The sequence below is a fragment of the Ancylobacter sonchi genome (assembly GCF_018390695.1).
GTDB classification, from domain to species: Bacteria; Pseudomonadota; Alphaproteobacteria; order Rhizobiales; family Xanthobacteraceae; genus Ancylobacter; species Ancylobacter sonchi.
In genome coordinates, this window is sequence record NZ_JAHBGF010000020.1 from 730,918 (window position 1) to 785,242 (window position 54,325).

At 64.1% G+C, this 54,325-nt stretch carries 58 protein-coding genes and 3 pseudogenes; 19 read left to right on the plus strand and 42 right to left on the minus strand.

Going from position 1 to position 54,325, the window contains the following annotated elements; all coding sequences use genetic code 11:
- Positions 1–26: 26 nt before the first annotated feature.
- Both KHC28_RS14010 and KHC28_RS14015 read right to left on the minus strand, forming a co-directional pair.
- Positions 27–878 (minus strand): acid phosphatase, encoded by an 852-nt coding sequence (locus KHC28_RS14010; RefSeq protein ID WP_246564757.1) that lies wholly within the window; start codon positions 876–878, stop codon positions 27–29.
- Between the two features lie 23 nt (positions 879–901).
- Entirely contained in the window at positions 902–1,699 is a 798-nt protein-coding gene (locus KHC28_RS14015; RefSeq protein ID WP_214008943.1) for a hypothetical protein, read from the minus strand.
- Positions 1,700–1,940: 241 nt separating this feature from the next.
- Here KHC28_RS14015 and KHC28_RS14020 point away from each other — a divergent pair, with 241 nt between their 5' ends.
- Complete coding sequence (locus tag KHC28_RS14020; RefSeq protein ID WP_214008944.1) at positions 1,941–2,942, plus strand: helix-turn-helix transcriptional regulator; 1,002 nt, start codon at positions 1,941–1,943, stop codon at positions 2,940–2,942.
- Between the two features lie 642 nt (positions 2,943–3,584).
- Here KHC28_RS14020 and KHC28_RS14025 read toward each other — a convergent pair.
- From KHC28_RS14025 to KHC28_RS14130, 22 genes are all read right to left on the minus strand, one after another.
- Positions 3,585–3,992, minus strand: a complete 408-nt coding sequence (locus KHC28_RS14025; RefSeq protein WP_214008945.1) for a CBS domain-containing protein — start codon at positions 3,990–3,992, stop codon at positions 3,585–3,587.
- Between the two features lies 1 nt (position 3,993).
- Positions 3,994–4,605: a HupE/UreJ family protein gene (locus KHC28_RS14030; protein ID WP_214008946.1), complete on the minus strand. Its 612-nt coding sequence runs from the start codon at positions 4,603–4,605 to the stop codon at positions 3,994–3,996.
- Between the two features lie 27 nt (positions 4,606–4,632).
- A complete protein-coding gene (gene hypE / locus KHC28_RS14035) occupies positions 4,633–5,697 on the minus strand; it encodes a hydrogenase expression/formation protein HypE (RefSeq protein WP_214008947.1) in 1,065 nt (354 codons plus the stop codon).
- Entirely contained in the window at positions 5,694–6,830 is a 1,137-nt protein-coding gene (gene hypD / locus KHC28_RS14040) for a hydrogenase formation protein HypD (protein ID WP_214008948.1), read from the minus strand. Before hypD ends, hypE begins: the two co-directional genes overlap by 4 nt.
- A gap of 14 nt (positions 6,831–6,844) precedes the next feature.
- A complete protein-coding gene (locus KHC28_RS14045) occupies positions 6,845–7,159 on the minus strand; it encodes a HypC/HybG/HupF family hydrogenase formation chaperone (protein WP_214008949.1) in 315 nt (104 codons plus the stop codon).
- A gap of 12 nt (positions 7,160–7,171) precedes the next feature.
- On the minus strand, positions 7,172–8,644 hold the full coding sequence (locus tag KHC28_RS14050; protein ID WP_312893190.1) for a sigma-54-dependent transcriptional regulator: 1,473 nt from the start codon (positions 8,642–8,644) through the stop codon (positions 7,172–7,174).
- Complete coding sequence (hypB, locus tag KHC28_RS14055; protein ID WP_214008951.1) at positions 8,641–9,516, minus strand: hydrogenase nickel incorporation protein HypB; 876 nt, start codon at positions 9,514–9,516, stop codon at positions 8,641–8,643. The genes KHC28_RS14050 and hypB overlap by 4 nt, the downstream gene beginning before the upstream one ends.
- Entirely contained in the window at positions 9,516–9,857 is a 342-nt protein-coding gene (gene hypA, locus KHC28_RS14060) for a hydrogenase maturation nickel metallochaperone HypA (RefSeq protein ID WP_214008952.1), read from the minus strand. Before hypA ends, hypB begins: the two co-directional genes overlap by 1 nt.
- Positions 9,850–10,845, minus strand: a complete 996-nt coding sequence (locus KHC28_RS14065) for a hypothetical protein (RefSeq protein WP_214008953.1) — start codon at positions 10,843–10,845, stop codon at positions 9,850–9,852. The genes hypA and KHC28_RS14065 overlap by 8 nt, the downstream gene beginning before the upstream one ends.
- Positions 10,842–11,747 (minus strand): [NiFe]-hydrogenase assembly chaperone HybE, encoded by a 906-nt coding sequence (hybE, locus tag KHC28_RS14070; protein WP_214008954.1) that lies wholly within the window; start codon positions 11,745–11,747, stop codon positions 10,842–10,844. The genes KHC28_RS14065 and hybE overlap by 4 nt, the downstream gene beginning before the upstream one ends.
- Positions 11,748–11,756: 9 nt before the next feature.
- Positions 11,757–12,629 (minus strand): hydrogenase expression/formation protein, encoded by an 873-nt coding sequence (locus KHC28_RS14075; RefSeq protein WP_214008955.1) that lies wholly within the window; start codon positions 12,627–12,629, stop codon positions 11,757–11,759.
- A gap of 8 nt (positions 12,630–12,637) precedes the next feature.
- Positions 12,638–13,042 carry a thioredoxin domain-containing protein gene (locus tag KHC28_RS14080; RefSeq protein ID WP_214008956.1) on the minus strand — a complete coding sequence of 135 codons (405 nt, stop codon included), beginning with the start codon at positions 13,040–13,042 and terminating at the stop codon, positions 12,638–12,640.
- Positions 13,039–13,368, minus strand: coding sequence for a HypC/HybG/HupF family hydrogenase formation chaperone (locus KHC28_RS14085; RefSeq protein WP_214008957.1), 330 nt, complete (start codon positions 13,366–13,368; stop codon positions 13,039–13,041). The genes KHC28_RS14080 and KHC28_RS14085 overlap by 4 nt, the downstream gene beginning before the upstream one ends.
- A gap of 11 nt (positions 13,369–13,379) precedes the next feature.
- Entirely contained in the window at positions 13,380–13,991 is a 612-nt protein-coding gene (locus tag KHC28_RS14090; RefSeq protein ID WP_214008958.1) for a HyaD/HybD family hydrogenase maturation endopeptidase, read from the minus strand.
- 319 nt (positions 13,992–14,310) lie between these two features.
- Positions 14,311–15,033 (minus strand): Ni/Fe-hydrogenase, b-type cytochrome subunit, encoded by a 723-nt coding sequence (cybH, locus tag KHC28_RS14095; RefSeq protein ID WP_246564759.1) that lies wholly within the window; start codon positions 15,031–15,033, stop codon positions 14,311–14,313.
- Between the two features lie 13 nt (positions 15,034–15,046).
- Complete coding sequence (locus KHC28_RS14100) at positions 15,047–16,858, minus strand: nickel-dependent hydrogenase large subunit (RefSeq protein ID WP_214008960.1); 1,812 nt, start codon at positions 16,856–16,858, stop codon at positions 15,047–15,049.
- Entirely contained in the window at positions 16,855–17,985 is a 1,131-nt protein-coding gene (locus KHC28_RS14105) for a hydrogenase small subunit (RefSeq protein WP_214008961.1), read from the minus strand. Before KHC28_RS14105 ends, KHC28_RS14100 begins: the two co-directional genes overlap by 4 nt.
- A 207-nt stretch (positions 17,986–18,192) precedes the next feature.
- A complete protein-coding gene (gene hypF / locus KHC28_RS14110; RefSeq protein ID WP_214008962.1) occupies positions 18,193–20,463 on the minus strand; it encodes a carbamoyltransferase HypF in 2,271 nt (756 codons plus the stop codon).
- 8 nt (positions 20,464–20,471) lie between these two features.
- Positions 20,472–21,944, minus strand: coding sequence for a nickel-dependent hydrogenase large subunit (locus KHC28_RS14115; RefSeq protein WP_214008963.1), 1,473 nt, complete (start codon positions 21,942–21,944; stop codon positions 20,472–20,474).
- Positions 21,941–22,948, minus strand: a complete 1,008-nt coding sequence (locus KHC28_RS14120; protein ID WP_214008964.1) for an NADH-quinone oxidoreductase subunit B family protein — start codon at positions 22,946–22,948, stop codon at positions 21,941–21,943. The genes KHC28_RS14115 and KHC28_RS14120 overlap by 4 nt, the downstream gene beginning before the upstream one ends.
- A 5-nt stretch (positions 22,949–22,953) precedes the next feature.
- The gene (locus KHC28_RS14125; RefSeq protein WP_214008965.1) at positions 22,954–24,324 is read right to left on the minus strand and encodes a sensor histidine kinase; all 1,371 of its coding nucleotides are present in this window, start codon (positions 24,322–24,324) and stop codon (positions 22,954–22,956) included.
- Between the two features lie 318 nt (positions 24,325–24,642).
- Positions 24,643–25,887, minus strand: coding sequence for an MFS transporter (locus KHC28_RS14130; RefSeq protein ID WP_214008966.1), 1,245 nt, complete (start codon positions 25,885–25,887; stop codon positions 24,643–24,645).
- A 69-nt stretch (positions 25,888–25,956) separates the two neighbouring features.
- Here KHC28_RS14130 and KHC28_RS14135 point away from each other — a divergent pair, with 69 nt between their 5' ends.
- On the plus strand, positions 25,957–26,400 hold the full coding sequence (locus KHC28_RS14135) for a helix-turn-helix domain-containing protein (RefSeq protein WP_214008967.1): 444 nt from the start codon (positions 25,957–25,959) through the stop codon (positions 26,398–26,400).
- Positions 26,401–26,620: 220 nt separating this feature from the next.
- Here KHC28_RS14135 and KHC28_RS14140 read toward each other — a convergent pair whose 3' ends face one another.
- Positions 26,621–27,604 (minus strand): aldo/keto reductase, encoded by a 984-nt coding sequence (locus KHC28_RS14140; RefSeq protein WP_214008968.1) that lies wholly within the window; start codon positions 27,602–27,604, stop codon positions 26,621–26,623.
- A gap of 70 nt (positions 27,605–27,674) precedes the next feature.
- On the opposite strand from KHC28_RS14140, the gene KHC28_RS14145 reads away from it, so the two are divergent.
- Complete coding sequence (locus KHC28_RS14145; protein WP_214008969.1) at positions 27,675–28,070, plus strand: MerR family transcriptional regulator; 396 nt, start codon at positions 27,675–27,677, stop codon at positions 28,068–28,070.
- Here the strand turns inward: KHC28_RS14145 and KHC28_RS14150 are convergent.
- The gene (locus KHC28_RS14150; protein WP_214009060.1) at positions 28,058–29,092 is read right to left on the minus strand and encodes an NAD-dependent epimerase/dehydratase family protein; all 1,035 of its coding nucleotides are present in this window, start codon (positions 29,090–29,092) and stop codon (positions 28,058–28,060) included. The two genes, KHC28_RS14145 and KHC28_RS14150, sit on opposite strands and share 13 nt — an antisense overlap.
- 78 nt (positions 29,093–29,170) lie before the next feature.
- Complete coding sequence (locus KHC28_RS14155; RefSeq protein WP_214008970.1) at positions 29,171–29,875, minus strand: SDR family oxidoreductase; 705 nt, start codon at positions 29,873–29,875, stop codon at positions 29,171–29,173.
- A 120-nt stretch (positions 29,876–29,995) separates the two neighbouring features.
- Here KHC28_RS14155 and KHC28_RS14160 point away from each other — a divergent pair, with 120 nt between their 5' ends.
- The 5 genes and pseudogenes from KHC28_RS14160 to KHC28_RS28005 all read left to right on the plus strand — a co-directional run bounded on the left by KHC28_RS14160 (position 29,996) and on the right by KHC28_RS28005 (position 34,313).
- Positions 29,996–30,940: a LysR substrate-binding domain-containing protein gene (locus KHC28_RS14160; RefSeq protein ID WP_214008971.1), complete on the plus strand. Its 945-nt coding sequence runs from the start codon at positions 29,996–29,998 to the stop codon at positions 30,938–30,940.
- 711 nt (positions 30,941–31,651) lie between these two features.
- Positions 31,652–31,789 (plus strand): annotated as a pseudogene (locus tag KHC28_RS14165) (HNH endonuclease); the annotation flags it as partial.
- 13 nt (positions 31,790–31,802) lie between these two features.
- Positions 31,803–32,312: a tyrosine-type recombinase/integrase gene (locus KHC28_RS28105; protein WP_376772691.1), complete on the plus strand. Its 510-nt coding sequence runs from the start codon at positions 31,803–31,805 to the stop codon at positions 32,310–32,312.
- Positions 32,313–32,904: 592 nt separating this feature from the next.
- Entirely contained in the window at positions 32,905–33,528 is a 624-nt protein-coding gene (locus KHC28_RS14175; protein WP_214008972.1) for a hypothetical protein, read from the plus strand.
- A gap of 347 nt (positions 33,529–33,875) precedes the next feature.
- A complete protein-coding gene (locus KHC28_RS28005) occupies positions 33,876–34,313 on the plus strand; it encodes an SH3 domain-containing protein (protein WP_376772692.1) in 438 nt (145 codons plus the stop codon).
- 145 nt (positions 34,314–34,458) lie between these two features.
- Here the strand turns inward: KHC28_RS28005 and KHC28_RS14185 are convergent, their stop codons facing one another.
- Positions 34,459–34,611, minus strand: a complete 153-nt coding sequence (locus KHC28_RS14185; protein ID WP_214008974.1) for a hypothetical protein — start codon at positions 34,609–34,611, stop codon at positions 34,459–34,461.
- Positions 34,612–34,895: 284 nt separating this feature from the next.
- Between KHC28_RS14185 and KHC28_RS14190 the strand changes: the two genes are divergently transcribed.
- Positions 34,896–35,357 carry a hypothetical protein gene (locus tag KHC28_RS14190; RefSeq protein WP_214008975.1) on the plus strand — a complete coding sequence of 154 codons (462 nt, stop codon included), beginning with the start codon at positions 34,896–34,898 and terminating at the stop codon, positions 35,355–35,357.
- An 846-nt stretch (positions 35,358–36,203) separates the two neighbouring features.
- Here the strand turns inward: KHC28_RS14190 and KHC28_RS14195 are convergent.
- From KHC28_RS14195 to KHC28_RS14245, 11 genes are all read right to left on the minus strand, one after another.
- Positions 36,204–37,574 (minus strand): DUF927 domain-containing protein, encoded by a 1,371-nt coding sequence (locus KHC28_RS14195; protein ID WP_246564760.1) that lies wholly within the window; start codon positions 37,572–37,574, stop codon positions 36,204–36,206.
- Positions 37,567–38,835, minus strand: coding sequence for a DUF927 domain-containing protein (locus KHC28_RS14200; RefSeq protein ID WP_214008977.1), 1,269 nt, complete (start codon positions 38,833–38,835; stop codon positions 37,567–37,569). The genes KHC28_RS14195 and KHC28_RS14200 overlap by 8 nt, the downstream gene beginning before the upstream one ends.
- Positions 38,835–39,164: a hypothetical protein gene (locus KHC28_RS14205; RefSeq protein ID WP_214008978.1), complete on the minus strand. Its 330-nt coding sequence runs from the start codon at positions 39,162–39,164 to the stop codon at positions 38,835–38,837. Before KHC28_RS14205 ends, KHC28_RS14200 begins: the two co-directional genes overlap by 1 nt.
- Positions 39,161–39,403 (minus strand): hypothetical protein, encoded by a 243-nt coding sequence (locus KHC28_RS14210; RefSeq protein WP_214008979.1) that lies wholly within the window; start codon positions 39,401–39,403, stop codon positions 39,161–39,163. Before KHC28_RS14210 ends, KHC28_RS14205 begins: the two co-directional genes overlap by 4 nt.
- Positions 39,400–39,999, minus strand: coding sequence for a hypothetical protein (locus KHC28_RS14215; RefSeq protein ID WP_214008980.1), 600 nt, complete (start codon positions 39,997–39,999; stop codon positions 39,400–39,402). The genes KHC28_RS14210 and KHC28_RS14215 overlap by 4 nt, the downstream gene beginning before the upstream one ends.
- Positions 39,999–40,205: a hypothetical protein gene (locus KHC28_RS14220; RefSeq protein WP_214008981.1), complete on the minus strand. Its 207-nt coding sequence runs from the start codon at positions 40,203–40,205 to the stop codon at positions 39,999–40,001. The genes KHC28_RS14215 and KHC28_RS14220 overlap by 1 nt, the downstream gene beginning before the upstream one ends.
- Before the next feature lie 82 nt (positions 40,206–40,287).
- On the minus strand, positions 40,288–40,500 hold the full coding sequence (locus KHC28_RS14225; protein ID WP_213351986.1) for a helix-turn-helix domain-containing protein: 213 nt from the start codon (positions 40,498–40,500) through the stop codon (positions 40,288–40,290).
- Between the two features lie 106 nt (positions 40,501–40,606).
- Complete coding sequence (locus KHC28_RS14230; protein ID WP_214008982.1) at positions 40,607–41,134, minus strand: hypothetical protein; 528 nt, start codon at positions 41,132–41,134, stop codon at positions 40,607–40,609.
- Positions 41,135–41,475: 341 nt separating this feature from the next.
- On the minus strand, positions 41,476–41,898 hold the full coding sequence (locus KHC28_RS14235; protein ID WP_214008983.1) for a hypothetical protein: 423 nt from the start codon (positions 41,896–41,898) through the stop codon (positions 41,476–41,478).
- Positions 41,895–42,323 carry a hypothetical protein gene (locus KHC28_RS14240; RefSeq protein ID WP_214008984.1) on the minus strand — a complete coding sequence of 143 codons (429 nt, stop codon included), beginning with the start codon at positions 42,321–42,323 and terminating at the stop codon, positions 41,895–41,897. Before KHC28_RS14240 ends, KHC28_RS14235 begins: the two co-directional genes overlap by 4 nt.
- Positions 42,323–42,628, minus strand: coding sequence for a hypothetical protein (locus KHC28_RS14245; RefSeq protein WP_214008985.1), 306 nt, complete (start codon positions 42,626–42,628; stop codon positions 42,323–42,325). The genes KHC28_RS14240 and KHC28_RS14245 overlap by 1 nt, the downstream gene beginning before the upstream one ends.
- A gap of 86 nt (positions 42,629–42,714) precedes the next feature.
- Between KHC28_RS14245 and KHC28_RS14250 the strand changes: the two are divergent.
- The 4 genes and pseudogenes from KHC28_RS14250 to KHC28_RS14265 all read left to right on the plus strand — a co-directional run.
- Positions 42,715–42,951 (plus strand): annotated as a pseudogene (locus KHC28_RS14250) (helix-turn-helix domain-containing protein); the annotation flags it as partial.
- A 21-nt stretch (positions 42,952–42,972) separates the two neighbouring features.
- Positions 42,973–43,413 carry a hypothetical protein gene (locus tag KHC28_RS14255; protein WP_214008987.1) on the plus strand — a complete coding sequence of 147 codons (441 nt, stop codon included), beginning with the start codon at positions 42,973–42,975 and terminating at the stop codon, positions 43,411–43,413.
- A gap of 136 nt (positions 43,414–43,549) precedes the next feature.
- Entirely contained in the window at positions 43,550–44,257 is a 708-nt protein-coding gene (locus tag KHC28_RS14260; protein WP_214008988.1) for a hypothetical protein, read from the plus strand.
- A gap of 10 nt (positions 44,258–44,267) precedes the next feature.
- Positions 44,268–44,732: a hypothetical protein gene (locus tag KHC28_RS14265; protein WP_214008989.1), complete on the plus strand. Its 465-nt coding sequence runs from the start codon at positions 44,268–44,270 to the stop codon at positions 44,730–44,732.
- A gap of 130 nt (positions 44,733–44,862) precedes the next feature.
- Here KHC28_RS14265 and KHC28_RS14270 read toward each other — a convergent pair.
- Positions 44,863–45,411 (minus strand): annotated as a pseudogene (locus tag KHC28_RS14270) (oxidoreductase dimerization domain-containing protein); the annotation flags it as partial.
- Positions 45,412–45,743: 332 nt separating this feature from the next.
- Here KHC28_RS14270 and KHC28_RS14275 point away from each other — a divergent pair.
- The 5 genes from KHC28_RS14275 (at position 45,744) to KHC28_RS14295 (ending at position 52,809) form a co-directional block, all read left to right on the plus strand.
- Positions 45,744–45,923 carry a hypothetical protein gene (locus tag KHC28_RS14275; RefSeq protein ID WP_214008990.1) on the plus strand — a complete coding sequence of 60 codons (180 nt, stop codon included), beginning with the start codon at positions 45,744–45,746 and terminating at the stop codon, positions 45,921–45,923.
- 136 nt (positions 45,924–46,059) lie between these two features.
- On the plus strand, positions 46,060–47,148 hold the full coding sequence (locus KHC28_RS14280; protein WP_214008991.1) for a tail fiber domain-containing protein: 1,089 nt from the start codon (positions 46,060–46,062) through the stop codon (positions 47,146–47,148).
- Complete coding sequence (locus KHC28_RS14285) at positions 47,148–49,370, plus strand: phage tail tip lysozyme (protein ID WP_214008992.1); 2,223 nt, start codon at positions 47,148–47,150, stop codon at positions 49,368–49,370. Before KHC28_RS14280 ends, KHC28_RS14285 begins: the two co-directional genes overlap by 1 nt.
- Positions 49,370–52,492: a hypothetical protein gene (locus KHC28_RS14290; protein WP_214008993.1), complete on the plus strand. Its 3,123-nt coding sequence runs from the start codon at positions 49,370–49,372 to the stop codon at positions 52,490–52,492. The genes KHC28_RS14285 and KHC28_RS14290 overlap by 1 nt, the downstream gene beginning before the upstream one ends.
- Positions 52,489–52,809, plus strand: a complete 321-nt coding sequence (locus tag KHC28_RS14295; RefSeq protein WP_214008994.1) for a hypothetical protein — start codon at positions 52,489–52,491, stop codon at positions 52,807–52,809. The genes KHC28_RS14290 and KHC28_RS14295 overlap by 4 nt, the downstream gene beginning before the upstream one ends.
- 275 nt (positions 52,810–53,084) lie before the next feature.
- On the opposite strand, the gene KHC28_RS14300 is transcribed toward KHC28_RS14295, so the two are convergent.
- On the minus strand, positions 53,085–53,306 hold the full coding sequence (locus KHC28_RS14300; RefSeq protein ID WP_214008995.1) for a hypothetical protein: 222 nt from the start codon (positions 53,304–53,306) through the stop codon (positions 53,085–53,087).
- Positions 53,307–53,571: 265 nt separating this feature from the next.
- On the opposite strand from KHC28_RS14300, the gene KHC28_RS14305 reads away from it, so the two are divergent.
- Positions 53,572–53,841 carry a DUF982 domain-containing protein gene (locus KHC28_RS14305; protein WP_214008996.1) on the plus strand — a complete coding sequence of 90 codons (270 nt, stop codon included), beginning with the start codon at positions 53,572–53,574 and terminating at the stop codon, positions 53,839–53,841.
- 27 nt (positions 53,842–53,868) lie between these two features.
- On the opposite strand, the gene KHC28_RS14310 is transcribed toward KHC28_RS14305, so the two are convergent.
- Positions 53,869–54,144 (minus strand): hypothetical protein, encoded by a 276-nt coding sequence (locus KHC28_RS14310; RefSeq protein WP_214008997.1) that lies wholly within the window; start codon positions 54,142–54,144, stop codon positions 53,869–53,871.
- Positions 54,145–54,325 lie beyond the last annotated feature (181 nt).

Here is a 54,325-nt window from a genome sequence, read left to right on the forward strand (position 1 = left end):
TCCGGAACAGCAGCGCCTCGGCTCCTTCAGTGCGCGGACAGTGCGGCAGCCTCCGCGGCGCATTCGGAGGACGAGGGCACCGATTTCGCCTTCGCGGCCTTCACTTCCGCTTTGGCGGCTTCGAGGTCGGCGAGGAAAGCCGGGTCGGTTTGCAGCCGCGCGACCGTCGCCGCGCCCATGATCCTCCCAGCATCGACATCGCTCTGCCAATGGGCGTTGCAGATCACGCGGCTCTGACCGAATTCGAGGCCCCGCTTCAGCAGCGCATCCGCGCGCTCGGGATTGATCTGCGCGAAGACGAGGGCCCAGCCCCAGCCGGCCGCCGTGTGCCCGGACGGGTAGGAGCCGTCCTCACGCAGGATCGCCTCCTGATCCGCCCGGCAGGTCGCTTCGTTGTGAACCACGAAGGGGCGCGTCCGGTTGTACTTGTTCTTCACGCCATAGGTGGAAAGGCCGAAATCCGACAGCATCTTCTGCATCATCGCGTAGAGGCGCGGGGTCTGCTCGCTGTCGATGCGAACCCCCATCGCGCAGGAGAAATTGTCGGCCGCCTGTGGAAAGGCGAGATCCGCGTCGGTATGGGCGAGCTTCCAGCGCTCGGTGTCACGCAGGGGGATGGTCGCCTTGCGGGCTTCCTCGTCCCGGGCCAGCGCCGCAGAATCCGCCTCCGGCGGCGGGCCGAGCAGGACGAGGCTGTTCGGCAGGTCGGACCGATTGAGATAGCCCGGCGCGATCTTGAAATGCGGGTCGGTGACCGCGGGCTGCGCTTCATCCGCCTGCGCCGGGACCTGCCCGAAGAGCGCGAACAGCGCAATCAGCGATACATATGCGGCCCGCACGACCGCCCGGATTATCGGCATTCCCATTCCTCTCGGCATGTTTGAACTCATATGGGCCCCGGTCAGAACCGGTATGTCGCCGCGATGGCGGGCCCGTGCTGTGTCACGTCGTACATGAAGCCATCGTCTCGATAGTCGACATGGAGCGCCCGGTAGCCGGCTTTCAGCGTCAGGTTTTCGTTCCAGGCGTAGTTGACGCTGCCCAGCCCCTGCCAGGTCAGGCGCGAGCCGGCGCCGAAACCGCCAATATCGCCCGCCACCGTCAAGCTCCACGGACCGCCGAGCTCCACGCCGAGCCGCGCGCCGACGATCGGGTCGACCCACATCTGCGATTCACCATGATCGATGCGGAGATTGGCGAGCCCGGGCATGATTTCCAGCTTGTTGTTCAGGTTCCACAACCGGACGCCGGCGCCCACATCGAGCGCAAGGACGGCGTCCTCATGGACGCGGTAGAGGACGGAGCCTTGCAGGGTCGTGCTCTGCGAGCGCAGCTTCAGCGCGGAAAAGAACGGACCGGGCAAGGTGGAGCCGCTTGTCACCTGCGAGAACTGCCCGTCGACCAGGAAGCTCCAGCGATCGATGCGCATTTCGGCAGACGCCATGAACGCGCCGTTCAACTCCTTGAGCACGTCGCGGAAGTGCAGGCTGATATCCGCCGCCGGCAGCGGCGGCAGCGTCGCGCTCCGGCCGTCGATCGCCGTCGCCCAGATATAGGTGGTGACGGAAAAGCTCGGAGTGGAGGTGAAGACGGGAGCTGGAGGTTTGGCAGGCACCGGCAGATCGGACGCCCAGGCCGACCCGCAAAGGAAGCTCGCCATCAAACCAATGGCAAGATCGCGCGCCGTTGCGGCTGACATGGCTGTCTGTTCCCTGTCCTGCCCGCCGTACCAGCACCTGCGCGAGCGCTCCGGCTCGCCGCAGCACGCGATCACAGCCCGATCGGCCGGCGAATGTCGTTGTGAGCATTTCGTCCAAGGCTAGGCGGCTGGTCTTGCCATTTCGCGCCAATCACGACGGGCTATTCTCCCCCACCGGCCTCGAACTCCCAGGGATTCGGCCTTATGAAAAGCGTCCACGCGGTGATCGCGACGAGGTCCGATGGCTGATATCCCTTTGACGCGCGGCCAGTTCCTTCTGCCCTTCGTCAGCATCCTCGACGATATCGGCGCCCCGACGGAGACGCTGCTGGAGCGGTCCCGGCTGCCATCGTCTCTGGTTGAGAAGAGCGACCTCTATCTGCCGCTCCTGCCGGCGTTGCGCTTCGTCGAGACGGCCCAGAGAACGCAAGGCATCGCGGATTTCGGTTTTCTCGCCGCGCAGCGCCTGCATTTCTCTCACATGCGGGAGAAGACACGGGCCCTGATCGCGCATTCCCCGACGCTGCTCGTCGCGCTCCGGCATGCCTGCTATTGGGCATCGCGGGAAGACACCATCCTCAGCATGTGGATCGAGCATGACGCCGATCATGTGCGGGTCTGCAGCCGGCTCGCCCGCACCAGCGGACTGCTGCATCTGAAATACGCGCAATGGATCCAGAACATTTTCCCGATCCACATCGTCCGGCAATTCGCGGGGCCCGACTGGATGCCGACCGCGATCGCGTTTGAATCATCTTATGCGCCGAGCCCTGCGACGCGAGCCTGCTGGCCGAATGTGCGGTTTCTGTCGGGCCAGCGTGCCGCCTGGATTAGCCTGCCGATCACGCTGCTCGGCCTCCCCAATCGTTCGACCTCGTCATTCGCGCCGCATCACGATGATGAGGACACTCCTTCCGCCTATGACATCGTCGATCTGCTCAAGCTGATGCTGCCGGCCTATCTCGAAGAGGGAACCACCGCCCTTGCCGATATCTCCGAGATCGCGGGCGTCAGCACGCGGACGCTTCAGCGCAAGCTCGCCCATGTCGGGCTGTCTTATTCGGAGATACTCGACACGGTCAGGTACGAGAATGCGAGCCGGCTGCTTCGCGACACCGATTGCAGGATCATCGACGTTGCCTTTTCCTCCGGCTACGCGGACCCCGCGCACTTCAGCCGCGCTTTCCGTCGCATGACGGGCATGACGCCGCGTCAGTTTCGTGATGAGTCGCGCCTTGGCTAGGCGCAGTGTCCCGTGTCACCACTCGCCCTCCGTTGCCTGTAGGTCGTTCTGGGCTGGCGAAGATTGGGGGAGACCACCCGGTCTATTTCGCCGGATAATGCCGTAAGCTGTTGCTCCAGGCCCGGAAGACGTCGCTCGAAACTCACGGCTTCCCTCCGCAGCGTGGCGATCGTCTGCGTCAGTTCGCTTCGGCGCTCTTCAATCTTGCGAATGTCGGACTGGGCGGCGGCGACAGTTTTGTCGGCATCGAAATCGCATTCTGCCTTGTGACGGTGCTCGGACGCCGAGCCACAGAACGGGCATACGACGGCGCCGCTGCTTCAGCAAAATCCGGGATCGCACCATCCGTCGATGGTGCGGCAGCGTCGCCATTAGCTAGCGCGGCGTCTGAAGTGCCGGGCATGGTATTTGTAAGGATCTGCCGGAGAAATTACTGTCAACGGCTGGTTCAATCTTCCCTATTTTGATGAACAGCGACCGATCGGGCATTAAGGTGAACGTCTGCTACCCCGCGGCGAGGCGATTTCTGCTCTTGGCGCTTGTGTTGCTTGGTCGATAAGAATTTTTCCGGCACTTATAAGTGGAGATATTCTGTCATCGCGAAATGAATTCGTGATTCACAAAATAACATGTCTCGTATGCTTATTCTTGGTCCGACGCGCTGGCTACGATCATGAGATATCTCGCCAGATTGTCGACTGTGATGATCGCGAGATTTCTTCCATTTTCCTCGACCAGCATCGCCGCGTGATCGCAGTGAAACATCGATCTGGCGACGCAGAAGATGGAATCGTCGGGACCGCATCGCAGGAGCTCGGGCGCCATCGCATCTGACCTCCCATGCCCCGAAAACGAGCCGATCAGGTCTCGTATCGATACGATCCGCTCGGCCTTGCCACATGGCCGCACCAGCAGCACGGCATCGAGGCCGGAAAATGCAAGCAAGCGTGCGATCGATTCAACGGGCTCGTCGGCTGCCATCTCGACGAGAGGGCAGCCGATCCTGTCCAGGATGTCGCCGACGGTCGGCGGTGTCGATGGAGCCGGCAAATCAAAAGATCCCGGATACGAGACCCACGCCGATCACACAAACCAAGGCTCCGACCGCGCGCGTCCAGTCGCGACCATGGGCGTCTGCCAAGCGGCCGATCGTCATGCCGATCCCAAGGCCCGCGAGATGCAGCAGCGCAGTGCCGGCCATGAACCCAGCGCCATAGGAGAGGCCCCCGGCATTCTCCGGCATTTCCACCCCATGGGCATAACCGTGGAACATCGCGAAGAAGCCGACGAGCCCCATGGCAAGGGCGAGCGGCGCCTCGAGGCGGAGCGCGACCACAGCGCCCAGCACGACTACGGAGAGCGCGATGCCCAGTTCGACGAAGGGAACGTCGAGTCCCGCCATGCCCAGCCCGCCGCCAATGGCCATGACGGCGACAAAGGCGGAGGGAACGGCCCATATCGCCCGCCCGCCGAGCTGCCAGGCGAAGAGACCGACCGTCACCATGGCCAGGACGTGATCGAGCCCGGTGACGGGATGCATGAAACCGTGAGCGAAGCCATGCGTCGCTCCGACGCCCGTATGGGCGAAGGCGAGCGATGGGCTCAGAGCGAGGACGGAGAGCGCCGCGGTGAAAGCCGAGGCGCGGCTGGAACGAAGGCCCATAGGAATCTCCTGGGAGCGGGTGTCGAGTTAGCAGATACGGGGAAGCTGATCGCCGACCAGCATGTCGACGATGCGGTCGCCGCCGAGGCGTGTCTCCATGACCACCCTGCCGGGACGCGTATCGGTGACGCGGCCGATCGCCGCCGCCCCACGTCCAAGCGGATGGTCGCGCAAGGCCTGCAAGGCGGCCGCGGCCTGATCAGGCGGCACCACGGCGACGATCTTGCCTTCATTGGCGAGGTAGAGCGGGTCAAGGCCGAGAATCTCGCAGAAGCCCAGAACGTCGCTGCGGATTGGCGTATCCAGCTCGCGGATGCGCACGCCGACGCCGCTCGCCGCGGCCAACTCGTTCAGCACCGCCGCCACACCACCGCGTGTCGCGTCGCGCATCGTCCGCACGCCCGGCGCCGCCGCGACGAGGGCGTCGATCAAGCCATGCAGAGCTGCGCAGTCGCTTTCGATGGCGGTTTCCAGGGCGAGGTCGCCACGTGCGTTCAGGATCGCCGCACCATGGTCGCCGAGCTGGCCATTCACCAGAATGACGTCGCCGGGCCGCGCCCGCCCGATGCCGACCTCGATGCCGGTGCGCACCACGCCGATGCCGGTGGTGGTGATGAACAGCTTGTCGCAGGCTCCCCGCGCAACGACCTTGGTGTCGCCGGTGACGATCGGTACACCGGCGGCATGGGCGGTTTCGGCCATGGAGCGTGCCACGCTTCGCAGGGTGGCGAGCGGCAGGCCCTCCTCGATGATCACGGCGCAGGACAGTGCCACCGGCCGGGCCGCTCCGACGGCGAGATCGTTGATCGTGCCGCAGACCGCGAGCTTGCCGATGTCGCCGCCGGGAAAGAACAGCGGGTCGACGACGAAGCCGTCGGTGGTGAAGGCGAGGCGATCGCCCTGCGCCATCAACGCGGCGAGATCGAAGCGGGCCTGATCTTCGGGAGCGCCCGTGGTGCTCTTGAAGGTGTCGATGAACACCTCGTCGATCAGGTCACGCATGGCGCTGCCGCCGCCGCCATGGGCCAGCGTGACCGACTTCGGCAAGGCGCGACGCGGCGCGCGAACGGGTATCGGGAAGGCGTTGTTCATGCCGCACCCTCCAGATGAGGCTGGCGCATGCCGCCATATTGGTAATAGGCCGCGCAGGAGCCCTCGGAGGACACCATGAGCGCGCCGAGCGGCGTTTCCGGCGTGCAGGAAGTGCCGAACATCGGGCACGCCCACGGCTTCAATTGGCCGGTCAGTACCTCGCCGCAGCGACAGGCGGCAGGGTCGGCCACCTGCACTTCCGGCGTCGAGAAACGCCGCTCGGCATCGAAGCGCGCATAGGCGTCGCGCAGCCGGACCCCGGAATGCTCGATGGAGCCGAGGCCGCGCCATTCGAAGGTCGGCCGCAGCTCATAGACTTGCTCGACGGCCCCCATCGCACGCGGATTGCCGGCATCCGGCACCACTCGCGCATACTGGTTCTCGATGGCGGCACGCCCCTCGTCCAGCTGCCGCAGCACCATGAGCAGCGACTGCAAAAGGTCGATCGGCTCGAAGCCGGCGACCACCATCGGCTTGCCGAATTCCTCGGCGATGAAACGATAGGGCTCGGTGCCGATGACCATGGAGACATGGCCCGGCCCGATAAAGCCGTCGATGCCGAGATCGGGCATCTCCAGCAGCGCCCGAAGCGTCGGGATGATGGTGATGTGGTTGCAGAAGATCGAGAAATTCTCGATACTCTCGCGCGCCGCACGCAGCACGGTTAGCGCGGTGGAGGGCATGGTCGTCTCGAAGCCGAGCCCGAAGAACACCACCTCCCGCTCGGGATTGCGGCGGGCCAGCGCCAGCGCGTCGAGCGGCGAATAGACCATGCGTATGTCGGCCCCCTCCGCCTTGGCGGTGAGCAGGCTCTTGCGCGAGCCGGGCACCCGCATGGCGTCGCCGAAGGTGGCGAAGATCACCTCGGGCTGCTCAGCGATGGCGACGCAGTCATCGACGCGCCCCATCGGCAATACGCAGACCGGACAGCCCGGCCCATGCACGAATTCGATGATGTCGGGCAGCAGGCCCTCCAGCCCGTAGCGGAAGATGGCATGGGTATGGCCGCCGCAAACCTCCATGATCGAGAACGGCCGGTCGCGGCCGCGCTCCATACGCGCGGAAAGGGTTTCGATCTCGCGGATCAGGCCGCGTGCCAGGATCGGATCGCGGAATTCATCGACATAGCGCATGATGGAACTCCCGCTCACTGCGCGCGCGGCGCGGTGGATGGATGGAAGGGTTCGACGCTGCCGGTGCGCATCGCTTCGATCTCGCCTTCGGCCTCGCCGATCTCGGTGAGCACCTTCAGCGTGGCGGCGGCCTCCTCCTCGTCGATGACGCTCATGGCGAAGCCGACATGCACGAGTACCCACGCGCCGATCAGTTCGCCGAGGTCGCGGCCGGGTTCGGCGACGCAGACGATGTCGACGGTGCGGCGGACGCCCGAGACATCGACGCTCGCAAGCATGGCGTCCTCATCGACGATCGCGACGATGCGACCGGGAATGCCGAGACACATGGCGGTTTCTCCTCAATGGCTACGCCCGAAAGTGCCGTCGCGGGCGATGCCGTAACGGTCGAGCTTGGCGCGGAGCCCGACGCGGGAAAGGCCCAGTTCTTCCGCCGCGCGGCTCTTGTTCCAGCGGCAGCGCAGCAGCGTTTCCATCAGGATCAACGCTTCCATGCGCTCGATGCGATCCTTCAGCGGCCCGCTCTCCTGCACGGCGAGATCGGCAGGCGCCGCCCTGGCGCTGGAGGCCGCGGCACCGCGCAGCACATGGGGCGACAAGAGGTCGGCGCCCAGAGGCTCGCCGCCCGCCAGCACCAGCATGCGGGTGAGCTCATTCTGCAATTCGCGCACATTGCCCGGCCAGTCATAGGCCTCGATGCAGGCCAGCGCCTCCTCGGTGAAGCCTTTGGTGCGCTTGCCATGCGTACCGGACAGGCTGTCGAGGATACGCAGCGCGAGCACCCGCAAATCGCCCTTCCGCTCGCGCAGCGGCGGCAGCGTCAGCACCATCGCGGCAAGCCGATAATACAGGTCCTCGCGGAAGCGCCCGGCCTTCACCTCGCCAGCGAGATCGCGATGGGTGGCGGCGACGATGCGCACATCGACACGCTTGGTCTCGTTCGAGCCGACCGGGCGGATTTCACCCTCCTGAAGGAACCTCAGCAGCTTCACCTGGAAGGCCGGAGATACATCGCCGATCTCGTCGAGCAGGATGGTGCCGCCGTCCGCTTGGTCGAGAAGGCCGATACGTGTGCTGTGCGCGCCGGTGAACGACCCCTTCTTGTGGCCGAACAGTTCGGATTCCAGCAATTCGTCGGGGATTGCCCCGCAGTTCACCGCGAAGAACGGGCGCTCCGAACGCAGGCTCGAATAGTGGATGGCGCGCGCCAGCAGCTCCTTGCCGGTGCCGGTTTCTCCCAGCACCAGCACCGGGATGTCGAAGGCTGCGACCTGCGCGGCGCGGCGGCAGACCTCGTTCAGCGGGCTGCCGGGCGTGCGCACCAGCGCGTCGAAATGAAAGTTGCGCAGCACGCGCTCATGTTGCTCGGCGACGCGAACCTCGGCGGCGGGCGCGGCGAGCTTGAGCTCCAGCGAGAGCCGGTCGTACTCGCGCTGCAGATGATAGAGCCGGGTTGCCCCTTGTGCGGCCAGCAGTAACTGGTCGGGATGCCAGGGTTTGGTGATGAACTGATGGATGCCGGCTTCATTGATGGCGCCGATCATGTCCTGCGGATCGGTGTAGCCGGTGACGATGATGCGCACCACATCCGGCCAGCGCCGGCGAACCTCGGTGAGAAAGTCCACGCCCGAGCGCTCGGGCATGCGCTGGTCGCAGAAGACGACCTGGATCCACTCATTCTCCAGCACCTGCAACGCACTGGCGGCTTCCAGCGCGGTATGGACATCGAAATCCTCGCCGAGCACGCGTGCGATCACCTCGACCGAACGCGGCTCGTCGTCGACGACCAGGATGCCGGGGCGGGTCTGGCTCACGGCAGCGCCTCCGCCGCGGCGCGCAGGGCCTGCGCCCTGCTTTCGGAATCCGCCGCGAGCCGATCGAGGCGTCGCCGCCGGACCTCGCCGAGCCAGTCCAGCCATCCGGCGAGACCATTGGGTCCCTTGGCGCAGACATGGAGGATGGACGCGACCGGGTTGATCCGCGCGATGTTGCGCTCGATAGCATCGACGTCGACGTCGAGATAGGGCAGCAGATCGGTCTTGGTGAGCAGGACCAGATCGGCCGTTTCGAAGATATCCGGGTATTTCAGAGGCTTGTCTTCGCCTTCGGTGACTGAGAGCAAGGTGACGCGCATATCCTCGCCCAGATCGAAGGCGGCCGGGCAGACGAGGTTGCCGACATTCTCGATGAACAGGACGCCGCCCGGCGGCAGCGGCAGCTCGTCCAGCGCATGACCGACCAAGTGCGCGTCGAGATGGCAGCCCTTGCCGGTGTTGATCTGCACGGCGGGTGTTCCGGTGGCCCGGATGCGCTCCGCGTCGTTCGCCGTCTGCTGGTCGCCTTCGATCACCGCCGCCGGCACGCGCCCACCGAGTGCCCGCAACGTCTCGACGAGAAGCGTGGTCTTGCCGGCGCCGGGACCAGCCAGAAGATTGAGCGAGACGATGCCGCCGGCATTCAGGCGTGTGCGGTTCCGCGCGGCATAGGCGTCGTTCTTGGCGAGGATGCCGCGTTCGATCTCCACCATCCGGGCCTCTGCCGGCGTGCCGTGGTGATGGTCGTGCCCGTGCCCGTGATCGTTGGGGTGGTCATGAGGGTGATCATGATCGTGCGCAGGATGGCGATGTTCGCTATGGGCACCCGAGATGACGACCTGGTCCGGTCCGCAGCCGCATGAGACACACATCACATCACCTCCAGATCCTTGATACGCATATCCGTGCCGCCATTGGGCCGCAGCCTTTCCCCACCGCAGGCGGGGCAGGGGGAAAGCCGGTCGGGCAGGCCCACGGTCTCGTTGCAGTCGAAGCACCAGGCGGTGCCAGGCTCGTCGAGAATTTCGAGCCGTGCATCCTCGGCCAGCGATCCCCGCATCACCACGTCGAAGCCGAAGCGCAGCGCCTCGACCTCGACGCCGGCGAACGGGCCGACGACCAGCCGGACCTTCGTCACCTTGGCGAAGCCGTGTGCGCGAGCCGCATCGCGCAGCGAGTCCAGCAGGCTCTCGCATAGCGCCATCTCATGCATGATGAACGCCCTCCATCGCGCCGAGCCTTAGCGTCACCGGCACGCACGGATTGACGCAGGAGACGACGAGACGCGCCAGCATCGGCGTCCGCGTGCCCATCGGCAAGGCGGCGAGCATGCTCTGGAGGAGCCCGCCGGCAGCGAGGTTCCACGCGCTCGGCGACAGCACGCGATAGTCGGCGACGATGCCGTCGGCGAGGCGGGCGCGATGCGCCAGCAAGCCGCGCGCCGCGCGGGCGATGCCGATCCCGCCACCGGGCGAAGATACCGGGTCCGCACGAAGGCGCCCGGCTCCGAGGCAGCTGAGCAGGTCGAGCAGCCGGGCGAGCATGCGCACGAACAGGCTCGCCCCCTCGCGCGCGTGAAATTCGCGCAGCACCGGCGCTGCACGCCAATAATCCGCGACGGTGGTCTCTCGCGGTTCGGTGGGGAAGCCGGCCTCGAGCGCGGCAGCGATGTCCGCCGGTTGCGGCGCGGCGAGCTCAGCGCGGCCCCAGGCCGGATCGACGGTGGCACGGACATGCGCCAACAGGCGAGCCGTGGGGCTGGCCTGCGCGACCAGCCACCGATCGACCTCACCTGTAGTGGCGTTCGCGAGATCGATCTCGCCACCGAGCAGATGCCGGCGCAGGGCCTGCATGGCCTGATCCGAGCCGCCCGCGAGGCCCTTGAGCGCCGTGCGATCCGGCTGGCTGCCGAGGATGGAAGGCCAGTCGCACAGAATAGAGACGGCATGGTCGCGCCGCCGCTCCTGCCGGGCAAGCAACCCGTCCGGCGCGGCGGTGCCTGACGATAGGCCGAGCGCACCTCTCGCGGCTTCGGCGTGAGCGGCCGAACACAGATTGAAGACACGTGGAATCAGCCGAATGGCCTCCTCCGCGCGCCTGCCGACGACCCAAGCGGCGTTGCCCGGCCCCCCGGTGGTCGTCAGGCGCCAATGTGCGCCGGCTGCGCTGGTATCCAGCGCTATGTCGAGCGCGCCGATCATGAGGCCACCGGCTCCCGCGATGCGGTGTCGCCGGAGGCGAGGCCGGAGCCGAAAATAAGCGCGCGACGCGTGGGGACAGCCGGGGGCCCGTTATCTGCGTCGGGGCGCGAACCTGCATCGCCGTCGGGGCTCACCGGCTCGCCCTCCGCCTGCACCGCCTCTTCCCGTGCCCGGCGGATCTCGCCTGAGCGGTCGCCTTCCTCGCGGATGGCGGGGTCGAACAGCGCGGCGAGCGCGGCGCGCGCCGTCTCGGTAGCCTGCAGCATCGAGGTGAAGTCGAACATTGGCGAGAACAGCGAGCACGCCTTGTAGGGGCCGGTTTCCGGGCGGTTGGCGCCGACGAACTCGTATTGGCCCGACGGAAAACCGATGAGCTCCTTGGCGCCCGGAACCAGCGCCGACCAGTCGTCCCCCGGGCCCGGCACGAGAACAATGTTCATGAACCACGGCGTGATGAGCATGCCAAGCACGCGCGCCTCATGCGGACGGAAGCCGATGGCCTTCACCTCCAGCGTCTCGTTGAGCAGCGGCACGCCGCGCATCTGCCCGACATGGATCTCCTTGAACGCCGCCTCGAAGCGCCCCGGCATGTCGGCCGCCAGCGCCTGGAGCCGCGCCTCCCCACCGCTCTGCGTGGTCGCGGCGGGAGGCGGGGGTGGCGACGCAGGAGACGTTTCGCCGCCGGCATCGATCACCATGAACTGGTCGCGCGCGCCGTCGCATTTCGGGCAACGCCAATCCTCGGGCAGATCCGCGAAGGGCGTATCGGCAGGCACCTGCCAATAGTCGCACCCCTCCGCCGGATCGTAGACATGCCAGCAGATCTTGCATTCGAGCACGGCGTCCGGCGCGAGGCGGGCGGCGTCGCCGAGGAAGGAGCCTTCGAAACGCTTGGTCAGCATGATCCGCTCCTAGCGTAGCGCGGCGAGGATGTCGGCGAGGCGTTCGGCGGAATCGGCGATGTCCTCCGGCGCGGCGCAGGCGACGTCGGGAACCTCGGTCACCTCGATGGTGTCGAGGATCAACGTGTCGGCCGAATTGTAGTAGCGCACCCGCCAGACGCCGGTGGTGGCGGTGGCGTCGATGCGGCAATTGCCGTAGCCGCGCGACAGGATGGTGATGCCGCCGCGCCCGAGCCCGGCCTCGATCAGCGCGAGGTCTTCCGGCGTGTGCGGCAACAGGCTGAGATTGACCACATGCGGGAGCCCGCCGGGGCGGCGCTCGCGGCTCTTGTGAACGATCTCGGTGAGGATGGCGGGCGCATTGACCACACCCGGCCGTGCCTTGACCGCCTCGTCGAGGTCGATCGGCCATTCGCGGGGAAAGGCCCGCACCAGCGCGCCGCGCGGAAAGGCAGCAACATCGATGCGCTCGCGCGTGACGGGCGCTTTGCCCGCCGCCGTCGAGGTTCCGCGCACGCGCCAGACGCCGGCGCAGGTCGCCTCCTGTATCTCGATGCGCTCGCCGGGAGTTTCGACCACGATGGCGACTTCGCCTTCGCCCAGCGTTTCGTCGATCAGCGCCCGGTTCTCGGCGTCGAGCTGGCCGAGCGCGACCGTGGTCGAGCCGTTCGGCGTCCACTGCGCCAGCGCGGCGCGGATCGCCTCCAGCGTCGCGAAGGCGGGCTCGAAGCGCGCGGGGTCGTCGACCTCCGGCAGGTGCGGTTCATAGATGCGCATGCCCGAGGGCATGGCGAGATAGGCGAGGCCGTCAGCGTCTTCGTCCGGCTGGCTGCCGGGGCCGTAGCCGATCGGGGGAACCGTCGCAAAGGGGATGGACGACATGGCGAGCCTCAATGGCTGGTGGCGGCGAGGGGACGCGCGATGACGGTGGACAGGCGTTCGAGGAATTCGTCCCAGTCGCGCATGCGCGACAGCGAGCCGAGCGGACGGCCGCCACGCATCACCACGATGGCAGGCAGGGCGATGCCCCCGAGCTGCTCGCGCAGCTGCCTCTCATAGGCCGGCCCCGCAACGGCGCCGCCCATGGTGGATGCGGCGCCGAGCGCTCCGACCAGCTCGGGGAGCACAACGGCGATGTCCGGCGTTTCCATATGCGCCTTGCCATGGGCGGGAAGGAACAGGAGGCTGTCGCCCGGCGGCAGTGCCGCGACCGCGTCCTCCTCGCTGTCGAGATAGGGATAGCCATGCGTGCTGGTCAGCCGGGCCACCAGCGGGTGGAGCGTTTCCTGTGTCATGTATTCGGCTCCGAGCGGGACGGGACAAGCGGGGCGAGGTGGGCCGGCAGTGTCGGCTCACGTCCGATCAGGTCGGCAAAGGCATGTTCGATATCGGCAGCCTGTCCGTTCATTGCCGCCGCGACGGCTTGGAGCGCCTGTGCGATCAGATGTGCCTCGTGAGCATCGAGCAGGCGGCGGCCGACACCGAGAAAGGTCAGCACATGGTCGCCGGGTTGCGCCTCCGGAAGCAGCGACAGATCGACGAGGTGGATCTCGCCACCTGTCCGGCACCGTGCCGCGAGGCCTTCCATGCTGACGATCTCCATCGGGATGCCGAGGCACATGGCAGGAGCTCCTAACGCCAGCCGGCGAGTACGCGGGCATCGCCGATGCGGCAGGCGTCCTCGGCAGCCGGCCGGCCGGCCTCATAGGCCTCGCGACTGACGGCGGGCGGGGTGAACCCTTCGGACGAGCGGCGCGGCGACACCGTTATGCCGAACTCGTCGACGAGCAGGCCGACCACCAATGCGAGAGCGGGCTCCACCTGCGCGGCGATGGCGGGAGTGAGCCCTCCGCCATAGTCGTCGAGCCGTTCGGGCTGCACGCCGACCAGCCGCAGCCGCTCCGGCGCGCAACCGCGAAACTGCAACAGCGCCAGCACTTCCTGGAAACCGGTCTGATGCAGGCTCACCTTGCGCGTGCCGAGCACCGCCGGCACCTCGTCGTCGCGCAGCTGCTTCAGCGTGGCGGGCGGCAGGCCATAGTCGATGGCATCGACGATGATGACGGTATCGGCATCTTCGAGATAGGGCAGCAGGTAGAGGCCCTGCGTGCCGCCATCGAGCGCGGTGACGTGCTCGGGCAGATCGTAGCGCGCGTGCAGTTCCTCGACGACGCGGACGCCGAAGCCTTCGTCGGCCCACAATATGTTGCCGATGCCGAGCACGAGAATGCGTTCGTCGCCCATGCGACGTCCTCCTGGCGCTTTATCCCTAGGCGTCTGTTGACCGAGCGGTCTGTTGCCGCTCTGTTTCGAACATTTCTTAAATCAAGTCTCGTGCCAGATGGCATGAAATTCGTATCTGTTTGAATTTAATGGAGAAAAATATCGGGGCGCCGATAGGTGCAAATACGGACTGAAAACTATCCTTTCGGTATTTTGGAAATATGGAAGGTAGCATTCCATCGCACGAAAAAAGGGCGCGACCGAAGTCGCGCCCCAAAAACGGCTATGCCCCCGCATAGCCGGCCTCCGGTCGAAAAACCGGGACCTCGTCGCCCGGCCGCTAGTCCGGGTCGTCATCCTTGAAGGTGCGCACCCCGGAAATCATGGTCGAGACCATGGATTGGCGGGACATGATGTCCTCGCGGATGGCCGCATAGACGTGGACGATCACGAACAGCAGGATCGCCCACATGCCGAGATGATGCCACGTGTGGACGTTCAGGCTGCCGCCCATCAGCGGGATCACCCAGCCGAACAGATGGTCCTGCCAGCTGCCCGGCCCGGCGCCCTCCGAATAGAGCGCAAAGCCCGTGACGATCATGAACACCGAGCCGATGCCGATGGCAAAGAACATGGCGAACTGCGCCAGCGGATTGTGGCCGATATATTTCTTCGGCCGGCTCTTCAGGAACAGGTACCACTTCGCCTCGTCGATCAATCCGATCCAAAAGGAACGGCGCCAGAACGGCAGCACGAAGAGCTGCCGTGCATGGTGGTTGCCGACGAACGCCCAGTAAACGCGGAACACGAAGCCGACGGCGAAGATGTAGCCGGCGGCGAAATGCAGGAAGCGGACCGTGCCCATCACGTAATGCGCGCTCGCCTCCCCCGACATGGTCGGCAGGGGCGAGCCGATCAGATAGCCGGTGACGGCGAGCACGGTGATGGAGACTGCGTTGATCCAGTGCCAGAGGCGGACTGGAGCTTCATAGACATAGACGGCCGTCACGCGGGTCGGCCGCTCGGTGGGTAGTTCCACAGTCGCGGGGTCGAGGCTTGCCATGTCGCATCTCCCCTCAGCGCACGGTGACGCGGGCCATCTCCTCGCCGTCCGGCGCAATGACATGCGTCGAGCAGGCGAGGCAGGGATCGAAAGAATGCAGCGTCCGCAGGATTTCGACCGGCTCCTCCGGTCGCTCCATCGGCGTGTTCATCAGCGAGGCTTCGAAGGCCCCGATATTGCCCTGCGGGTCACGCGGGCCGCCATTCCAGGTGGTCGGCACCACGCACTGGTAGTTCTCGATGCGCCCGTCCTTGATCTTGATCCAGTGGGCATTGCCGCCGCGCGGGGCCGCCACCGTGCCCACGCCCTTGGCTTCCTTCGGCCAGGTGGCGGGATCCCATTTCTCGACATTCGCGGTCGAGCTGTCGCCGGCCTTGATGTTGCCGATCAGCCGCTCGAAATCCTCAAGCATCATCTTGGCGCAGTAATGCGCCTCCAGCGCGCGGGCCAGCGTGCGGCCGATCGTGGAGGGCAGCGCCTGCTTCGGCGTGAGGCTGGTACCGGCCAGTGAATTGAACCGGCCCACCGCATCGGTGATCTGGTCCTTCACATAGGTGACGTTGTGACCCCAGGCGAGGATGTAGCGCGACAGCGGCCCCACCTCGACCGCATGGCCGCGCCAGCGCGGTGCCTTGATCCAGGAATATTTCGCGCTTTCATCGAGCTCGCGAATGTCTGTCTTGGTGCCCTTGGCGTTCGGGCCGAGCTGGAACTTCGGCTCGGTCACGCCGTCCCAGGGGTGCAGCCCCTTGGTTTCGTCGCCATAGCTGTACCAGCTATGCGCCACGAACTCCTGCACCTGCTCGGGATCGCGCGGGTCGATGGGGTGGACCTCGTCCCAGTTGCCATTGAGGATCACGCCGCCCGGAAGCTGGTCGGTCTTCTTGTCGCCCGGCACCAGTTCGTAGTCGCCATAGTCCATGACGTTGGTGGCCGAGAGCCCGCCGCCATAGAGCCAGTCCTTGTAGAAGGAGGCGATGGCGATGACGTCCGGGATGTAGACGTTCTTCGAGAACTCGAAGGCGTCGGTCAGCCGCTGGTGGACAAAGTTCAGCCGCTCCATGTTGAGGGGCGCGCCGGCCGACATGTTGCCTTCCATGTTGATGGCGCAGGGCACCCCGCCCACCATGTAGTTCGGGTGCGGGTTCTTGCCGCCGAATACGGTGTGGACCTTGACGATCTCCTTCTGGAAATCCAGCGCCTCCAGATAATGCGCCACCGCCATCAGATCGGCCTCGGGCGGCAGCTTGTAGGCCGGGTTGTCCCAGTAGCCGTTCTTGAACAGGCCGAGCTGGCCGCTCTCGACGAACTTCTTCAGCCGATTCTGGATGTCTCGGAAATAGCCGGGGCTGGACATCGGATGATCCGGCCCGACCATCTGCTGGAGCTGCGAGGTCGCCTTGGGATCAGCCTTGAGCGCGTTGACCGGGTTCACCCAGTCGAGCGCGTGCAGGTGGTAGAAGTGCACGACATGATCGTGCCACTGCAGCACCTTGGCCATGATCTCGCGGATCAGATGCGCGTTGTAGGGAATCTTGATGTCGAGTGCGTCCTCCACCGCGCGCACCGAGGCGAGCGCGTGGCAGCCGGTGCACACGCCGCAGATTCGCTCCACGAAGGCCCACGCGTCGCGGGGATCGCGGCCCTTCAAGATCACCTCCAGCCCGCGCCACATGGTGCCGGTTGAGACGGCGTTGCGGATGACGTTGTTGGAATCGACGTTCACCTCGCAGCGCATGTGGCCTTCGATACGAGTGACCGGATCGACCACGATGCGCTTGCCGGAATTGTCGAGACTGAAGCCATTCGGCGTCTGGATGGTCATGCCGCGTCTCCCGTGTGGCTGGAGCCGTTGGCGTTGGAGGTGTTCCTGCCGGTGTCTCCCTTGTGCTGGGCGCGCTTGAGCGCGCTCACCGCGGCATGGACCGCGACCGCGCCGCCGACGACCCCGGCCGCGGCGAGGCCAACGCGATCAGCGTTGGATTCGATGCCGAAGCCGACGCCGTGCAGATCGGACAGCCGGGCGTACCAGGAGCCCTTGTCCCAGAAGCCGTCTTCCGAGCAGCCGATGCAGCCGTGCCCGGCCTGGATCGGGAAGGACGTGCCCTCGTTCCAGCGCACGGTGGAGCAGGCATTGTAGGTGGTCGGCCCCTTGCAGCCGACCTTGTAGAGGCAATAGCCCTTGCGCGCGCCCTCGTCGTCGAAGGCCTCGACGAACTGGCCGGCGTCGAAATGCGGCCGGCGGTAGCATTTGTCGTGGATGCGCTGGGAATAGAACATCTTCGGCCGGCCCTGCCGGTCGAGCTCGGGAATGCGGTCGAAGGTCAGCATGTAGGTGATGACGCCGGTCATCACCTCGGCGATGGGCGGGCAGCCCGGCACCTTGATGATCGGCTTGTCGGTGATGACCTCGTGCACCGGGGTGGCGCGGGTCGGGTTCGGCCGGGCGGCCTGCACGCAGCCATGCGAGGCGCAGGAGCCCCAGGAGATCACCGCCTTGGCGTCCTTGGCCACCATGCGCAGCTGATCGAGGAAGGGCTTGCCGCCGACGATGCAGAACATGCCGTCTTCGTTCAGCGGCGGATTGCCCTCCACCGCGAGGATGTAGTTGCCTTTGTACTTCTCCATCACCTCGTGAAGGATGGCCTCGGCCTGATGCCCGGCGGAGGCCATCAGCGTGTCGTCATAGTCGAGCGATATCATCGACAGTACGACATCCTTGGCGAGCGGATGCGCCGAGCGGATGAAACTCTCGGAGCAGCAAGTGCATTCCAGACCGTGCAGCCACAGCACCGGGGTGCGCGGCTTGGTTTCCATGGCATGGGCGATCTGCGGGACGAATTCCGGCCCCAGACCGAGCGCGGCGGCGGTGAGCGAGCAGTATTTGAGGAACGAGCGGCGGGTGATGCCCTGCCGCCGCATCACCTCATAGAATGTTTCGAGCCCTTGCATGCGACCTCCCTCCATTGTCGAAGGCCGGACACGTCGAGGCGTCCGGCTGGATCAAGTGTTGAGCAACGCCCGTGCCACCGCGTAACTTTCAACGATATCAATATCTTGAGTGCAGACCGGGTCGATTTCGCCGGAAGCTGGTCATGCGCTTTCCAACACAAGCGGAAAGCTGCTTATCGGTCGGGACTGGCGGTCACTCGCTAGCGATCAGTCATCCGTCAGCCGCGCCGCCGCGACGGCCGCCTGCCCGAAGGCCAGCCCGCCATCATTGGTCGGCACCTGTTCCGGGATGAGGATGTCGAGGCCGCTGCCGGCGAGGCGCCGTAGGAATATCTCCAACAGCAGCGCGTTCTGGAAAACGCCGCCGGAGAGCGCGATCGCCTTCGCCCCATGCCGCGCGGCGAGAGAGAGGGCGAGGCCGGCGAAGACATCCGCTACGCCAGTGTGAAACCGCCGGGCCATGACCGTTGCGGCAAGACCCGCCGCGCGATCGGCCAGCGCCGCGCGCCACATCGGCGCCGGATCAATGACGATGAGATCGCTCTCGCTCTCCACGGCGAACGGATAGGGTGGCTGGTCGCCCGGCGCGGCTTCCGCGGCTACCTGCAATGCCATGGCGGCCTCGCCCTCGAAACGGATCCGGGGCGGCGCGAGCCGGAGCAGCGCGGCCATGGCGTCGAACAGCCGTCCCGCCGAACTCGCGGGCGGCGCATTGATGCCCCGCGCGACCATCGCGCGCAGCGTGGCGATGGGCAGCTCGTCGAAGAGATCGGAAGGCACCGCCTCGGGTCCCAACGCGACATCGAGATGGGCCAGCAGCACCCGCCACGGCTCGCGATTGGCCATATCCCCGCCCGCCAGCGGGATCGGCTTCAGATGGGCGAGGCGACGGCTCGCGCGATAATCGCAGAGCAGGACCTCCGCTCCCCATATCGTGCTGTCCTCCCCAAGCCCCAACCCGTCGAGCGCGATGCCGACGACCTTGCCGCCGTCGAGTGGCCAGCCCCGCTCGGCCATGACCGCAGCGATATGCGCGTGATGGTGCTGGACGGCGATCAGCGGCAGGTCGCGCTCGGCCGCCAGAGCAGCGCCGAAGCGGCTCGGCTGATAATCGGGGTGGAGATCCACCGCGATGGCGGCGGCGCGATGGGCAAACAGGGCGGTGTAGTCGGCGATGGTGCGCTCGAACTCGTCCTGCGTCGATGGCTCCTCAAGATCGCCGAGGTGATGCGACAGCAGTGCCTTGCCGCCGACGGTCAGGCAGATCGCGCTCTTCAGCTCACCGCCGAGCGCGAGCACGGGCGGCGCCTGGGAGAAACCGGCCGGCAGATCGCGCGGCACCGGAGCGAGCCCGCGGCCGCGCCGCATGACCTGCACATGGCCGGCGGCGACCTGCACGACGCTGTCGTCCAGCCGCCGCGCGATCGGGCGATCATGAGCGAGGAAGGCGTCGACGATGCCGTCCAGCCCGGCATACGCCTCAGCGTCTCGGAAGATCTGCGGTTCGCTGGAACGGTTGCCGCTGGTCATGACGAGGGGGCGACCGACCGCTTCCATGAGCAGATGATGCAGCGGCGCATAGGGCAGCATCGCGCCGAGGCGGTTCTGGCCGGGCGCCACGGAAGGGGCGAGCGCCGCATCCGCGTGCATCCGCAGCAGCACGATGGGGGCGGAGGGATGTGCGAGCGCCGCATGTTCCGCTTCGCCCGCCTCGCACAGCGCGTCCAGCATGGCGCGATCGCGCACCATCACCGCGAGCGGCTTGGTCGGGCGATGCTTGCGGGCACGCAGCTCCGCAACCGCGACTTCATTCGTGGCGTCGCAGGCGATGTGAAAGCCGCCAATGCCCTTGATGGCCAGGATCGCGCCCTCGCGCAGTCGCATGGCGGCGACTTCTACCGGATCGCCGTCGACCTCCGGCAGGAGGCGAGGTCCGCAGGCCGGGCAGGCGATGGGCTGGGCATGAAAGCGCCGGTCGGCGGGATTCTCGTATTCCGCCCGGCAGGCCGGGCACATCGGGAAGCCGCGCATGGTGGTGGTGGCGCGGTCATAGGGCAGGCCCTCGACGATGGAAAAGCGCGGGCCGCAATCGGTACAGTTGGTGAAGGCATAGCGATGGCGACGGGCGGTGGCATCGCGCATCTCGGCATGGCAGGCGGGACAGGTCGCGATATCCGCCACCACGCCCACCGACACGGTGCCGGGCGTGCTGGCGGCAATGGTGAAGCCCCGGCCCGCAAAGGGCGGGGCCGCCTTGCGCTCGATGCCATCGACGCGAGCGAGCGGCGGCGCTTCCGCCGTCAAGGCCACCGCCAGTGCATCAAGGGCGGCCTGTCCGCCCGAGGCCGTGATGACGACCGCATCGCCACGATTGCCGACCTCGCCCTCGATCCCCAGCCGCATCGCCAGCCGCCACACGAAGGGGCGGAAACCCACGCCCTGCACGATGCCTCGGACGATCATCTCCTCGGTGGACATATCGTCCCTCAATGCACCGTGCAGACCATGCAGGGATCGAAGGAGCGCACGATATGCTGGACGGCCACAGGTGTCGTCTCGCCCTGCCGGATCGGCGCGCCGACCAGCGCGGCCTCCAGTGGCCCTGGCACTCCGGCCGCGTCGCGCGGCGAAAAATTCCAGGTGGTGGGGGCGATGATCTGGTAGCCGGCTATGCGCCCGTTCTCCACCCGCAGCCAATGCCCCAGTGCGCCGCGCGCCGCCTCGGTGAGCCCCGCCGCTCTGCCATATTCCGGCATGGCTCCCTGCGCGCACCACGGCTCGCCGGGTTGCAGGGCACGCACCCAGCCTTCCATGGCGATCACCGTGCGTGCGGTCTCCACCAGCCGCGCCACCACGCGCGCCAGCACACTGCCGCCGCCCCGCCGCACGATGTCGTGGACGAGCGGCTGGCCGTCGACGATCTGCCGCGCCACGGCACCGGTCTCGAACGGCAAGCCACCGAGCCGTGGCGCCTTGCACCAGCTGTAGCCGGTTTCGTCCTCGGCATCGGGCCGGGTCGACCCGTCGAATGGGTGATGCGGTCGGTTGCGCCCTTCCATCCGGGCATTGGTGTGATCTTCCGCGATAGCGGTGACGTCGACGCTCCCCAGGCCCTCGCCGGTGAAGATGCCGCGCGCATACAACGGCGCGTCGAGGCCGGGATAGGCTCCATAGCTGAGATAGCGGTCATAAGCGCGGCCAAGCCGGTCCAGTTCGAGATCGGCGGCGATTTCGAGAAACAGGCGGAAATCGCCGTCCGGCCCGTTGGCGCGCCAGGCGTCGAGCTCATCGCGGGAGGCGAGTTCCGCGATGCGCTCCAGCTTCGTCCCGAAGAGATCATCCTCCAGCGCCCGCCGCACTGCGCCGAGCGTCGCCTGCAGCCGCATCTTGTCGCGCGCATCCGCACCGCGCGTAACGCCGCCGGGCTGGATCGCCAGTGTATGCGGCCAACGGCCGGCGAGCAGGCCGAGAACATGCAGCAGCGTCGCACGCGTCTCGAGCGCCTTGCGCACCGCCCGACCCTGTGCCGCCTTGAAACGGTCCTCGGCGCGCGCGAACCACGGCCGGTCGGCATAGAAGGCGCGCGCGAAGTCCGGCATGAAGAAGACGTGGAAATGCGTGAGATGATCGGCGACGTTCTCGGTCGCGACGATCAGGTTGGTCGCCACCCGACCATTGTCGGTCGGCACCAGCCCCTGCACCCCGGCCAGCGCCAGCGCCGCCGCATGTGACTGCGACACCGAGCAAATGCCGCAGATGCGTGGGGCGATCACCAGCGCGTCGCGCGGATCGCGACCTTCCAGGATGCGCTCGAAACCGCGGAACAGCGGCGAGGAGACGAAGGCGGCCTCGACGCGCCCCTGTGCCGCCTCCAGCCGCACTTCCAGGTCGCCCTCGACGCGGTTGAACGGGCCGACGACGAGGCGCGTGGTGCCTTCGGGCGAGACGTTTTCGCTCATCGGCGCTTGATGTCGCGCACGGCCGGCGGCACGACGAGATGATCGCTGGTCGCGTTCAGCCGCAGCCGCTCCGGCGTCGCCGCCTTGGCGAGCGAGGACAGCGCCACGAACCAGGCCTTCGGCATGTCGGTCGGCAGGCCGACCGGGATGCCGGCGATCTTCGGTGTCTCGACGAAGGCGTGGCCCGGCTCCTCGAATTCCGGCGCGGTGCAGTTGATGCAGGCATAGCCGCCCCGCGTGCACGATCCCTCGCCGTTCCACAGCCGCGTGTTGCAGTCGGCATGCGCCTGCGTGCCGAGGCAGCCGAGATGCTCCATCATGCAGCCAAGATCGGACATCTTCTCCGCGCTTGCCTTGTACTCGTAATACTCGTTGCGCGGGCAGCCATGGTGCACGAGGTGGTCGGCGTAGAAGCGCGGGCGGCGATAGACGTCGAGATCGTCCGCCTCCATGAGCCCCGCCGCCAGCAGCATCAGCGTTTCCGTCACCCAGTTTGGATGCGTCGGGCAACCGGCGACATTGATGACGGGCATGCCCGAGCGCGAACGATAGGCGGCGCCCAGAGCCCCGCCTTCGCGGCGCCCGTCATATTGCAGGCCGCAGGCATCGGTCGGGTTGGCGCCGGCGGCGGTGACGCCGCCATAGGCCGCGCAGGTGCCGACGGCCACCACGTTCTCGGCAACGGCCGCCAGCCGGCGCACCCATTCGATGGTCGGCACACCGGTACCGGCCAGAATGTGAAAGCGCCCGGTATTGTTGGGGCCGCGCAGCATGGCGCCTTCCACGCACAGCGCGTCGAGCCGGATCTCCCCGGCGAGCACCTGCGCGAACAGGGCGAGGGCCTCCGCCCCCGTCTCCTCCGAGAGGGTCGGATGCCACAGCAGGCGGATACTGGCGCTCTCCAGCGTGGTGGAGAGGTCCGGCGCCTCGGCGCACAGCATCGACATGGTGCAGCCGCCGCAGCCGCCGGACTGGATCCACAGCACGTTGAAGGGGGCGGGCATGGCGTTCAGTCCCTTTGCGCAGCGGGCAGGGTCAGCGTCATCACTGCTCCGCCGTCAGGATGATTGGTGGCGTCCAGCTTGCCGCCGTGCTCCTGCACGATGCGGTAGCTGATGGAGAGCCCGAGCCCGGTGCCCTTGCCGACCGGCTTGGTGGTGAAGAACGGGTCGAAGATGCGCGAGGCGATATCCGGTGCGATGCCCGGCCCGGTGTCGCGAATGGCGAGGGTGACAGTCTCTCCTTCTCCACTCCGGCCGGTGATTTCCAGCCGCCGGACGGGCCGGCCTTCCATAGCGTCGAGCGCATTTTGCACCAGGTTCATCAGCACCTGGTGGATATGTCCGGAATTCCCGACGACGGTGAGGTTCTCGGCAATGTCGAAGCGCGTCTCGATGGCCGGCATCTGCCCCCTGGCGACCCACTCCAGCGCCGAGCGGACCAGTGGCGCCAGTTCGAAGGCTTCCCGCGCCTCGCGACGGTCGGATGAGAAGCGGCGCAGGTCCGCCACGATGTCGCGCACGCGCTCCGCGCCTTCCAGCATGCCGTCGAGCGTGCCCTCCATATTGGCGAGGGTGGTGTCGATCTTCAGTTCGGTCTGCAGCTTGGCGAGCGCCGGCCCGCTCACCCCGCCATGGACGGCATCGAGATAGGAGGTGAGGCGCCCGCTGTAGCGCTTCAGCGTGTGGGCATTGCCGTAGACGAAGGAGATCGGATTGTTCAATTCATGCGCGACGCCGGCGACGAGGCGGCCGAGCGAGGCCATCTTTTCCGCATGGACGAGCTGCTGCTGCGTCTGCTTCAGCCGCTCGTGGGCGGCCGCCAGATCGCTGTAGGCCTTGCGCAGTTCGCCGATTGGCCGGCCGACCAACACGATGCCGACCGCTCGTCCGCGGGAATCGAAGCGCACGGCGCCGTTCACCGAGACTGGCAGCTGATCGATCAGGGTGGAGAAGATGAATTCGCGGTCGCTGATGCGCTCGCGCCGCTCGATCGTCGCGCGGATATCCTCGAACGAGGTCGGCGACTCAGCGGCGAGCAGGTCCCGCAGGTGCAGCCGCACGAGATCGCTCAGGGGACGCTGGAAGGCGCGCTCGGCCGCAAGATTCACCTGCTCGATCCGGCCGGACAGATCGCAGGCGATCAGCACGTCGGTCATCGACGACATCAGGCCGGCGATGAAGGTCTGCGCTTCCTCCAGCTCGGCATTCTTCTGTTCCAGCTCGACCTGCTGGGTGACGAGCTCGGCATAGGTCTCGTCCATCTTCTTGATGACGGCGATCCAGGCTTCGTCCGTTTGGCCAGCGAACGGCAGCAGCAATTCCCCCTCTGGGAGAGCTGTCTCCAGATCGCTTCGCGCACTGTTCGACTGCTTGGACATTCCACACTCGACCATCGAGACCGGTTCGACTCTAAAGCGAGCATGCCAAGTCGGCAACGCGGCCGATATCGTGTCGGCGGCACACCCGCGGCAACGAGCGAACCGCGAAGGCGGATTCGCACGCCATGAAGCCGTGAATATGCGCGAGTGTCCGTCGAAATTGTCGAAGAACTTCGGGGCTCCCACAGCCGAACGTCCGGTTGCGGCTGACGTCAAATCTCCGCACCCGGCGCTGTCGAAATCGCCTTGAAGGTTACGATCGGGCGCTGATACGCATCTTCCAAGCAACCATGGACGCCGCCTCGGAAGATCGCCTTCCTACATGCCGTTTTGTCGGTCCCTCGCCGCGTACTCCACGGACATCACGCCCATTGCGGCAAGCATGAGCCCGCAGGCTATGGTGAGCGTCAATTGCATCCCAGATGCGATCGCACCCGACCCGGCATGGGCATACTCTTCCGTACCCACGCCAAACGCGAAGATGGCCGCCATGATATAGGCGCCGGCGATCAATCCGATGTTCCGGGACAGGCCGAGCAACCCGGACACCGCGCCGCGCAGATCGGCAGCGGTATCGGCGAGCGCTCTTGTGTTGTTCGCCGCCTGGAACAGCTGGTATCCCGGCGTGAGGATAGCGATCGCGAGGATGTACCCACTAACCCCGATCGCCTCGGGCAGGAGGGCCAGAAGCAAGGTCCCCGCCGTCAGCATGGCAAGTCCGAGCCAGACTACCCGTCGCGCGCCGATGGCGTCGACCAGGCGCCCGGAGGGAATGCCGCAGAGGATCGAGATCAGCGGACCGACGGACATGACGAGGCCGACCTGCAGATCGATCAGGCCCAGGCCGGGCCCGAGATAGAAGGGGCCAACGACCAGCGTCGCCATCATCACCGCCGCCACCATGAGATTGGCCGAGAGACATGGCGCGAGGCGTCCCATCAGTACGGGGGGCAACTCACGCGAGGAGCGGCCGGCTCCGGGCACATTGGCGGGCAGTACCACCAGACAGAGGATCAGGGCGAAGGCGGCCACCGGCACCTGGATCAGGAAGATGCCGCGCCACCCGGTCGCCGCAATCAGGATGCCACCGAGCGAAGGGCCGAGAGCCGTGCCGAGTGCCGAAACCGTACCAAGCAAGCCCATCGCCCGGCCTATGCCCGCATCGCCGGCATTGTCACGCATGAGCGCCATGGAAAGCGTCATCAGGAAGGCCGCCCCTACGCCCTGGAACGCACGCGCGGCGATCAGAAACCACAGGCTCGACGCGAATCCGCAGGCCAGCGACGCCACCGAGAACAGGGCAAGGCCGACGATATGGATGTGTTTGGGCCCATACCGGTCTCCCAAATGGCCCGCGATGAGGGTCGAAGCCGTCAGGCCCCCAAGATAGGCGACGACGACCCACCGACTCTCGGCGAGCGATGCTGAAAACGCTTGCGACAGCGCGGGCAAGGCAATGTTCGCGATGCTTGTTCCAAGCGACGCCAGCAGCATCGTCAGTGCCAGCGCCGTCGTGATCCCCCGTCTCGTCGTGTCCGAGGCCATCGGCTCAGTATGTTTCATCGCTCTGCCCTCTTGCCCGAACTTCGGTTCGAAAGCAGGCTACGAATTCAAGCCGACTTGAGGTCAAGCATGAAGTTTCTGGACATCGGCGAGGTATGCGCGGCGACCGGAATCAAGCCTTCCGCGCTGCGCTACTACGAGGAGATCGGGCTGGTCGCGTCGATCTCGCGGCATGGCTTGCGCCGGCAGTTTGAGCCCGATGTACTGCTGCAGCTCAAACTGATCGCGATGGGGAGGATCGCGGGCTTCTCGCTCGCCGAGATCGGCGGGATGTTCGGTCGGGACCAAACCCCGGCACTGTCCCGCCCGGCGATCCTCCAAAAGGCCGCCGACATCGACAGGCAGATCCGCGAACTGACGGCATTGCGTGACACGTTGCGGCATGTCGCGGCGTGTCCGGCGCCGTCACATCTGGAATGCCCGACCTTCAGGCGTCTGCTCGATGTCGTTGCGAAGCAGGGCCGGAGCAGAGCCAGGAAACCGCGGCGGCCTGCAAAAGCTGCGCTTCCATGAGGTTCGGCCTGAGCAAAATGATCGGTAGCGAAATGTCGGCCAGGACGAGGGACCCGCCCCGTCGGAACGGTCAGGCCGAGCTTGGTGGTGAGTAGCACCTATTCGCAAGACAAGACGATCGGCAGCTCGCAGTTGATAGCTCAACTCTCTTGGAGCGTTTGCTTTTCGATCATCGCCCAAGGTCGGATTCTGGCCCAATACCGAAGAAATTTGAAGCGGTTCAGACTGCCGTTCCCTGCACCGAAGCAGCGAGTGGCTCCAGGGCATCGACTTCCTGAGACGTGAACTCAATGGAGATCGCCGCAACGTTCTCTTCGAGCCGGTTGCGCTTGCGTGTGCCAGGGATCGGCACCGTTTTCACGCTCAGCCGTTGCGATTGAGCATGGAGCCACGCGAGTGCAATCTGGGCAGGAGAAGCTCCCTTCTTAGCTGCGATCTCCTCCAGCTTGGCAACAAGGCGGTTATTGGCTTCGCGGTTCTGGGATGAAAAGCGAGGAAAGTTCCGGCGCGCATCGTCACCAGTCAGTGCGTTCGCGAAGGCCTGTCCGGTCAGCAAGCCCCTGCCGAGGGGCGAATAGGGGACCAGTGTCACGCCCAGCTCCGTGGCTGCGGGAACGACTTCTTTCTCGATATCGCGCGTGAAGACCGACCATTCTGACTGCAGCGCGGCGATGGGATGGATGGCGTGGGCGGCGCGCAGTTCCGCTGCGGTGACGGCGGAGAGGCCGAGCCATTTAACTTTGCCCAACGTCACCAGCTCGGCCATGGCTCCGATGGAGTCCTCCAGCGGCACCGTATCCGTCCTTCTGTGCATGTAATAGAGGTCAATGACTTCGACGCCGAGCCGCTTCAGGGAGCGATCGACAGCGGCCCGGATAAACTCGGGGCGGTTATCGATGCTCCAGTCGTCGGGGTTTTCCAGGGTGCGCGTGTAGCCGAACTTGGTGGCGATGACGATCCGGTCCCGGTGGTTCTTCACGAATGGAGCCAGAAACTCCTCATTCGTGCCGACGCCATACATGTCGGCCGTGTCGAACATCGTCACGCCAAGGGTGACGGCTCGCTCGAGAGTGGCGCGAGCCTCGGCCTCGTCCGTCGCGCCGTAGAACTCGCTCATGCCCATGCAGCCCAGCCCTTGCGAGCCGATCATGGGGCCATTCTGTCCAAGCTGGATCTGAGGCAGGGCGCTGGTTTCGCTTGTCATATCGGAACTCCAATTTTCGACAAGCACCCCGTATAAGTATGGAGCATGATCCATAGTCAAGAGTTCTAGGATGCTGATCTCTGAGTTTGCGAAAGCCACCGGACTGCCAATCGATACGATCCGCTTTTACATCTCCAAGGGGCTCCTTACGCCCGAGCGCAGCCTCAAAGGCGGGTCGAGGCCCTACCAGACATTCAAGCAGGAGGACGTGACCGCCGCCCGGATGATCCGCCTCCAGCAGACGCTGGGTTACTCGCTCGGCGAGATCCTTACGCTTAACCAGCAATATCGTGCGGGAGAGACGTCGCCCGAGCTTACGATTGAGGTTCTGCAGATGCAGATCGACAGGCTTGAGGAACGAAAGGCCGCACTGAATGCCGCGCTCTCATTCCTCCGCGGCAAGGTGGACTGGATCCGGGCGGGCAAGCCCGACGATGCGCCACGGCTGGAAGACTACCAGTGTTGATCGGACCGGAGTTCTGCTAGGCCCCCTTCCCGTGAAAGCACGGGGACGTAGCCCAGTTCGCGCCGCGCTTTGCCGATATCCAGGGAGATCTCCACGGCAGATACGGCGTAGGACTGCAGCGTCAGGGGTGGAACAATCTTCCCGCGGGAGATCCATGCGACGAGATCGCCAATCGCCGCGATGACCCTGACGACGGCCCGTGGAACGGATTTGTCGGGCACCGCCAATCCCTGTGTCGCGAGCAAACACGATACGAAGGCCTTGAACTCGACCGGCTCGTCATCCGAAACGAAATACACCTCACCGCCGCGTCCCTTGACGAGAGCGAGTTCGACCGCGTGGCAGAGATTGGCAATATGGGTGGTCGACGTGCGGTACGTGCCGCCGCCTATCCAGGCAAGCCTGTCGGACCGCGCCGCCTTGAGCAGGTTGGGAAGCGCGGTCGTGTCGTCACGGCCCCAGACAAAACGTGGCCGCAAGACAACAACTTCAAAACCGGCCGCATTGCCGGCGAGCGCCGCGCGTTCGGCCGCCGCCTTGCTGCTGCGCGAATAGCCACCTGCGGGCCGGCGCGGCAAAGGCATCAACTCGTCGACATTGACCAGCGGCTTGCCGGTCGCGAGTACGGCCTCCGTGCTGAGGTGGATCGCCTTTCGGATGCCGGCCGCGCGTGCCACCGCCAATACGGCCCGCGTGCCGTCCTCATTGACACGCTGTTGAAGCTTGGTCGCCGGTCCGTGACCCGTATCGGCTGCCGCGTGAATGAGAGCCTCGCAACCCGACATTCTGGCGACGAGGTCCGGATCGAAAATATCCGCGCGGCAGGCAACCGCACCGAGCGCCTCGACGCGATCCGCTGACGTGTCGCTGCGCACGAGAGCGATGACTTCAATGCCTCGGGCGACGAAATGACGGATCAGGTTGCGCCCGACATAGCCGCTTCCGCCGGTCAGAAAGAGGCGTTTAAACGGGAAGTACTCATCGGGCGCCGTTCCCGATGGGAGAGATCGATTGTCAGTCATATTCAACGCGTGTCTGCTCGCCGGCGCCCTGCGGGGGGCGCCGGCTGGAAGGGTAGAATACGGTTCGGTTGCCGAAACTCAGACCGATCGGGTCAGACCACCATCGACCTTCAGGTTCTGGCCCGTGATATAGCCGGCCCCGTCCGACGCCAGAAAAGCGATCGTCGCTGCAATCTCGGCGCTGGTACCGTAGCGCTTCATCGGCACCATCTCGCGGCGCTCGTCGGTGGCCGGCAGGCTGTCGATCCAACCTGGCAGAACATTGTTCATGCGGATGTTGTCGCCAGCGTAAGTATCCGCGTAAATCTTGGTATAGGCGGCCAGGCCGGCGCGGAACACGGCAGAGGTCGGGAACATGGCCGCCGGCTCGAATGCCCAGGCGGTCGAGATGTTGACGATAGCCCCGGATTTCTGGGCCTGCATGATAGGCGTGACCAGTCGCACCGGACGGATGACGTTCATCAGATAGACATCGAGCCCCGCATGCCACTGGTCGTCGGTGATCTCGGTGATCGGCGCACGGGGGCCATGTCCCGCGCTGTTGACCAGCACGTCGATGCGTTTCCATTTCGCCATCGTGGCGTCGACCAAATGTTGAAGGTCGTCATTCGACTGGTTGGAGCCGGTCACACCGATGCCCCCGAGTTCGGCCGCCAGAGCTTCGCCCTTGCCGGACGATGACAGGATGGCGACCTTGAACCCGTCCTGTGCCAGCCGCCGGGCGGCCTCGGCTCCCATGCCGCTGCCGCCAGCGGTGATGATGGCTACTTTTTCTGCCGACACCGGTTTATCCTCCCAACGTGATGACCGCTCGTGGTGGCCTCGCTGGATCTAACATTATCAGTACATAGGTTTCTTCTTCGAGACAGTTTGTGTGTCATATGGCAGTAGAAAATCTATCGAATGAGCGATAGGCGTGGAAAGCTCCCCTCCCTCAACGGCCTCAAGGCATTTGAAGCCGCAGCGCGCCATCTGAATTTCAGACTGGCTGCGGAGGAGCTCGGCGTCACGCAGGGAGCCGTGGCGCAACAGGTGCGCGGGTTGGAAGCCGATCTCGGCGTGCGGTTGTTCGAGCGACTTCCCCGAACACTGGCACTGACCGGTGAAGGGCGCGGCTACACGGCCGATGTCAGGCGTGCATTCGACATCATCGCGCGTGCGACGGCGGATCTGCTGCCTCAGCCGATCACGTTGACGATCAGCACGACGCCGACCTTCGCATCCAAATGGCTCATCCCGCGCTTGCCTGACTTGACGAGCCAGCACCCGGAACTGGACATTCACATCCTCGCCACGGATCGTGTTTCCAGCTTTCAAAGGGATGGCGTCGATCTTGCCGTCCGCTACGGCCATCCGCCTTTCGCATCCGGTCTGGCATCGCAACTTCTGTTCCGGCAGGAAATCATCGCCGTTTGCAGCCCGATGCTTCTGGGTGCTCGGTTGCCACCGCGGACCGTGACCGAGCTATTGAGCTACCCGCTTCTGCATGACGCCCATAATTTCTGGCCGGAATTCATCGAGCGGCATTTCGGTGCCGAACCGCTTCCAAGGGACGCGTTAGCGGCCAAACGCATCAGCTTCAATCAGTCATCCCATGCCATAGATGCGGCCCTTGCGGGACAGGGCATCGCGCTTGCCACCCGCAGCTTCGTCGCCAGAGATGTCGCCGAGGAGCGACTCAAACAGATTGGTACAGTCGCGCTCTACGGGCTTTCCGACTTCTATCTGCTTTGGCCTCGGCATCGAAAATCCGCCGCTTTGCAAGCCGTCGTAAGCTGGATGCTTGGCTCGGCAGCGAACCCACTTGAACAACATTTAGTCGAAGCGGTTTCACTTGGTGCGCGATGAATGGCCGATTGTGGGAGCCGGACCGATGTCTGCAAATGGCGCTGGCGTCGCGCTCGGATCGAGGTGCGTTTCGCCTTCAGGCCCTCAGGGATCCGCCAGATGAGGCCGTCATGCCAGCACGCCAATATGCCCTGCTAGCTGAGTGATGCAAAAAACGTGGGGTAAAATGGCGCTGTAATTTGGTGATGAACCAAAAACTGGCAGCGTATTCAAGTCGTTAATAAATTAACTGGCGGCCCGCGAGCGACCAAGAAGAGAACTATGTGTTCGCTATAGCCCTATGACGCATGCTGACCCAAGCTTGCCCCTCGCCGCGTTTCAGCGACGTCCGCTTTGCGCCCCATTTCAGCCAGTGACCGGGTGACGGCCTTGGCTCGAAAGCGGACATTCACGGGGTGGAACAGGTCGGGCCCTTTGCGAGAACTGCAGACATTGGAGTCTTGCCAGTAAGCGGACATCACGGGCACCAGGCTAAAGGAGCCACTTCGACCCGTGGCGGACACAAGGCGGTCTGATCGGACATCGGGGGCGAGCGTCGTGGACTTCATACAAATCGCGATCTCAGCGCGCTTGGCCCACGCCGACCTGGTCGCGGGGGGACCGCGATCTTGAGGCGGGCCCGAGCGACCCGCGGCCCGCCTCATCCTCATCAAGCAGCTGCTGGTGAACTGCGCCAATGTCAGCGACCTGGAGAGGATCAGCCGGGCCCTCTCCCGGGACGCCAGCGATCCCGATGGCGTGCGCGCCTTCATCAATCGGAGCGGACGCGCCATCGCCCCGCAACGGGCGTTCGAGCGTCCGCATCCGCACTTTCTGCGTTGGCATCGGGAGCACTGCTTCAAGCAGTGAGGCCAACTGCATCGTGACGCTGCGACTCCATCAAGCGCACAACATCCCTGCGAATGCGCCGCAGCTCTGGCCAGGGAAAGTGTCGCCCTTCGGCACCGTCTGCCCCAACGGCGATCAGTGCGTCGATCTTCGCGGAGAGGCCGCGCAGAGACGTCGCGTCTGCTGCGAAGAGCATCGCAATCAGTCGCTCTTCATCGGCGGATGCCGCCGCCTCTTCCTGCCGGGTGAAGGTGTATCCAATATGGCCATGGCCATGCTGCTGCAAAAGCGGATGAAGCTGGAAGAGACAACGGTTCACGGCTTCCGGTCATCCTTCAGAGACTGGGCGGGAGAAAGCACGGGCTTCCCTCGGGAGCTTGCTGAAGCAGCGCTTGCACATATCGTCGGGAATGAGGTGGAGCGGGCATATCGCCGGGGCGATGCACTCGAAAAGCGCCGGGAACTGATGGACGCCTGGGAGAGGTTCGTCACGTCGACGCAGACCGCCAACGTGCTGCCTATGGTGCGGCCGGTGGCGACTTGAAAAGAAATCAAAATTAATCAAAGCCCACGCGCACTCACTCCGAAAAAGCGTTGCAAGTATTGGGTTTGTGAGGCTGACTGGGCCGGAAATCGGCGTGTGGCTTCACGCCCATCTGGATACCGCAACAGTTCGGCGCCCATATGTCGGCTTACTGGCTTTCGGTTCTCGCCGCCTTGCTCGCATGTGCCGGCGCAGCGCTTGCCTTGCGCCTCTGGATTACTCGGCGAGTGCTCAGCGACGATGGTGAGGCGCATTCTCCCCCGCTTGCGCCCTCCATGCCTATGGAGGGAGAAACGGACCTTGCCCGATACCTCGCCGAGCCCGAGACGCCAGAGCCTCCTCCGCCACGTACCTATCGCTATGCCGCCGGTAAGACGTTGCATGGCCCTGCTCAACCATCCACTGACCGACGTCCACCCCGCGTGCCTCGCAGGTGGCGATAAGGCGTTTGTGGCGGCTACGGCCATCTGGAAGCCCTGCCGCTGGAGCGCTAGGAGGATCCGTACGCTCATCGCCGGGAAGTGATAGGCGTGCACGCGATAATCGGCGTTTGATGCAAGCTCCTCACCGTCCCTTCCATAGAGGTCGGCTCATGTTCCCGTTTCCTAAGCGTGCGACTTTCATTGTGGCCGTAGCAGCGATTGCCTTCATTGCCGGCAATGCCATGGCACAGGGCGCGCCGCCTTCCGCCCGGCTGACGGCGACCGTCGTGAAGGCGGACGGCGACCGGCTGGATGTCACTGATGCGAACGGCCAATCGGTGAGCTTGAAGCTGACCGGCGACGTACGGATCATGTCGGTGGCGACAGCCGAGCCGGAGGAAATCAAACCCGGCAGCTTCGTCGGCAGCGCGGCGCGGCCTGGACCCGATGGCATGCTGACTGCGATGGAGGTCCATGTATTCCCACCGAGCATGCGTGGTGCTGGAGAGGGCCACCGTCCCTTGGGTTCGGATCCCAGCGCTTCAATGACCAACGGCACCGTGGGTGACCTCGTAGTGTCCAACGGCCGCACCATGACCTTGAAGTATGGTGAGAACGGCACGCAGACCATCGTGGTGCCGCCGGACGTGCCGATTGTCACCATGGACAGAGGTGACCTCACGCTTCTGGTGCCCGGCGTACACATCGTGGCTTTCTACACGCGCGGCGCCGACGGCACGATGACCGCGAGCCGTCTGACCGTGGGCAAGAACGGCACCGTACCGCCGATGTGATACCGGGCCGTAGGGAAGTATCGGCACCTTCTGCCCCGCATTTCCTCTATCTGGACCGTCGCCAACAAATCTGCTCGGATGCATCCGGGGGTTGAGGAATGGCACGGCGGAAATCATCACAGCCTAAGGGGAGAAAGCTGCCTCCAGGCCTTTTCCTCCTGTTGCTGCTTGCGCTGCCGCTTGCCTGGTGCAGCGGCGGCAAGGATGAGCCGGATCATCGGGTTGCCACATCGGCGCCAGCGCCCGTTGTGAGCCCGGCGGCTGCGCCGCCCCCATCCAGCCCTCCGCTTCGCTCGCATGTCGCGGCATCTTCCCCACCACAGGATATCGAGCCCGCGCCTGCGGCAATGGCGGGGACGGCCGAATTGGCAGAGCCGATCCGGGAAGCGCTCTACGTGACCGCGAAGGTGAACGTTCGTGGGGCTCCCAACACCTCAGGGCGGGTGATCGGCAGCCTTTCCGCTGGCACAACCGTCGATGCGGGAGAAAGCCGAGGCAATTGGCGTCGGGTATGGTTCGATGGACAAGAAGGTTGGATTTCGTCCCGCTACCTGTCCGCTCGCCCTCCGTCCGTCACCGCTCCCATGCGGGAGCCCAGTCGGACGGTGGCACGGCTTGCCGCAGAGCCGGATGCAGACGACGATAGCGGCGGTGTCACTCCGATCCGCGAACCCTATGTCGGCACCTGCGACTGCCCATACGACGTGATGCGCAACGGCCGAAGCTGCGGTGGGCGGAGCGCCTATAGCCGCCCGGGCGGCAGGAAGCCGAAGTGCTATCGCTAACGGGCGCTCCCGGGTCTGTCACCGACATCACCAAGCCGACGAAATGGGGCCGACGATGACGCCTATACGCGTAACCGGCAGCTGTTGTTGCAGACATAAAAGGCCCGGCACTATGGCCGGGCCCCATACTCGCTAGCCGAGCTAGTCAGCTATCGTTGTCGTTGTCAGCGACCGGAATACGGAACGCCCGCTTCCCATACTTCTTAGCCCAGATCTTGGTCCCGTCAGGCAGCGTGATCCAAGGGCGATAGATGTACTTAGGCTCGGCCGCTGAAGCGGCCTTTTCGGGGAGCGCCATTAGGTATCTCCTATCATGGCGGGTTGACCCGAGGCGCCGGAAGGCTTATTTGCACAACTGTCAGATTGAGCTTCGGCCTTCCAGACGCCTCGGTATCCACTCGACGAGCCGACGGTCCGCCGATGGAACTTATTGCAAGACCCCGCCCCTCCAAGGCGGGGTTTTTGCGTTGTCACGATATATAGCGTTTGAATCCTCGAATGACAACTCAATGAGGACTCCGTTAACCATTTTCTGGATTTACCCCCCATTCTGATGCATAGTGGCTTAAATAGGAGGCCACCATGAATGCTCATACGAGTGGGATTTATGAAATGGCTGATCTCGAAGAGGCCGGCTACCAAGGACTTATCCAACAGCGCGAACGGCTGGAGAGGGATCTTCGGACCGTCAATGAGGCGATCTCTAAGTACGAGCACATCGCTGCGCTGAAGAAAGAGCTAGCGTCGCTCGTCACGCTGGAAACTGCGCCCGTAGTCCCGAAGCGCCGGAGGAATGCACTTCCGCCAGCGCGCATCGCCAAAACTGCGAGGGAAATAATTCTGAAAGCCGGTCGACCTCTGACGCGTTACGAGATCGCCAAGGCGCTGGAGCATCAGGGCGTTGCTCTTGTCGGGAGCGACCCGATCAAGAATGTTGGAACGATCCTGTGGCGCCACCGGGATGAGTTCGAGAACATTCCTGACCGTGGGTACTGGCCAAAGGATGTGCCGCTCGAAGGCGCACACGAGCTCGACAAAAATTGAGAGTGCACTTAATTGCAAAGCCCGGCCAAGCGCCGGGCTTTTTCATTTTTGGCGGGGAACCCAAACACGGACGTCGCGTTTCCCGAACGCCTGACTGATCCCCCTCGTCAGGCTCGATTGTCAGAACTGGCCCGGCTTCGGCCGGGCCTTTGTTCAAGCGCCTTCCAGAATCCTTTCGGGCACCTCGCCGAACGAGGCTATCCAGGATGGGTTGGTCCGCGTCGTCGCTTTCAGGGTCAACGTCGCGAGAGAAGGCGACCGCGCAGGGCTCCACCGCCACCTCACCACGGTGCATCCTCTCTCGGATCAGGCAACCCGGCTCTGACCATCGCTGCGTCCACCTTCTCGGCGAGCCCCCTCCGATAGCCTGTGTGACACTCACCAGCATGCAGCCAGATATGCTTGCCAGGCTCCGGAGACATAACCGCCAGCAGATGAGAGGTGGAGCTATCGGCATATCCGCACATAGCGCAGCAACCGAGAGCATGACCGGGAAGCATCATGCGCGGGCTATTCAACAGCCGCGCCCGAACCTGCGGGAGCGCCCTTTTGACGGCTGATGCTCGATCAGCACCACGATCCATTTCCCGCTGAACGACCCGGCTCCAGAGCTTCGCAATATCAGCCGAGAGCTCGTCCGATCGGCCATTTTCGTTTCCGGCTACATCGTTTTCGGGGGGAACGTGGGGAACAAGGGGAACAGGCTCGACAAATCCTTCCGTAGCAACGGTTTGCGGCGTTCCCCACCCTGTTCCCCAACTCGACTGGGCTTGGGGAACAAGGGGAACAATTTCGGTGCGATGCCGGGAAAAGGCAGCAAAACGGGCTGTCATGACCCTTCCTCCCCTAGAACTGGGCTTGCTGGGGGGCTCGGGCCTCTCCCTCATCCTCCTCATCGCCGAGGATGCGCGGGGTGATCACGTAGCAGCGGGGAGGGGAGGTGAAGCCGGGCAAGCGCGTCTTGACCTGCGGCTTTCCATCCCCGCCGGCGGCCAGATAGCCACGACGGATCAGCGCCTTTGCGACGGAGGCAGCGTCGAGGCCGGCGCATACCTCGGTACGCCATACCTCGGGCAGCATCAGATACTCGGTACCACCTCCGTCAACTCGGCGCCGGAATCCGGCCCGGTTCGGAATCCGCTGCTCAATGGGGGCGCCCTGGCTATCGGTAGGGACGAGCTCACCCATAGCCTCGAAGCGCGAGGCGCCATGGAGCTCGATGAACCGCCGCACCGCCGATATAGCCTCGACGTCCTCAGCCGGCTCGATCCCGCCGCGCTGAGTGAGCCAGTCGGTGAGGCACCGTGCCGCCGCCTGTGTCGCCTCTCCCTCCGGCCATGGCAGGATACCGGCCGCAGTTGCCATCTCGCCAGCGGCGGCCACGAGCCCGAAGCGCGCGGCAACACGACTGATCTGTCCATCCGCCCCAGCCGGCGCATTGTCGCGAAGGAACTCGTCGACATGGTCTTTCACGGCGGGAGCGATAGCGTCGAACTCATCCACCAGCACCCCCAGGAAGGAACGGGTCGGGTGACCATAGTGCTCGCTGGCTGCCACCTTGAGATGCCGGGCGAACGCATCGGCATTGGCGAAGCCGTGCAGGTTTTCGAACATGCCCATGCCGGCGCCTGCGTCGGCCGGAATATCGACAATGCGGACCTGTTGCCCTGCCGCGGCCCGTCGGCCCCTGCCATCCTCGGCGATCTTGTCGGCAAGGGAGAGCTCACCGCTCGAGAGGAACAGCAGCCGCCACTCTGCCGCCGGGCGAGCCTCTCCGGATCGCGACGCCCTCGACTTCCCGACACCATTTGCGAGCATATAGGCGATCTGCCCTGCCTCGCGCCCATCCACTTGTCCCATCTCATCAAGGCAGAGCAGACAGTCGCAATGCATGCCGGCGACACCCTCCAGCCCATTGGATGTGGCGCGCCATGTGCGGACATAGCCGCGAATGCCGCCGCCACCCCAGGCGGACCCAGCCACGACGAGTGCGGTGCTCTTGCCGGTTGACGATGCGCCTCTGAAATGAAAGCCGCCGCTTTCGGATCCGGTCGGATAGAGCAGCGGCGCGGCAAAGGCCGTCGAGAGCGCCAGTGCCAGCCTTGAATTGCCCACGGCATAGCGTGCGATATCTCGCTGCCAGCCCTCCAGCGTCCCGGCCTCACGCAAGGCGTGATCGACGCTGCCGCTGGTCTGCAGAATGATCCGTTCACCCATGGTTGGGATCCACCGTCTGGTTGCTGAGAATGAACGACTTGCCGTGCCAGCCGACGCGGCCGACACAGCGGGCTTTCTCATCCGGCCGGGCGGTGGAGATGTATTCATGCAGGGCATCGCGAGCGAACTTGCCCGGTGCCATGATCAGGCCCAGGGACAAGAGGCGTTCGCGATAGGCGGTGCCGTCGCCGGCCAGCATCGCCATGGGCATGGCCCACTGCTTCCGGCGCCCGTCGCGATCCGTCACCGTCAGGAGGCGGCCCCATTCCTCACCGTCAGAGCTGCGGGTCTCGGCCGCAATATCGAGTAGCGAGCAAAACCACTTCCACTCGGTAGTGATAGTGCCGGTTTCCTTGTCCCTGTGGTCGACGCGCTTTTCGACGCCATGCGGCCATGACCGGAACATGCCAAGTGTCGGATCATCGTCTTCGTCGGCGGTGTCACCGCGCTCGGCGGCATCGAGATAGGGCGACAGGAACGCCGGATCCTTTCGCATCTCGGCAAGGGCTCCTGCCGTCCAGCCCTCATCAGCAGCGTCGGCTAGATCCCAACCGTCCTTCATCGGCTCGCCGCGCGTCACCTTCACGCCGTCGCGCCAGAGCCAGGCGCCGAGACGTTCGGGCACGAGATGCAGGACGCGAGCCGCACCAGCAGCACGGGCGAACTCGCACACCTTGTCGCCGAAGTCCTGGCCGGGATGATGGGGCTTGCCCTTGTCGGTCGTCCGCCCTGGCTCGTCATAGTCGGTAGCAATCACCACCGTGCGGCCGGCGAGCGGGCTGAAGTCCGTAAGGTGCGGGCTCTTGGCCCCGTGGGCCGGTGTGGTCGCGACCATATCGGGGAACAGGTCGCGCGCCGAGTCGCGGGACTTCTCGCCCTCTGTGACCAGCACCAACGCGGCAGGATCGGCAAGGATCGCCGGCAAGGCATAGAGAGGGCGAGGCGCAGGAATGCCCTTCGACCGCCAGCCGCGCTTGCCGTCGTCGAGCTCGCAATAGGTAACGGGCAGGATTTCCTTGCCCGGCTCGCCATCGGCCCCGGTGAAGTCCCAGCGACAGACATAGCCAACGAGCTCACCGGTCGCGTTGCAGTAGGGCCAGGAGCGCGACGGCGCGCCGAGCTTCGGGTGCTTGAAGGCCATGGGCGGCGCATCCGTCGGCACCGGAATAATCGGCGTCTTCGTGCTGCCCTTCGGCGTGGACTGCTGCGCTGCCGCCACCTCATCAGCGGAGAGCGGCGCGAACATGAGACCCGCATCCATCAGCGCACCTCCAGCATGTCGGCAAGGTGGCGGGCGGCCTCCAGCTGACTGGTGCCGGAGAGGTACGCCGCAAGGCTAACGGGATCGCCGCCGGCGTCGCCGGTCGCGAAGTCGGACCATTTGCCGGATGTCATGTTGATGCGGAAGCTGCCGGTAGAGCGGTCGGAGCGGCGCGGGTTAAGTGCCACCCACTCCCGGCCCTCACGATGCCCGCCGGGGAGCCAGCGAGACAGCAGGGCGGGCAATGCCGCCAGGGCGGCGGCATTCACCTTGTCGAAGTCGAGAGACGGGCGGCGATCCGTCGAGAAGCCGAAGGGATGATCCGTCAAAGGCGATCCTCCCTGTTGACGAGGCGCACCTCGGCATTCCAGCGGATCGCGGCCTCCATCGCCGCAGTGAGCGCGACGGTCTTGGTGGCATCCTCGGCGAGGAACATTCCGCCGTTCTCGTCCGCCAGGAAGCAGACCCACGCCCCCGAACGCGGATAGACCAATGCGCAGGAGGGGCGTCCGACGAAGTGCGCATCGCTCGGCAGGTAGGGCTCCGTAATCGGAGCGAACGACCTCATGCCCTACCTCCTTCATCGCTCGCCCAGGCGTCTCGGAGGCGGCAAAATTCCTGAATGAGGATGTTGATGGCTTCAGTGGTCCAGTAGTCGACCATGGCTTCTTCGGCCGGTCGTCTCGGGTTGACCGCAGCGGCGACGAATGTGGCCATATGAGCCCAGACAGCACTCAGCCGGTCCAGTCTCTCCGCATCCGAGGCGTCGGTCGGTAGAGCGCAATTGGAATCGAACGCGAGGCGCGCCGCTCGGATAGCTTCAGCAGTCAGCCTTTGCTTCAGCGCCTTATCGTCATCGCTCCATTGCGGCTCGTAGCTGGCTGGAATGCCCTCCAGCTCCCTCATGCGCGTGGAGAAGGCCTGCGCGGCCTCGATCCAGATTGCGTGGATCTCGTTCGATCCGGTGACGCCCTGCTCGAATGCGACCAGCCTCACCGGCTCCACGGTCGACATCAGATGGCGGTTGATGGTCGCGAGACGCACGTCTCGCCGGAAATTGTCGGGGTCTGCGGATCCGTAGGCCCACAGCCAGTCGAACGCCTGCTGGGCGGCCTCATGCGCGATATCGGTTACGAGGGATTTCAGGTTGGCGTCGTCCACCATCACCGAACCTCCCTGCCGAGGCCGGCCAGTTCGATATGCGCGAGCACGACGGCGAACGGCACGCCGCAACTCGCCGAGATGCGGCGCGCCCTGATGTGCAGAGGATTGACGCTCGAGGGATTGGGCGGGCGCCAGTCGAACAGCGGAAGGCCGGCTCCCGGCTGAATTTCCTTGCCCGGATTCCGGGCGTGGGCTAAAAAAGACATCGAAATCGGTCCTTGGCGGGATTGGGTTTCAGACGCGAATTCTCAGCACCCGGTGCTGTGCCGGCACCGGGTGTTCGCGTTCTCAGGCAGCGCTGGTCGTGAAGCGCGGCAACTTGCCGAACCACACCTCGATGGCGGCACGGGTAATCACCGTGCGGCGCCCCAATTTGTGAGCCTCCAGGCGGCCGGCCTGGATCTCGTCGTAGATTTTGTTTCGGCCTACCCCCATGACGCGAGCCGCGCCGCTGACGTCATAGGCGAGTGGTTCAGTTTCGGGTTTCGGTCGAAAGCTCATTCTCAGTCCTCAGCATGACCGTTGCGTCAGAGTGTGTCCCGACGTGTTCCGGCGGTTGCTGAGGAAGGTGGCAGGTGGATTTGGCGCTGTAACTGACCGGAAATCGCTATTTAGGTTTACTGGAATTCTGGCGCTGCCAATCCGCCTCCATTGCCTCAAAAACCGGCTTGCACTTACTCCAGCACCGGTAAGCGTAATCTCGCGAGATGTTGAATTTGGACATTGTCTTATCGATTGCGGCTTCAACATTGGAGCCGTTGTAAATTTCAACGCGAACAGCGTCAGCGATAGCGCTTACCGCCATTGCGTCTTGGGGCGCTCCCCTACGCCTGTGCTTGAATTCCAGCTTTCTGTCATTTGCACGCTGGTCGTCGTTAGGTACGAGCAGCTCGATCAATGCTCCACTAATGTCTCGGTGGAGGTTACCCCGCTCCAGCAGTTCAACCAGAGCGCGTCGACCCAGCACCTCAGCGTCAGAGCCACTGGAGGCATAGTGTCGGCGATACAGTCCTTTTGCGTCGGGTTTGATGTAGCCGTTCAAGAATACTCGGGCATACCTCCGACGCTCCGCGTCCGTTTCAAACTGATATGTTTGCGCGTCAAATTGCGTATTTAATCCAGGGGACTTCGCCATAGCCCAGGTTGTCCTTTCTTGGCGGCTTCCTCTACCAGATCAAAAGCGCGCTCAGCACCGAGGGAGCGCGGGGAAACCGAGCGGTGCAACTCGGCTTGTCGGCTGGCCGACCTATCCCCGCGCAAGATCATGGCGCCCTTGACGATTCGGAACAAGACGCGAACACGGAACGGTGCTAGGTTCCCCAGCCGGCCAAGCTACTAGGCGCAGTGGGTCGCTCTCGCGACGCCGAGGCCCATGGAGGTCTCGGACTGTCGCGCCTACCCCCTTGGCCTCGGGGGAATTGGGATGTTCGGTGATGAGGCGCCGGAGCATGTCCAGCGCCGGCAATCTCGATTGGCTCAGCGGGTGCCAAGCAGGACAAAACTGCGGTTAAGGTCCCGCTGGTCTCCTTCGCGGCTAAAGATATTCGCCACAACGGCCGGCGTATATGAACGGTCGTCCGGCATTACCGCCGATATCGTGACGTCCCACCCAAGATACCCCGTCGCCAACATGTTCATCGCTTGGACGAGATGGCGGCAGGACATTTGCCCTAGCGCCACGGCGCGAGGGTCCGCACCTTTAAGATGTCGGTCGCCGGCGCGCATCAAGGGGCCTACACTGTTGATATCGCCGGGAGGTGGCAGTGTTCGGGCGAACGCCATCTCCGAAATGTCCGGCAGCGTGCCATCACCGCTAAAGGTGCAGAGCGACGTGGCGAGAGCGGGCTTTACTGCCAGCAAGGCCGGCGCTGCGCCAAGGAAGAACGAACGCCGGTTCATGATGCGCCTCCCGCGGGCAAGAGCCGAGCCGCCGCACGCCCCAACGCCTCCATGTAGAGGCCTTCCATGCTGCGTTCGTCGGACATCGGCAGCCAGTCTACTAAGCCGCCTCCACAGAGCTCGGTATTTGCGGCGACGAGTTCGGCGCCCATCTCGCACAGCAGCCGGAAGCCCGGCAGCGTTGTCGGCACGGTCGTGATCACCTTTTGGACGGCCAGAGTTTGCGCCGCCCCCAGAGCGTCCATCTCATCGTCAGGGATATCGGAAACAGACATCCATGCCTGCCAGCGATATCGCCATTCGGCGACGGCAGCGAAAATGGGGTCCGGCGCCAGAGGCAGCTGATTGGCCACGAGAACCGTAGTGGCACCGCCGGTCGCGAGAAGCGCGGCTCCGCTACCGGCGATAAGGGTACGACGGTCCATCACGCAGCTCTCCGCTTACCGCCGTCCCTGGCCTTGCTCGTGGGCGGCACCCCGCAAATGAACTCATCAAGGCATTGGGCTGCGAGTTCGAGAACGCGATGCGCTTGCGCGGGATTATCCGGCAGCATCGACACTATCCGCGCCGCCACTTGACGGTAGATCCGCTCGGAATCGAGCGGGACGCCGATGGCTTCTTTCATTTCGGGAGTGATCGAAGACCTGCGTGACATGAGGTAGCCCTCCTGTGTGGCTTGGTGGAAGACAGGCAAAGGGGTGGCATTGGCCGAGACATGCGTGTCCGGCATTGGATTGATCCGTTGCAGCGATGTTGCTCTTTTGATATAAGGTTATATCAACGCGAATGCAACATTAAAAGTGTAAGGTTATATCAATGCCGGTTTTTGCGGCGTCTCAGTGTCGGGCAGCGAGGGCGCTTCTCGCTTGGTCTCAGGATCAGCTCGCCGAGGCTTCCGGAGTGGCAAAGGCGACGATTGCGAATTTTGAGCTGGGGAAGCGAACTCCCTACGACCGAACCCTCACTGATCTGCGCACCGCACTCGAAGCGGCCGGCATAGAGTTCATTCCCGAGAACGGCGGTGGGGTGGGCGTGAGGCTGGCGAAGCGGGCTTGATCGACAAAGCCAGGCCGCATGCCGCTGAGCAAGCTTGAGAGAGACGAGCAGGTTGCTCGGTGGATCGAGTTGATCGAGTTGAAGAGGGTTTCTCGTCAAGTTGACGAGAAAAGGGAGGTGGGCCGGCCCGAAAGTGGGGTCTCCGCAGCGTCACGAGAGCTGGGTATTTCGGAGCCCGATGCTCGTCGAGCCGTCAACGTTGCGGCCCTGTCTCCTGAAGCCAAGGAGGCGGCGCGAGAGGCTGGTCTCGATGACAATCGCTCCGCCCTTCTAGATGCCGCTGCAAAGCCGACCGTGGCCGAACAAGTCGCTGCAATCCATGCCCGCGCCACGCGCGAGGTAAGGCTCGCCGATGAGCCTCTGAACGATTTCGAGAGCAAGGAAAAGCAGGCCTCTGCACTGATGGCGGCTCGGAACAAGGAGGCGCGGAAGCTTGGCGGGATCTTCTGTCCCAGATAGATCGCCCGTCGATGCGCCGCTGGCACAGCACATTAAAATCACTCTGAACTTGCAGCTTATCGCATGTTCAGCCGAATCTATTTCGAATATCAGAATGATCGTTGACTCATAAAAGAATGCCTATCACACTCTATCTATGAGAAAACATCTTATATGTGCTGTTTTCGTTTTCCCGCTGGCTGTTCAGCCGGCGAATGCTGATTTTTTTGGCGATGTTTGGGGTGTCGTTACCGATCCATTCAAAATTGGAAGGGCATCGGAAAATATAGTGCATGCCGTTGAGCGAGCGGCAATACATATTAGTCGAATCCAAAAAGATATAGATTCGAGTGCCGAAGCTAGAATTAACCAAATCCAAGGCGTGCTTCGAGATACGAAATTAAATCTTGATGACAGCATCGATAAGGCTCTGACTCGCATATCGTCTATAAGCGATAAGCTATTCTTGGATACATCAAACCTCGTTAGATGCTCCACGGAAGAGGCCGCGAGATCGATACAAGACCATTTGTCTCAATCGCTTAACGATCTTGGACGGCGCAAGCCACGGATCGCCGTTTTCGGATGGACAATCCTCACGGCCGAAATTGACTCGCAAGATATTACGTCCCCTATTGCCTCATTTCGGGAAGTGAAGGCAATTTATGATCAAAAAATAAGTGCAATATCTCCGAGTGACCATCCTTCAAAGTTGACAGATTACTACGCTGAAATTGCGAGATTGGCAAGATTGACGGCCTGTCATTATCACAATGACTCTAATACATGGCTTGATTTATACGACGACTACCAGCTGGAATATATAAGGCAACAAAAATATTGGACGAATATTAAACCTATATGAGAGGTTGATCGTGAAATATATCGTCGCTTCGCTTTGTCTCATGTCTTTAAGTAGCGCAGCTATAGCACAAGAGCAGTGTTCGACAGTTGCTCAATGCGCCCAATTGGCTATGGAGGCGGCCTACCAAGCCAAATTGGCGCTGCAAATTGCGACCCCCAAGGGAGCTGTTTTAGCGTTCGATTCAGATAAGTGCCCCGAAGGCTGGACCGATTTCGGTCAAGCAAGCGGTAGAACTATAGTTGGCGCAGATCCTTCAAACCCCATGTTTAATTTAGGAAAGATTGGTGGGCGGGTCGATATTCCTATGGATGGACAGCACAACCATGCTGTTCAAGGTCGACGCAACGAACTCAATGGTCGTTTTGGCAACGACAATGGTGATGATGATTGGTCGACCGTTGCAAATGGCGCTCACAATCACGGTGGAGATAATATGCCGCCGTACATTGCCTTGAAATTGTGTAAAAGGCAGTAATTTATCGAAATATTATATGATGTAATGCAGGCAATGTGAACTGCGGTGACCGAAAATGGCTGAGATTTTCCTAAGGTAATGGGAATTTCTTCGCCGAGCATGTGTTACGCCACGCTATTCTAACCTCCTATCACGTTGCCGGCTTCATCTCCGCCAGCAGCGTAGGGATCAACTCCGACACCGTCGGATGGATAGGCGCTGCGCGCTGGAAGACCGTGCAGGGGACGTTCGCATCCATGATGTCGAGCAGTCCGTGAATGGCCTCGTCACCGCCGGTACAGAGTATCGTTGCCCCGAGGATGCGCTGCGTTTGGGCATCCACCGCCACCTTCATGAAGCCCAGTGTTTCGGCCTTCTCTACCGCGCGGCCGACCTTGCTCATTGGCCACTTGCCGATGAGCAGGGGTCGACGACTTGCGCGGGCTTGCGCTTCCGTCATACCGACCCGTCCCAACGGCGGATCGGTGTAGAGTGCATAGCCGGGAAGCCGCTCGCTCACCTTCCAGTCCTGGCCGTCCAGCAGGTTGGCCGCGACAATCTCGAAGTCGTTATAGGCCGTGTGGGTGAAGGCCCCTCGTCCGTTGCAGTCGCCAAGCCCGTAGACGCCAGGCACGCTCGTCTCGAGAAAATCGTCGACCGTGATATAGCCGCGCGCATCGGCCCTGATGCCAGCGGCTTCCCGCTTGAGGGCGTACGCCCCCCGATGAACCAATTGCCACGTGGGGTGCCGCACGGTTCCGAGTGGCCCTGTTGTGCTCCGCTTCTTCTATCAAGCGACGACGTAGCAATTCTGACAAGTGCCGGACCTGCGCTCTGCCAACGAACCACGGGATCTGGCGAAGAGGCCCAAAAAATTTTCGCCGAACGAGTTCTCCCCAATCCGCCGATCACATCAGAGTTCATCAGGAAGTACCAGTAAACATCAGCGACTATCAGAGATGACGTGCACGATAATTTTGCATAAATCGGCATTTATGCTACACAAATCTATACGAGCATGGAGCATTTATCATGAGCCAAGCCCTAACCGAGCAGATGAATATTCGCCTCTCGCCGGAAGTGGCATCGTCTATCGACGCAGCCGCGGCGCGCGAATGCCTGACACCGAGTGCCTTCGTCCGGCAGATCGTCATGCGAGAGCTCCGCATGAGCATGAGGCCGCGCAGGCCGGAAACCCAGAACGCGGCTTGACCCGAAAGGGCTCGGAGAGCCCCAGCCATAGGAGGCTCCCATCGTTTCGACCCCTTCATATCCGGATACGAAAGAGACGGCTGCGACGCAGTCGGGGCTGAATCGTGAGACCGCGATCACGCAGCAGCAGCTGAACATGGTCAACCAGCAGACCCCTTATGGGTCGTTGACCTTCGATCAAACCGGCCAGTCTTTCACCCCCTCTGAGACGGGCGGCCAGCAGTACTACTACAACGCCAGCACGGGCGAATATTCGACCGCGCCGCACTACACCAGCCAGTCAACCACGACCGAGGTCCCGCGCGCGACCATCGGAGGCGGATCGCGCCTTGGCCAGAGCCCGCTTACCCGGACGCAGACCTCTCAGGTGCTTGATCCGGCATGGCAGGACGTCGGCAAGGGCTTCATGACGCCGCAGTACACGGCGACGACGACGCTTTCCCCGGAACAGCAGGCCATCCTTGACCAGACGCAGGCCGCGAACCTCAATCTTGGCACACTGGCCAACGAGCGATCCGCCTTCCTGAAGGACTACCTTTCCCAGAATGTCGACCTCTCGACGGCGGGCCTGAAGAACTACATCGACCAGAACTGGGCGACTGACTTCAACACCGAGCAGGATCGCCAACAGGGGACGGTCCGTAGCCAGTTGATCAATGCCGGCATCCGCCCTGGCACGCCCGCTTACGATCAGGCCATGAGCGAGTTCGCCAAGAACCGTTCGTCCGGCTACGACCGGCTGCTGTCGGACACGTATGGGCAGGCCGCCAATTTCCTGATGACGGAGCGCAACCAGCCTCTGAACGAGATCAGCGCGCTACTTGGCGGCTCTCAGATTCAGAACCCGAATTTCGTCTCGACGCCGCAGACACAAGTGGGCGGCGTCGACTACGCGGGACTGGTCGCGGATCAATACGCTGCCGAACAGCAGGCATCCAGTTCTGCCATGGGCGGCATTTTCGGGCTGCTTTCGGCACCCTTCAAGCTCGGCAGCGGCGCCGGCCTACTCACATCAGATCGTCGTTTGAAGCGCGACATTGAGCGCATCGGGGCTGTAGGTCGGTTGCCATGGTACCGATTCAATTATGTCTGGGATCTACCCTGTGTAGCGCCGCGTGAAGGCTTCATGTCCGATGATGTTCGCCAGATCGCTCCGCATGCCGTCGTTGCAGATGCCGATGGCTTCGATGCGGTTGACTACGCTATCGCGATGGAGGCTGCCTGATGGCCGCTAATCCTTCGCAAGCATTTGTCTGGGGGCCGGGCGGACAAGCCCTGACCTATGAAGAGCTTCAGCGCCTGCGTGCGATGGAGGCACAGCAGGAAGGCGGCATTGATACGTCCCCCGTTGGGCATTGGACGCAGGGCGCGGCGCGCGTAGTGGATGCGCTGGCCGGGGCGATGCGGCGCGGGCAGATCGGCGATGCCATGGCTCAGAACCGGGCTTGGGAAAGCAACTTCATCGCCGATGCGCTCTCTGGCTCCTCTGCCCCGGCTGCATCGGGCCTCACGGGCATGGCTGGTGGGAGCGGCGGGGTGCCTTCCTCTGGCGGCACCGTCACGGACACCGCCATCGACCCCAATAATCCGGTCTATGCCGGCTTCATGGGAGGGGTGCAGCAGGGAGGCGTCACCAATCCGAACGCACTAGCCGCCATCGCCAGCACCGGCCACGCCGAAAGCCGGTTCAACCCGGCGAATGTCAATCGCAGTTGGTCGGACCCGTCCGTCTCGGGACAGCCCGGAACCGCCGGCGGCATCATGTCGTGGCGCGGGGACCGGCTGAACAACCTCTACAGCTTCGCGGCACAGAGGGGCGAGCAGCCCGGCAATATCAGCCCGCAGACGCAGGCCGCGTTCTTCCTCGCCGAAGACCCGCAGCTTATCCAGCGCTTGCAGGGCGCCCAGTCTGTGCAGGAGGCTCAAGGCCTCATGAACAATGCTTGGCGCTTCGCCAACTACGACCAGCCCGGCGGCGAGGCCGCTCGACGGCTGGCATTCGCTCAAGGTCTGCTCCCCAACTTTGCCGGCCAGAGCGACGGCAGCATGTTGCAGAAGATGCCGGACATCACGCCGGCACAGGCTGCGGCTATCCCTCGCGATCAGCTTATGCAGACGCTCCCCTACGCCCCTTCGGGCGAGCCGGTCGACCCTGCCACGGCTATGCAGCCGCTTGCACAGAACGCCCAGCGCCCCGTGCAGGTGGCAAGCGCAGATCCGAATGACGTCAATCCGGTTCTGATGGCACTGGCGCAGCGGAGCGGGGCGGTGACTGGCGCCCCGGCTTCACCTCCGCTTGGCGCGCCTCCGTCGGAAGGTGTCCAGCGCATCGCTCAGGCTTTGCAAAACGCGCCTTCCCGGAAGCAACCTTCGGCTTCCAACACCGCGCCTTTGGTAAGAGCCCTGGCGGCGTCTTCGCCCAATACTGGAGCGGGATCGCAATCGGGTGGGAATGCGCTCGGCATCGATCCCAAGCTTATCGAAGGCCTCGCTTCCGGCCGCTTGTCTCCTTCCGGACAGGCCGTTGTGAATGCCATCATCGCACGTCAGCAGCAGGCGAATGATCCTCTCCGGCAGGCGCAGCTCGAGCAGATCCAGTTGGAGAATGCCCGTCTGCGCAACCCGCGCCAGCCGCTGGTGAATGCCGGCGATGGACGCCTGTTCAACCCGAACAATGGCCAGTGGATCGACGCGCCGAACGCGCAGACTGCCCCGACGACCGTGGAAGCCTTCGATCCCGACACTGGCCAGCCCCAGCGCATGCAGTGGAATCCGCAGACGCGGGGATGGGATCCGATTGGTGGCGTGAAGCGGCCCGCTCCGAAGTCGCTTCCGGCAGCCGTGCAGAAGGCAGAGGCCGACGACCTTCAGGACATCCAGACGCTCGGCGGTATCAACGACATGCTCGGACGCTTCGATCAGCAGATAGAAGCCGGCAACCTCCCGCTCGGACCAGTGTCGAACATCATGTCGGGTGCCAAGAACTGGATCGGCAGCTCCGATGAGGGATCGCGTAACTATGCGTCCTTCATGTCCGGCCTCGAAAAGCTGAGGAATGACAGCCTCCGGCTGAACAAGGGCGTGCAGACGGAAGGTGACGCGGAGCGCGCCTGGAACGAACTCCTGAACAATGTGAATGATCCGGCCGTGGTGCGTCAGCGTCTCGCCGAGATCCAGGACATCAACCGCAAGGCCATCACCTTCAAATACGGGCTGATCGACAACCGCCGTTCCATGAACGGGCTGGACGCCCTCAATGTCGGCGGTGTCGTCACCTCGCCTTCGGGACAGCAGGGCGCGCCGCAGCAGCCAGGTGGCGCCGGAGCCGGCACCCAATCCGCCGCCCCTCCGGCTGGTGCGCCACAGGGTGCCCGGCAGGCTCCCGATGGCAACTGGTACGTTCCCGATCCGGCACGGCCGGGCAAATATCTGAAGGTTCAGCCCTGATGGTGCAGCTCGTCCCCGTCGACAACGACCCGTTCGCGGCCACTGCTGACGATACCGGCGGCCGGACGCTGCGGATCAGCGTGACACCGGCCAATTCTGCCAATCTGGTGCCGGTGGATCACGACCCATTCGCCGAACAGCCTGCCGGCGGCATCGGCTTGAACCTCACCGCTGGCGCTAATGAAGCCATCTACAACACGCTGGGCGCCCCGGTGGACGCGGTGACATGGGCGCTCAACAAGGGCATTGGCGGCCTCAACAGCATCGCCGGCACCGACATTCAACCGATCACCGATCCGTTCGGCGGCTCCCAATCCATATCGCGAGGCTTCGGCCTTGTCGGTGTCCCCGATCCTCAGTCAATCCAGGCGAACAGTTCGGGCGAGAAGATCGCGCGGGCCATGGGACAGGGAGCGGGCTACATGCTAGCCCCCGAACTCGCGGTGAGGGGTGCGGCCCAGGCGGCGGGAACCGGTGTCAATGCGCTGGTGAGCGCCCTTGCCGGCTCCTCCACTAGTGCCGCCGATGCGCTTGGCAATGCCACTGTAGGCGCTCTTGCCGGCGGGGGCGGGTCCATAGCGGGACAGCTCGCTCCGGAACCGTATCGTCCGCTCGCCGAACTCGGCGGCAATCTGCTGGGTGGGGGCTTGGGCGCGCTGGCGGTGAATACTCCTCGCATGGCGGCGGAAGCAGGCAGGATCGGACGTGACTATGCCGCCCCGCTATCGACGACAGGACAGGAGCGGATTGCGGCGCAGTCGCTTCGTGATGCTGCCTCTGATCCTTCCGCCGTGCGCGGTGCCCTCGATGCTCCTTCCTCTCCGCTGGTTCCCGGTTCGCAGCCGACGACTTTCCAGCAGACCGGCGACATGGGGCTGGGCGGGTTGGAGCGGATCGCCATGACCCGCAATCCGGAGGCCTTCATGCAGCGCGCCGCCGAGCAGAATGCAGCTCGGCAGTCGGCTCTCGGATCCATTCAGCCGGATGGCAGCCCCGAGGCGGTGGTGAATGTGCTGCGCCAGCGCCTGGCTGATATCGACACCGTGACAGGCGACGCCCTGAACGCCGCACGAACCAGCGCCCGCGATCAGACGGCGGCACTCGGCGGTGTAGGCACCCCGGAGGGCTATGGCTCCACCCTGCGCCAGATGCTGACCGATGCGGAGAATGCGACGCGAGCGCGGGAACGCGGCTTGTGGGCCGCTGTCGATCCCGATGGCACCTTGGCGCTGGAAGCCACTGCGATCCGGGAGGAGGCTCGGAAGCTCAGTGCCGGTCTGCCGCGCTCGGCAAAGCCGATGGAAGGTGAGGAGGCCGGCATCATCGGTGCCGCGAGCAACTATCGCGATGTGATGCCCTTCAGTGAGGTGACGGCGCTGCGTTCCCGAGTTTCCACCGAGATGCGGCGCGAGCTCTCGCAGAACGGTCAGACTCCAGTGTATGCTCGACTTGTGCGGCTTCGCGGTGCCATCGAGAACGCCCTTGAGGGTGTGGTGGCAGGCAAGGCAGCGCAGGAGGCGGAGGCCGTGGCGGCCGGCCAAATGCGGCCGGAAGACACGCTGATCGCGACCTGGGAACGCGATAGGAACGCTTGGCTTGAACAACGCGCCGGAGAGGCTAGGGCAGAAGTTGTCAACGGTGCTCGCGCCTCTGTCGGAGGTCGAGCGGCCACTTTTCCTTCAGCATCTGGAGGTCAAGGCCAAGGCCGAAGGGGATTTTCAAACCCTTCGAGCGATCCGGGACTATCGGGAGCTGATGGCCTCACCCCCAACTTCGACGCCGCCGCCCTCGGACGACTGAGGGAAGCGAACGACGCCACAAAGGCACGGGCGCAGACCTATGGCCTCGGCGCAGTCGCAGAAGCCCTGCGTCGGTCCGGTCAGCAAGGCCCCTACAACATGCCGGCCGCCGTCGTGCCCTCCCGGTTCTTCCGGCCTGGCGCACGCGGCTTCGAAGATGTGTATGCCCTACGCACTGCCGCGAACAATCCCGAGGCCATGGTGTCGATCCGCGACTATGCGGTATGGACCCTGCGCCGTGCTGCGGAAGAAGCGGACGGCACGCTGAACCCGTCGAAGGTCGCCACATGGCGCCGGCAGCATGCCGATGCGCTGCGCGCCCTGCCCGAAATAGACCGCATGCTGGCCGGTCCGGTAGAAGCCGCGCAGACGGTCGCTCGCCTTGCCGCTGAGCGCAAACAGACTCTCGATGCCTATCAAGTAGGATTGGTCGGCAGGTTGATCGGGGTTTCGGATCCCGCGGACGTGTCCCGCGCCATCGGCAGCGTGTTCACCTCGCAGGCCCCGGTCGAAATCATGCGCCAGCTGGCGCAGGAGGCACGCCGCACGCCGGAGGCCATGGCCGGATTGCGCAAGGCGGTCGCCGATCACCTGTCCCGCCGCGTCACCTCCTATGTGGAGGCCGCGACATCGGGAACCCGCAGGCTACAGGCTGATGGCTTCCAGCGGTTCGTCGATCAGAACCAGGCGGCTCTTCGCGAGGTGTTCGGCCCGGAGGAGATGAACACCCTGCACGGTATCGCTGCCGACATCATGCGCTCGCAACGTTCCCTGAACGCGGTGCGCATCCCCGGCCAGTCGAACACCGCGCAGGACGTGGCGGCGATGGTGGCGAACGACCGCAACGCCACGTGGTTCACCCGCCTCCTTGCCTCTGCCGGACCCGGCCTCGCGGGTGCGGCAGTCGTCGGACCATGGACCGGCCTCGCGGCGGCCGTGGGTGGCAATGTGCTGATGAACGCCCGCAAGGCCGGCTTGCAGAAGGTGGACGACATTATCGCCGACGCCATGCTCAATCCCGAGCGGGCACGGCTATTGCTCATGCAGGCCGGCAATCCGCGCGACGCGGCGGCCATCGGCCGGGCTCTATCGGACAGTTTCCGTCGTGCGACGACGTTCCCGGCATGGAACGAGCTCGAAAGGGATGACAGGCCTCCTCAGAACCTCACGCCTCTCTGGCCCCGCTCAGATGCCGGCGCCTCGCGCAATCAGCTCACGCAGGCTCTGGCGGCGGCCGTAGCAAAGGCTGGAAGTCGCCAGCAGACCAATCCGGCGGTGCAGCAGCTGGTGAAAGCCCTCATGGATCGGAGGATGGTGGCATGACGATATTGAGCGCATCCGAGGTCGCCCTAGATCTGATCGCCAGTGCGGAACGCGCCGTCCGCTATGACGGCCATGCCGGCACTGCTGAGGTCCTCGATCCGCAGATCCTGGCGCTTGTCTCTGCGCCGGTGAAAGCCTTCGACGACATCAAGGCTCTAGCCTGGATCGCCCATTGCCAGATGCAGCTGGCAATTGACGAGGCCGCCGACATGGGTGTCAGGCAGCGCGCCCTCTACATGTCGCGCAATGCCCTCTTCCGGGTGGCGGACGAACTCGGCGTGCTGAATGGCCCGCCTATGCCGGGGAATACCCAGTGACGGAGCTGGGCGAAATCATCTCCCGCCGCACCGCCGAGGCGGACTAGTTCGCCACGCCCTGCTCGTGCCCGGCGCCGATCACGCGGTGCTCGATCTTCCAACCGGGCTGGTGATCGTCGACCGCGTCCACAACACCATTCACGGCGATCCTGCGGAGTTGCGGCGGTACGCTCACGCAATCCTGGCCGCCTGCCGTCGGGCAGAAATCGTCGACCAGCCCGATTGGTGACCGGGGGTCGTTTTCTGGACGCCGTCGAATTGGAGCCGACCTGATCTCAAAAGTCAGTCTTCATCGGAGCCTGATAGTCCGGCTGAACGATCTCACCTCGTGGATTGAGCGAAGCGACCATTCGGTCCCCGTCCCAGATTTCAACCCGTCGACCGGCCCGCATCGCGCGGACTTGGGCAAGCACAGCCGTATCGTCGCTGCATTCCATGTCGCTCGCCATCTCCAATCCGCCTTGGTGGCCGAACATAAAGATCTTGTAGAAGGTCATGGACATCGCTCCTCACCTTCGACGTCGTATGCATTGTGAACGCGTGCGTTTGTCGGGTGTTCCGAGCCTGACGCGCCCTGCGCGATACTGATCTGCGGTCGTGCGCGTCCGTCGCCGGCCGCTTTCGCCTGAAAGGCCTCTCCCGTTCGATGGAACGAACAGCAGATGGGGATGTTGGGCTATGACCGACTGCGCCTGGTCGGTCGCCTGCACAACGACCTAGCCCCCGCCCCGCCTCGGCGGGGGCGTTTTTCCGGTGCTTCCAATGTCCATGCTCATTACGCCCATTTCCGTCTCGGAGGACGCCGCAACCCGGCGAACCTTTGGTGACGTCGAGGGCGCCGCACGGTTTTTGATGGAAAATTGGCCAGAAGCGTTCTCCAGCACCCCGCTGCACGTCTCGGCTCGGCGAGTGGCATTGGACGCTCTAGCGAGCCATGTCCCGGTCGAAGCCTTCAGGCTGGCATTTGCAGCCGCGGCAGAGGAGGCCGGCATTCTGGCGGATCCGCCGTCAATTGGCCTGACAATCGGCTAAACGCCAGATGTCTCACTCCTCACAAGGTCAGCGATCCGGCTTTGATTGATCCGCACCCATGAGTTGGAAGCTGCTGCCGGCAACACCGTTGTCCTGACGGCTGCACATGGCATCGTACTCACGCTGCCTCTCCGCCATGTCAGCGATGTGCGCAAAGACTGGATCGGTGTCGCCGCCCATAATCTCGCGCGCGACGACCGGCCAGAGCCGATCAATCTTCCCTTGCCTTTCGGTCGGCCAGCACCCGGCGGCCAACAGATCCTGCGCGCAGATCGCACGCGCGCGCTCCTCCAGCTTTTCCATGACAGCCACGCTGCCGCCAGTGCTGACGGCGTATGAGAGATGTGGCGGATGAAAGCGCGTCCTTGCGCGACGCCATTTCAACCGTTGGGGCCGATCACCCTAAGCATGGGCTCTCATTAGGAGCACCGTAACCATAGCACGAACGGCCGAAAACGTCGCGTTCAATAGATTGGCATAGCGG

Excerpts from the sequence above, each read along its gene's own strand:
- KHC28_RS14010 (WP_246564757.1), bottom strand. The coding sequence starts at position 878 with ATGCCGAGAGGAATGGGAATGCCGATAATCCGGGCGGTCGTGCGGGCC.
- KHC28_RS14015 (WP_214008943.1), bottom strand. The coding sequence starts at position 1,699 with ATGTCAGCCGCAACGGCGCGCGATCTTGCCATTGGTTTGATGGCGAGC.
- KHC28_RS14020 (WP_214008944.1), top strand. The coding sequence starts at position 1,941 with ATGGCTGATATCCCTTTGACGCGCGGCCAGTTCCTTCTGCCCTTCGTC.
- KHC28_RS14030 (WP_214008946.1), bottom strand. The coding sequence starts at position 4,605 with ATGGGCCTTCGTTCCAGCCGCGCCTCGGCTTTCACCGCGGCGCTCTCC.
- hypE (WP_214008947.1), bottom strand. The coding sequence starts at position 5,697 with ATGAACAACGCCTTCCCGATACCCGTTCGCGCGCCGCGTCGCGCCTTG.
- hypD (WP_214008948.1), bottom strand. The coding sequence starts at position 6,830 with ATGCGCTATGTCGATGAATTCCGCGATCCGATCCTGGCACGCGGCCTG.
- KHC28_RS14045 (WP_214008949.1), bottom strand. The coding sequence starts at position 7,159 with ATGTGTCTCGGCATTCCCGGTCGCATCGTCGCGATCGTCGATGAGGAC.
- hypB (WP_214008951.1), bottom strand. The coding sequence starts at position 9,516 with ATGTGTGTCTCATGCGGCTGCGGACCGGACCAGGTCGTCATCTCGGGT.
- hypA (WP_214008952.1), bottom strand. The coding sequence starts at position 9,857 with ATGCATGAGATGGCGCTATGCGAGAGCCTGCTGGACTCGCTGCGCGAT.
- KHC28_RS14065 (WP_214008953.1), bottom strand. The coding sequence starts at position 10,845 with ATGATCGGCGCGCTCGACATAGCGCTGGATACCAGCGCAGCCGGCGCA.
- hybE (WP_214008954.1), bottom strand. The coding sequence starts at position 11,747 with ATGCTGACCAAGCGTTTCGAAGGCTCCTTCCTCGGCGACGCCGCCCGC.
- KHC28_RS14075 (WP_214008955.1), bottom strand. The coding sequence starts at position 12,629 with ATGTCGTCCATCCCCTTTGCGACGGTTCCCCCGATCGGCTACGGCCCC.
- KHC28_RS14080 (WP_214008956.1), bottom strand. The coding sequence starts at position 13,042 with ATGACACAGGAAACGCTCCACCCGCTGGTGGCCCGGCTGACCAGCACG.
- KHC28_RS14085 (WP_214008957.1), bottom strand. The coding sequence starts at position 13,368 with ATGTGCCTCGGCATCCCGATGGAGATCGTCAGCATGGAAGGCCTCGCG.
- KHC28_RS14090 (WP_214008958.1), bottom strand. The coding sequence starts at position 13,991 with ATGGGCGACGAACGCATTCTCGTGCTCGGCATCGGCAACATATTGTGG.
- cybH (WP_246564759.1), bottom strand. The coding sequence starts at position 15,033 with ATGGCAAGCCTCGACCCCGCGACTGTGGAACTACCCACCGAGCGGCCG.
- KHC28_RS14100 (WP_214008960.1), bottom strand. The coding sequence starts at position 16,858 with ATGACCATCCAGACGCCGAATGGCTTCAGTCTCGACAATTCCGGCAAG.
- KHC28_RS14105 (WP_214008961.1), bottom strand. The coding sequence starts at position 17,985 with ATGCAAGGGCTCGAAACATTCTATGAGGTGATGCGGCGGCAGGGCATC.
- hypF (WP_214008962.1), bottom strand. The coding sequence starts at position 20,463 with ATGTCCACCGAGGAGATGATCGTCCGAGGCATCGTGCAGGGCGTGGGT.
- KHC28_RS14115 (WP_214008963.1), bottom strand. The coding sequence starts at position 21,944 with ATGAGCGAAAACGTCTCGCCCGAAGGCACCACGCGCCTCGTCGTCGGC.
- KHC28_RS14120 (WP_214008964.1), bottom strand. The coding sequence starts at position 22,948 with ATGCCCGCCCCCTTCAACGTGCTGTGGATCCAGTCCGGCGGCTGCGGC.
- KHC28_RS14125 (WP_214008965.1), bottom strand. The coding sequence starts at position 24,324 with ATGTCCAAGCAGTCGAACAGTGCGCGAAGCGATCTGGAGACAGCTCTC.
- KHC28_RS14130 (WP_214008966.1), bottom strand. The coding sequence starts at position 25,887 with ATGAAACATACTGAGCCGATGGCCTCGGACACGACGAGACGGGGGATC.
- KHC28_RS14135 (WP_214008967.1), top strand. The coding sequence starts at position 25,957 with ATGAAGTTTCTGGACATCGGCGAGGTATGCGCGGCGACCGGAATCAAG.
- KHC28_RS14140 (WP_214008968.1), bottom strand. The coding sequence starts at position 27,604 with ATGACAAGCGAAACCAGCGCCCTGCCTCAGATCCAGCTTGGACAGAAT.
- KHC28_RS14145 (WP_214008969.1), top strand. The coding sequence starts at position 27,675 with ATGCTGATCTCTGAGTTTGCGAAAGCCACCGGACTGCCAATCGATACG.
- KHC28_RS14150 (WP_214009060.1), bottom strand. The coding sequence starts at position 29,092 with ATGACTGACAATCGATCTCTCCCATCGGGAACGGCGCCCGATGAGTAC.
- KHC28_RS14160 (WP_214008971.1), top strand. The coding sequence starts at position 29,996 with ATGAGCGATAGGCGTGGAAAGCTCCCCTCCCTCAACGGCCTCAAGGCA.
- KHC28_RS14175 (WP_214008972.1), top strand. The coding sequence starts at position 32,905 with ATGTTCCCGTTTCCTAAGCGTGCGACTTTCATTGTGGCCGTAGCAGCG.
- KHC28_RS28005 (WP_376772692.1), top strand. The coding sequence starts at position 33,876 with ATGGCGGGGACGGCCGAATTGGCAGAGCCGATCCGGGAAGCGCTCTAC.
- KHC28_RS14185 (WP_214008974.1), bottom strand. The coding sequence starts at position 34,611 with ATGGCGCTCCCCGAAAAGGCCGCTTCAGCGGCCGAGCCTAAGTACATC.
- KHC28_RS14190 (WP_214008975.1), top strand. The coding sequence starts at position 34,896 with ATGAATGCTCATACGAGTGGGATTTATGAAATGGCTGATCTCGAAGAG.
- KHC28_RS14195 (WP_246564760.1), bottom strand. The coding sequence starts at position 37,574 with ATGGGTGAACGGATCATTCTGCAGACCAGCGGCAGCGTCGATCACGCC.
- KHC28_RS14200 (WP_214008977.1), bottom strand. The coding sequence starts at position 38,835 with ATGGATGCGGGTCTCATGTTCGCGCCGCTCTCCGCTGATGAGGTGGCG.
- KHC28_RS14210 (WP_214008979.1), bottom strand. The coding sequence starts at position 39,403 with ATGAGGTCGTTCGCTCCGATTACGGAGCCCTACCTGCCGAGCGATGCG.
- KHC28_RS14215 (WP_214008980.1), bottom strand. The coding sequence starts at position 39,999 with ATGGTGGACGACGCCAACCTGAAATCCCTCGTAACCGATATCGCGCAT.
- KHC28_RS14220 (WP_214008981.1), bottom strand. The coding sequence starts at position 40,205 with ATGTCTTTTTTAGCCCACGCCCGGAATCCGGGCAAGGAAATTCAGCCG.
- KHC28_RS14225 (WP_213351986.1), bottom strand. The coding sequence starts at position 40,500 with ATGAGCTTTCGACCGAAACCCGAAACTGAACCACTCGCCTATGACGTC.
- KHC28_RS14230 (WP_214008982.1), bottom strand. The coding sequence starts at position 41,134 with ATGGCGAAGTCCCCTGGATTAAATACGCAATTTGACGCGCAAACATAT.
- KHC28_RS14235 (WP_214008983.1), bottom strand. The coding sequence starts at position 41,898 with ATGAACCGGCGTTCGTTCTTCCTTGGCGCAGCGCCGGCCTTGCTGGCA.
- KHC28_RS14240 (WP_214008984.1), bottom strand. The coding sequence starts at position 42,323 with ATGGACCGTCGTACCCTTATCGCCGGTAGCGGAGCCGCGCTTCTCGCG.
- KHC28_RS14245 (WP_214008985.1), bottom strand. The coding sequence starts at position 42,628 with ATGCCGGACACGCATGTCTCGGCCAATGCCACCCCTTTGCCTGTCTTC.
- KHC28_RS14255 (WP_214008987.1), top strand. The coding sequence starts at position 42,973 with ATGCCGCTGAGCAAGCTTGAGAGAGACGAGCAGGTTGCTCGGTGGATC.
- KHC28_RS14260 (WP_214008988.1), top strand. The coding sequence starts at position 43,550 with ATGAGAAAACATCTTATATGTGCTGTTTTCGTTTTCCCGCTGGCTGTT.
- KHC28_RS14275 (WP_214008990.1), top strand. The coding sequence starts at position 45,744 with ATGAGCCAAGCCCTAACCGAGCAGATGAATATTCGCCTCTCGCCGGAA.
- KHC28_RS14280 (WP_214008991.1), top strand. The coding sequence starts at position 46,060 with ATGGTCAACCAGCAGACCCCTTATGGGTCGTTGACCTTCGATCAAACC.
- KHC28_RS14285 (WP_214008992.1), top strand. The coding sequence starts at position 47,148 with ATGGCCGCTAATCCTTCGCAAGCATTTGTCTGGGGGCCGGGCGGACAA.
- KHC28_RS14290 (WP_214008993.1), top strand. The coding sequence starts at position 49,370 with ATGGTGCAGCTCGTCCCCGTCGACAACGACCCGTTCGCGGCCACTGCT.
- KHC28_RS14295 (WP_214008994.1), top strand. The coding sequence starts at position 52,489 with ATGACGATATTGAGCGCATCCGAGGTCGCCCTAGATCTGATCGCCAGT.
- KHC28_RS14300 (WP_214008995.1), bottom strand. The coding sequence starts at position 53,306 with ATGACCTTCTACAAGATCTTTATGTTCGGCCACCAAGGCGGATTGGAG.
- KHC28_RS14305 (WP_214008996.1), top strand. The coding sequence starts at position 53,572 with ATGTCCATGCTCATTACGCCCATTTCCGTCTCGGAGGACGCCGCAACC.
- KHC28_RS14310 (WP_214008997.1), bottom strand. The coding sequence starts at position 54,144 with ATGGAAAAGCTGGAGGAGCGCGCGCGTGCGATCTGCGCGCAGGATCTG.